Here is a 52,744-nt window from a genome sequence, read left to right on the forward strand (position 1 = left end):
GGATCGCGCGTGGCCAGGTCGGCGACGGCACGCTCGGCCACCTCGGCGGGCGAGGCCGGCCGGTCAGCGGTGGCGCGGTCGATGACCGCCCAGAAATCGTCGGTTCGCATGCCGCGATCCTGCCAGTGCGGTACGACATTTTCGCGAGCGGCAGGATGGAGTCATGCGGCCGATCACTCTGCCTGATGTTCCGTACGGCGCGACGGCCGTACGACCGGATTGGTCTGACCTGCCGGACAGCCTGCGGAAAGCGATCAGCCTGCGTCTCGGATCGCCGGTGTCCGCCGCGCGCAGCGCCGGTGGTGGGTTCACCCGGGCGTTCGCCGCGGTGATCGAGACCGAGGCCGGGACCAGTGTCTTCCTGAAGACTGCGCCCCTGAGTGACCCGGTGTCGGACTGGTACGCCCGGGAGGCCGCCTTCACCTCGGCCCTCCCACCGGAGGTGACAGCTGCCCGACCGCTCTGGACTATGACCGATTCTGATTGGTTCGTGCTGTGCCTGGAAGCGATCGACGGCCGGATCCCGGAGTTGCCCTGGTCACAGGAGAACCTGGACACGGCACTGCGGACCTGGTCGGCGGCGGCGACCGCGCTCGCCTACCCGTCGCCGCGGCTCCTGGAGATCGGCATGCCGGCGCTTCCGGAGATCCTCCGCGACGAGATGTCATGGTGGTCACTGATCGCCGCGCGCCGTGCGCCGATGCCCGAGCCGGCACTGTCGACGATCGCTCCGCAACGGCTCTCCGACCTGGCGAAACTCGAACGTGCGCTGCCCGCGCTGGCGGCCGGGGACGGAATGTGCCACGGCGATCTGCGGGTCGACAACGTGCTGATCGACACCGGCGGCCGGGCCTGGCTGTGTGACTGGACGTGGCCGTGTCTCGGGGCGCCCTGGTTCGACACGGTCACGCTGCTGGTCAGTGCGTACGCCAGTGGCCTGGACACCGACGCCGTGCTGAACGCCTGGGGCGCACCCGACGAGGGGGTCGACGGGGCGCTGGCGGCACTCGCCGGATATTGGCTGGTCCGAGCCGGGGACGGGCCGAGCAGTGCGTCGCCTCACAGTCGGCAGCATCAGCGGTTCAGTGGGGAGCAGGCCCTCGCCTGGCTCGCCGAGCGCCGTGGCTGGGGCGAGACCTCCGGCAGACGCCGCTGGTTCCGCCGCTGAAACCGGAGCCGTTTTGGCGGGCCGTTTGCCGTGCTGGTAATCTGTTTCTTCGCGTGTGGTGACACGCAGTTGTTTCCTGCACCGGCTTCGCCGGATCGAGACGGCCGCGCGGTGACCACTCGTTTGAGACCATTTTCCCGAACTAGTCAGGACAAGGCTGTCGCGTGGCGAACATCAAGTCCCAGATCAAGCGCAACCGGCAGAACGAGAAGGCCCGTCTGCGCAACAAGTCGGTCAAGTCTTCGCTGAAGACCGTGATCCGCAAGCTGCACGAGGCGAGCGACTCGGGCAACGTCGAGTCGGCCACCGCTCTGCTGCGTGACGCTTCGCGCCAGCTGGACAAGGCCGTCAGCAAGGGCGTCATTCACAAGAACCAGGCGGCCAACCGCAAGTCGGCCATCGCCAAGAAGATCGCCGCGCTGTCCGCCTGATCCCCTCGTTCTGGATCAGGTCACGGCCGCACTGATGCGGCTGATGACCCGTGCCCGCCTTTGAGGTGGGCCGGTTTGGACATACCCGGGCACCGTCGAACCTCAGGGTTCGCGACGGTGCCCGGTTTCGTTGCGGTCGTCGACTCGGTCCGCACGGCGCATGGTCGCGTTCAGTTCAGTCCTGAGGGCTCGACTCAGTCCTGAGGGCTCGACAAACAGCGATCTTTCACCTGCTGCCGGGCGTCACCAAACCGCTGGACTACCGCACTGCCGGAAATATTCCCTATGTCCTGTTTCATAGAAATAGGCGGCTTCATAGCATATAGGCATGTTGGTATTCGGATGTCGCATCGCGCGATGCCGAGTTACGTGGGACGCCGGCCCATGCGAGATGCGGGCCCATGCGGAATGCGGGCCGATGTGGATGCCGGCCCATACGGGATGCGGGCCGATGCGGATGCCGGCCCATGCGGGATGCCGGCCCATGCGGGATGCCGGCTTTGTCCGGGGAGAGCGACACGCCGGGACACCCTCAGCGCCGGGCACCGGCTCGCACAGAGATACCGAGCCATGTCATGCCCGACCCCGGAAACGATCCGACTACTCGTAGCGGCGGGAAGCCGCCCGACGTGCCATCTGCTGCCGCACGTCCAACTCGTCGGCCCATGCGCGGCGGACGGGCGCGTTGTTTCCCCGCGACTCCTCCGCCGGCTCCACGGCCGCGCGCACCTGGTGCTGCTGGCCCTCGTCTCCGGAGCGCCCGGACGAGGCGGACAGACCACGCGAATACGAACCGGGATAGCCGACGGCCGGCACCCCCGACATCCCGTCGAGTGAGGCGCCCGGCTCGTAGCCGAGGTCGGCCGGATCGGTCGAGACGATCGGCGCGTAGCCTCCCGTGAGCGGCATGCCGGCCGGCCTGAACCCACCGGTCACCGGCGCGGCAGCAGGTGTGAACCCGTCACCGGTCTGATATCCATCGGAGCCGGACCGGTAGGACCGCTCCGCGGAAGGCGACCCGAAGCCTCCACCCCGCGCACCGACAAAACCGGAGCCGGAGACATGGCCAGACCCGGAGACATGGCCAGACCCGGAGACATGGCCAGACCCGGAGACACGGCCGGGGCCCGAGGCGGAACGCTCTCCAGAGGCGGAGACGTAAACGCCCTGCTCCCCGGAGCGAGATCGGGACTCCCCACCAGGCGGCCGGGAGAACGCCGGCCCGAACCCGTTACCCCGCTCCGGCGCCCGAAGCACAGCGGTCCGCTCAACCGGCGGATCCTCGACCGGCGTGACCATGGCGGCCGGCCGCAGCACGGAGGACCGGGACGACGCGCCCTCCCCGGCGACCGGACGCGGCACGATCGCCCCCGCGACCAGGTCGTTGAACTTGACCATGAGCGCCACTGTGACCGGCAGGACGACCACCCCCCACCAGCTGACCAGTTCGGCCAGGGCGAGCAGGACACCGAGAACCACGGCACCCTCGAGAAACACGAAGCAGAGCAGACCGCTGGGCGCGAGATGGCGCAGTCGCAGCATCCGGGCGTAGAGCGGCAGGGCGCGCCGGACAGGCGCGGAGGAGCGGGTCATCGGGCGCCTCCGTCGCGGCGGGCGGCGGCGATCGCGAAGACGGTCTGCTCCAGCGCGTAGCCGCGGTCCTCGGCGCCACCCTTGACGGCGGCGTTGCAGTCGGCGGCGGCTCGCATCGCGTCGACCAGGCCCTCCGGGGTCCAGCCGCGGCTGCGCTGCTGCGCCTTCTCGATCTTCCAGGCGGGCATGCCGAGGCTGCTGGCCAGCTGGTACGGATTACCGCGCCCCGCCGAAGCCACACGCGCCACGGTCCGCACCCCGTCGGCCAGGGCGTCCGCGATCGGCACCGGGTCGACGCCCACGTGCAGGGCCCAGCGCAGCGCCTCGAGCGCGCCGGGCAGGTCGCCGACCATCGCGGCGTCGGCGACCGCGAAGCCGGTGACCTCGGCACGGCCCTTGTAGTACCGCGCGACCACCGCCTCGGTGATCTTGCCATCGGTGTCGGCGAGCAGCTGGGAGCAGGCGGCGGCGATCTCCCGCAGATCGTTGCCGACGGCCTGGAGCAGCGCGGACGCCGCGGAGTCGTCGCACCGGCCGCCGTTGCGGCGGAACTCGTTGCGGACGAACGCGATCCGCTCGGAGTCCTTCTTCAGCTTCATCACCGGCACGACGGTGGCGCCGGCGGCACGCAGCCCGTCGGCGAACGCCTTGCCCTTGGCCCCGCCCACATGAGTGACGACCAGGGTGACCTCGGGGTCGGGGCTCTTCGCATAGGCGAGCAGCGCGGCGGTGAGATCCTTACGCGCATCCTGACCGCTTCTGATCACCAGGACGCGGCGGCCACCGAAGAGTGACGGGCTCAGCATCTCGGCGACCTCGCCGGCCGCCAGGTTGCCGCCCTCATACTCCCGGACGTCGGCGCCCGGGTCGGCCGCCCGCGCAGCCTCGACCGCCTCGGCGACGGCACGGGCGGCGAGCAGCTCCTCATCGCCTTGGACGAGCAGCAACGAGGGGGGTGGCGCGGCATTCACGTGCAACATCGTCGCACGGAGGACCGACAGTTCCGCGAGCCTCACTCGTTAGCGCAGACCGCTGATCACCGAACGCGAAACCAGACATATCGGCAACCGAACATGCTCAGCCCGCCGTAAAGTCGCTTGTCCCAGGTCGAACAGGCCCTTCCCCGATTCGTGCTATAAGCGTCCAATCGAGGATGATCCGGGATATAATCTGCCGACGCTGATCCCTCACCCGGGCGTGTCATCATCGGCTCCGCGTGCCGCCACCGCGAGGCCGCCATCGACCACGATCGCCGCCACGTCCCCCGACTCGTCGGTGCGCAGGATCCGCGCCCCACCCTGGGCGATCCGCCCGAGCAGCATCGCGTTCGGATGCCCGTAATCGTTGTCCCGCCCCACCGACACGAGCGCCACCGCCGGGTCCACCGCGTCCACCAGTGCGACCGACTGGAACGCGCTGCCGTGATGCGCCACCTTCAGCACGTCCGCCCGCAGAGCCGGCGCCCCGAGCGCGGTCACGAGGTCCTCCTGCTCCTCGGTCTCGGCGTCGCCGAGCAGCAGCACCGACCGGCCACCGGCGACGGCCCGCAGGATCAGGGAGTTGTTGTTCGGGTCGGAGTTGGTGCCACGCATCGGTGTGATCGGCCCGAGAACCTCCAGACCCAGACCACCCACCGGGTACGCCCACCCGGCCCCCACCGTCTGCACAGCGATCCCGGCCGCGGCCGCCGCGTCCTCCACCGAGGCCCGCCCGCCGGCCGGCTCCGCCCAGTCCGGGCCGATGACCGCACCCACCTCCCGCCCCCGGAACACCCCGGCGACCCCACCGATGTGGTCGGCGTGGAAGTGACTGACCACCAGGATCGCCACCTCCTCGACACCGAGTCGTCGCAGGCACCGGTCGACGGCGTCCGGCTCGGGCCCGGCGTCGACGACCACGGCCCGCCCGGGTCCGGCCGCCAGCACCACGGCGTCGCCCTGTCCGACCGCACACGCGACCACGAGCCAGCCCGGTGGCGGCCAGCCGGACGCGAGCAACCGGACCGGCAGGGCGCCGAGCATCGCGCCGAGGGCGATCACGGTGGCCAGACGGCGCACGACCACCCGCCGGGCCGCCACCAGGAACGCCACGGTCAGCACCGCGAGCAGCACCCCGCCTGCGGCGCCGCCCGGCCACGGCAGCGCTCCGGCCGGCACCCGCGCCCCGGTGTGGGCGACGAGCACCAGCCACTCGGTGGGCCAGTGCCCGGCCCAGGCGGCGAACTCGGCGCCCGCCGGCCAGAACGGCGAGAGCACCGCCGACCCGACACCGAACAGCGTGGCCGGGGCGATCGCCGGGACCGCGACCAGGTTGGCCGGCACGGCGATCAGGCTGACCGTGCCGGAGATGGCCGCGACGACGGGTCCGCAGGCGACCTGGGCCGCCGCCGGCACGGCCAGCGCCTCGGCGACCCCGGCCGGGAAGCCGCGGCGGCGCAGCCCGTCGCGCCAGACCGGAGCGATCAGCAGCAGACCGGCCGTGGCCATCACCGAGAGCGCGAACCCGGCGTCCGCGGCGAGCTCCGGATCGACGACGAGGAGCACCGCCGCGCCCGCGGCCAACGCCGGAACCGCTGCCCGGCTGCGCCCGCTCGCCAGCCCGATCAGCCCGATCGCGCCCATCGCGGCGGCCCGGATCACGCTCGGCGACGGCCGGGCCAGGATGACGAACCCGGCCAGCGCGATCGCACACAGCACCGCGCAGAGCACCGGCCCGGCCCGGAGCCGCCGCACGACGAAGAGCACCACCCCCAGGACGATTGCCACGTTGGTGCCTGAAACGGCCGTCAAGTGGGTGAGGCCGGTGGTCCGGAAGTCCTCCTCCAGGGCCGGGTCCAGGCGGCTCGTGTCGCCCACCACCAGCCCGGGGAGCAGCCCGCCGGAGTCGTCCGGCAGCGGCTCGCAGGCCCGCTGGAGGCCGGTCCGCAGCACCCCGGCGGCCCGCTGCGCCCAGGACGGCCGGCCGAGCAGACGGGGTGGCTTCCGCGCCGACAACGCGGCGGCCCGCAGGTCGCCCGGCCGTGGTGGCATGAGCCGCCCGGTCGCCGCGACCCGCTGACCCGGAAGCAGTCCCCGCCAGCCCGGGTCGGCGCCGAGCACCAGCGCCCGCGCGGACAGCCGGACCGGCGCGGCGTCCTCGGCCGTCACCGACTCCAGATCGACGGCGACCAGGTAGGTGGGTGGCCCCGCGGACCCGGCCAGCGGCCGCGGGTCGTCCCGGACGACCAGCTCCACCTGGACGGTCGCACCCGCCCCGACCAGCCCGGCCAGTGCCGGAGCCTCCCGGACCGAGACGCGCGCCGCCGTCGCGACGGCTCCGCACCCCACTCCGAGCGCCACGGCCACCCCGATCCACCGCGCGGCCCCGGCCCACCAGGCCCCGGTGCCCGCGGAGGCCCGGCGCACGGCGGCGACCAGGAATCCGGCGGACACCAGGCCCGCGCCGCCGGTGACGAGTCCCCAGCCGGCCGACAGGTGCAAAGCCCCCAGCGCGGCCAGCCAGAGGCCCACCGTGAACCCGGCCAGCCGCAGATCGGGCACCCTCCGCGACTCGGGCACCTTCCCCGGCCCCCGCACGTCCGGGGCCATCAGACCGTCACCAGGTCTTTGAGCTGCTCATACCGGGAGTCACCGATCCCATCGACCTTCCGCAGGTCGGTGATCGCCCGGAAACCGCCCTGTGCGTCCCGCGCGTCCAGGATCCGCTGCGCGAGCACCGGCCCCACCCCTGGCAGCGAGTCGAGTTGGGAGAGGGTCGCCGTGTTGAGATTGACCACCCCGCCGGCGGCACCGGGGGTGGCGGCGACCCCGGCGGTGGCGCCGGGTGGCGGGGTGACCCCGACCATGATGAGCTCGCCGTCGACGACCTTGCGGGCGAGATTGAGGGGTGCCACGTCGACCCCGGGCTGCGCGCCACCGGCCGCCTCCAGCGCGTCCGCCACCCGGGACCCGGTCGCCAGCCGCACCAGCCCCGGCTTCCGCACCTTGCCGCCGACCGCGACCACGAGCTCACCGGCGACGGGACCGGATGCGGGAGCCCGGCTCGCACCGGCCACCCCGGAAGCCGTGGCAGCGGCATCGGACACGACCTCGTCGACCCGCGGCCGAGACCTCCAGGCCAGGAACCCCGCCACCAGCACGACCACGACCGCCACGGCGGCCATCGCCCGCACGCCCGGCCGTCCCGGGTCAAAGGCGTGCAGCCACTGCCGCCGCCCACCGCCGAACGCCCCTTCCCCACTGAGCCCGCCCTCGGCCGGGGTCGCGGCGGAGTCCCACGGATAGCCCGAAGACGCCCGCGAACCGCCGCCGGCCCGACCGGAACGCCCGCCGTCCCCTAAAGGGGAGACATCGTCCTCCTCGGCTGACCACGCGGGAATGATGTCCGCCCAGTCCAGCGGCCCCTCCGCGGGATCGACCCGCCCGCCCGCGCCCCGATCGAGCACCGCCCGGAGGCGCGCTCCCACGACGTCACCGCTATCCTTCGCCTCTCGCACGGCCCGACCGTAGGAACCTGATCGCTCCCCCGCTCGCGGCCCTGTGGACGAACCAGCGTTGTGGACAACCCCCGAAGGACCGCATGTGACCCGAGAGCAGGCGATATCCCGGTTACGGGCAGCCGGGTGCGTGTTCGCCGAGGACGAGGCGGACGTGCTGATCGAGGCGGCCGCCGCCGGTGCCCCGCTGCCCGTGCTGGTGGAGCGCCGGGCCGCGGGCGAGCCCCTGGAGCAGGTCGTCGGATACGCCGACTTCTGCGGTGTCCGGGTCCGTCTGCGCCCCGGAGTCTTCGTCCCCCGGGTCCGCAGCGAGCTCCTGGTCCGCCTGGCCCTCGCCGAGATCCGCCCGGACGCCCTGGTCGTGGACCTGTGCTGCGGTTCCGGAGCGCTGGGCCTGGCCGTCCGCCACCGGGCGCCCGGCATCACCCTGCACGCCGCCGACGTGGACCCGGCGGCGGTCGCCTGTGCCAGGGACAACCTGCTGGCAAACGTTCATCACGGCGACCTCTTCGGGGCCCTCCCGGCATCTCTGCTCGGCCGGATCGACCTCCTCCTGGCCAACGTTCCGTACGTGGCCACGCCGCACCTCCCGTTCCTTCCCGCCGAGGCCCGCGACCACGAGCCCCGCACGGCCCTGGACGGTGGTGACGACGGCCTGGCCGTGTTCCGCGAGGTGGCGGCCGGCGCCCGCGACTGGCTGGCGCCCGGCGGCGTCCTGATCTCGGAGATCTCCGAGGCGCAGGCCCCGGTGGCGTCGACGATCGCCGATGGGAACGGATTGACGGCCGCCGTCGTCACCGACGATGATCTCGACGCCCGCGCGATCCTGGCGCGCCGGCCTCGATGACCCGACGAGAATCCCCGAGGACACCGTGGGCCTGCTGCGTAGGATCGCCCGCGCCCGGCTGGCCGGACGAGTGCTCCGGCGCCTGCGCCGCGCCGGTGTCCGGGACGCCCGGTACTTCTCCGGGCCGTTCGAGGTCCGGTTCACCGCACCGGGCGACGTCGAGCCCACGATCCTCCCGCTCGCCCCGCTGCTGGGCCGCCGGAAGGATCTGCGGCACCTGATCGTCGCCGCCGCGCCCGGCTGGGACGCCGCCGCTCCCCTGCTGCGCCCGGTGCTGCGCGGTGCCGCTCCGGGAGCACCGTTGAGCCGCCCGGTCCTGCCGTTCCTGTCGGAGTTCGCGGTGGTCGATCAGCCGGACACGATGACCTATGTGACACCGGCGCAGGCGGCCACGTGGGCAGTGCCCGCCGACGAGATCTTCGCGAGAGCCCGTGCCAATCTGACCGGCGCGGTCCTGCACGGCGTGGCCAGTGGCCCGGTGATCGTGCGGTTCGTCGACGACGGCAACGCGTACTGGACGTCACACCTGCTGCTCCAGGGCTGGCTGGCCCGCCTGTCCGGCCAGGTCGGCGGCACCCCGGTCGCGTTCGCCCCGGAACGCGGAACGCTCCTGGTCACCGCGGACGACAGCCCGATCCTGGTGGCGCTGTTCGCCGAGGCGGAGACGATCTTCGTCACCTCGCCGCACCCGCTGAGCCCGATGGCCTACCGCAGCGGCGACGACGGCTGCACGGTCCCCTACTCCGCGCCGCCGGGCCACCCGCTGCACCAGACGGTCCGCCGCGCCGAACGTCTCCTGGCCATGCACGAATACCACCGGCAGCCCCCGGACCCGTCCCTCCCGTCGGCCCGCCTCCAGCTGCTCGGCGACGCCTCCGAGGGCTGGCGCACCCGCGCCGTCTGGCCGCAGGACACCCCGACGCTTCTCCCGGAGGCCGACGAGGTACAGGCCGGCGACCGCACCATCCCCTGGGCGGCGCTCGCCCCGCACCTCACCCCCACCACGCACACCCCGGTCCGCTGGCGGGCCTCCGGTTGGCCGCGTTAGATCATGATTTGGTACGGCCACGAAGAGCACCGTGGCCACACCGCGAGGCACCCGCCACCTCCCGGCCGAAACGCGACCGCCGGGCCGGATGCGACCCTCACCAGGATCGACCCCCGCCGTGGAGACGGGACCTGGCGTGAATCTACCGAGGTCAGGCGTAGTACCCCTGCGCGCACGGGACCGATGGGTGCGGTCGGGGACAGACGCTAATCCCGTACCCCAACGCGTTTATGGACGACGACCCCCGCCAGACCCGGACCGGTGTGTGCCGCGACCACCGCACCCACCTCGGTGAGATAGCAATCGCGCAAGCGATCGCCGAGCCGGGCGCGAAGATCCTCGACCAGCGCCGCCGCCCGGTCCGGCGTGCCCAGATGATGCACCGCGACGTCGGCCTCGCCGTCACCGGCCGCCTCGACGGCGAGGTCGACGAGCCGGGTGAGGGCCCGCCCCGCCGTCCGGACCTTGTCACGGACGACGACCGCGCCATTTTCCACATGCAGGATCGGCTTGACCGACAGCGCCGTTCCGAGCAGCGCCTCAGCGGCACCGATGCGGCCGCCGCGACGCAGGAACTCGAGCGTGTCGACATAGAAGAGGGTGGTCACCGCGGCGGCGTTGTCGACGGCGGCCCGGGTGACCGTCTCCAGATCGTGGCCCTGGCGCGCGGCGGCCGCGGCCGCGAGCGCCGGGAAGCCGAGGCCCATCGCGGCGGTCCCGCTGTCGACCACCCGGACCCGGGGGCCGACCTCGGCCGCGGCGAGTTGCGCGGCCTCGTAGGTGCCGGACAGCTTGGCGGACAGGTGCACCGAGACGACACCGTCGGCGCCCGCGTCGAGCAGACGGCGGTACTCCTCGGCGAACTGGGAGGGTGCCGGCCGGGACGTGCTGACGGCGGCCCGGCGCGCGGTGAGCGCCCGGGCCACCTCGGCCGGGGAGACCTCGAGGCCCTCCAGCCCGCCCCAGCCGTTGATCACGACGGTGAGAGGCACGATGGTCAGCTCATACGTGCCGTTCAGTTCGCCCGGCAGGTACGCGGTGGAGTCGGTGACTACCGCGATGGTCATGGAGGCAAGGTACTTGATTCAGATGTGCGTCAGCTGGGGGCCACCGAGGAGACCACGAACGGTTTGCCCTGCATGCACGTGGTCATCAGCCCCGGCTCGGACTTGCCCACCACGGTGACCTCGGCGCCGGGCTGCAGGGAGGCACGCAGAGTGGTGTCGTCGGTGATGAGCAGGTGGTCGCCGGTGCCGTCCTTCAGGAGCAGGCAGTTCGGCTCGACGCCGGCGGTCACGGTGCCGGTGAGGGTGGTCTCGCCGGGGAGGGCGGAGACCGTCGGGGCCGCGGGGGACGCGACGGCGGACTCGGGGATCGGGCCGCCGGCGTCGATGGGGGTCTGAGTGTTGTTCGCGCAGCCGGCGGAAAGCGCCAGGAGCAGCGCGGCGGGGACGACGGTTCTACGGATCAGCATGATGTTCCGACGTTACCGGACATATCCGGGTTCCCTACACTGCCGGCGGGGCCGGGCGCTCGGCCAGGACCCCGACGTTGTAGGACGCCATCTGCCAGCCACGGGCCTCGTCGTGGGTCAGCTCCACCCAGTGACAGTTCTGCAGCGCGCGCAGGGTGCGCAGCTGCTCACGCTGCCAGCCGAGCAGGTGACCGACACCCGAGCGGGCCGCGGCGCCGTGGGTGGCGACGACGACGGTGCCGCCCGGCGGGGCCAGGCGGGCCGCGTCCTGCAGGGCGTCGCAGACCCGCTTGCCGAGGTCGTCGAGGGTCTCCACGCCACCGCCGATGACGTCCTGACCGGCGGTCCAGCGGGCGTGCTCGTCGGGCCGGCCGGCGGCGACCTCGGCCATGGTGAGGCCCTGCCACTCGCCGAAGTGCCGCTCGCGGAGACGCTCGTCGGTGCTGATGGCCAGGCCGGTCAGCGCGGCGAGCGCGGCCGCGGTGTCGAAGGCCCGGCTCAGGTCACTGGCGACGATCGCCGCCGGCTGGAGGCGGACCAGCAGCTCAGCGGCGTCGACGGCCTGACGGCGGCCGAGGTCGTTGAGCGGCACGTCGGTCTGCCCCTGCACGCGGGAACCCGCGTTCCAGTCGGTGTTGCCGTGCCGCCAGACGATGAGGCGCGTCACGGCGCCTCGGCGCCGGCCTCGGCCAGGTCCCGGTCGACGAACGGGATGATGGGGCAGTCCTTCCACAGGCGGTCGAGGGCGTAGAACTCGCGCTCCTCGTCGTGCTGGACGTGCACCACGATGTCGACGAAGTCGAGGAGCACCCAGCGGCCCTGCTGGTGGCCCTCACGGCGCTCGGGTTTCGCCTTCTCCGGGAGGTTGAGCAGCGCCTCCTCGATGGCGTCGACGACGGCCATGACCTGGCGCTCGTTGGAGGCCGAGGCGATGACGAAGGCGTCGGTGATGTAGAGCTGCTCGCCGACGTCGATGACGGAGATGTCGTGCGCCTTCTTGTCCGCGGCGGCCTGTGCGGCCGTCAGGGCTAGTTCGAGAGCGCGTTCGGTGACGGGCAAAAGAGGGTCCCCTCGGTCGGGTTACAGGACATCAAGCGTCTCACACCGGTCCGGCAATACCCGAGTCCCGATACAGGCCCCGCTTGTTGATGTACTGCACGACACCGTCGGGTACCAGGTACCAGACCGGTAGACCGGCCGCCACCCGATTACGGCAGTCGCTCGAGGATATGGCCATGGCCGGGACCTCGACGAGGGTCACGCTGTCGGCCGGCAGGTGCTCGTTCGACAACTCGAAGCCGGGCCGGGTGACGCCGATGAAGTGGGCCAGGCCGAGCATCGTGAGCGCGTCCTTCCACGACATGATCCGGGCCAGGGCGTCCGCTCCGGTGATGAAGTAGAGCTCCGCCGACTGCCCGTAGACGGCCCGCATGTCACGCAGCGTGTCGACGGTATAGGTGGGGCCGTCCCGGTCGATGTCGGCGCGGCTCACGTGGAACCGTGGATTCGAGGCGGTGGCGACGACGGTCATCAGGTAGCGGTCCTCGGCGGGCGAGACGCGGCCCTTCTCGTACGGCTGGCCGGTGGGGACGAACATCACCTCGTCCAGGTCGAATCGGGCCTGGACCTCGCTCGCCGCGACCAGGTGACCGTGATGGACGGGGTCGAACGTGCCACCCATGATTCCCACACGCCGTCCGGACATTCGAGAAGGGTAGCTTTTGTTCCGATCAACGGGTGGAGGGCGGGCGGTCGGATGGAGATCAGCCGTCCAGGCGGCGACGGACGGCGGTCAGCAGGTCGCCCGCGGTGAACGGCTTCTCCAGCAGGGCCACCCCCGGATCCAGGGTGCCCTGGGAGGCGAGGACCGGCTGGGCGTAACCGGACATGTAGAGCACCCGTGTGCCGGGCCGGGCGACGACCAGCCGCTCGGCCAGTTCCTTGCCCAGCATGCCGGGCATCACCACGTCACTGACCAGCAGGTCGATCTCGCCCTCGTGGTGGGCGGCCAGTTCCAGCGCCTGCGCTCCGCCCTCGGCCAGCAGCACCCGGTATCCGGCACCGGTGAGGATCCGCCCCGCCACGTCCCGTAGCGCGTCCTCGTCCTCGGCGACCAGCAGGGTCTCGCCGCGGGCGTCGACGGCGGCCGGCTCGACGGCGGTCTCCGGAGCACCGGCCGCGGCACCGGCCGGCAGCAGCACGGTGATCGTGGTGCCGAGCCCGACCTCGCTGGTCAGCGCAACCTCGCCACCGGCCTGGGTGACGATGCCGTAGACCGTGGCCAGGCCCAGTCCGGTGCCCTCGCCGCTGCCCTTGGTGGTGTAGAACGGCTCGAAGGCGCGCTCGGCCACGTCGGCCGGCATGCCCCGCCCGGAGTCGCAGACCCGCAGCCGGACCCGGGCGTCGAGCAGCGCGGTGTCGACGACGAGCTGGCCGCCGGAGGGCATCGCGTCCCGGGCGTTCAGGGCCAGGTTGACCAGCATCTGCTCGATCTGGCCGGGGTCACACGTGACCGTCGGCAGGTCCGGACCGGGCCGGAAGATCAGGTTGATGTGCTCGCCGAGGGTACGCCGCAACAGCTCCTGCGACTGCGTGACGAGGGAGTTCAGGTCGACCGGCTCGGGGCGGACCACCTCACGGCGGGCGAAGGCGAGCAGCTGATGGGTGAGGTCGGTGCCGCGTTTACCGGCCCGGATCACCTGCTTGGCGTCGGAGGCGATCATCGCGACGTCCGGCTCGTCCGCCTCCGCCTCCTCGATGACGAAGTTCGCGTAGTTGAGGATCACGCCGAGCATGTTGTTGAAGTCGTGGGCGATGCCGCCGGCCAGCTGGCCCAGGCTCTCCAGGCGCTGGTTGCGGTGTGCCTGCGCCTCGGCGCGCAGCCGCTCCTTCTCCTGGTCGGCGAGCACCCGCTCGGTGATGTCCCGGACGACGGCGACGGCCACCCGGCCCCGGGCGGTCTCGACCAGGGTGGTGGAGGACTCGCAGGGGAACTCGGTGCCGTCCCGGCGCCGGGCGGTGGTCACGATCCGGCCGATCGAACCGGACTCCGCCTCGGCGATCAGGCGCTGCCGCTCCGGGAGGAGCGCGCGGGAGTCGTCGGTGAGGAGCACCTCGACGGACTGGCCGACGAGTTCGGTCACGGGCCAGCCGTACATCTGCCCGGCACGGTCGTTGGCCAGGACGATCCGGCCACTGTCCAGGACCAGGATCGCGTCCGGCGCGGCCTGCAGCAGGCCGCTGGACAGCTCCTCGGACCACTCCACGCATCCACCCCCGTAGCCCACAGGCTACGAGGACCGCACGGGCACGGGGGTGGAGACGGGCGAATCCGGTCAGTCGCGCACGGCCAGCGCCCGGCGCATGTCGTCGTCGAAGTCCTGGACCACCCGGTGCAGGATCTGGTCCAGGCCGGGGGTGGCCAGCAGGTCCGCGGCGAGCTGCCGGGTGGCCGTCGAGACGGCCACCGAGGGGTAGGCCATCGTCGCGATGTGCTCGGCGCTCATCCCGCCCCGGATCCGCATCATCTCCGGCATGTCGGCGAAGTACCGCTTCACGTACGGCTCCAGCAGGTCCACCTGCTCGGGCTGCCAGAAGCCGGCGGCGGTGCGCTCGGCCAGGCGGTTGGAGAGCGTGGCGTCACCGACGATCGCGGTCCAGGCGGCCTCCTTGGCCGCGGCGTCCGGACGGGCGGCCCGGCACACGGCGGCCCACTGCTGGCCGGTGGCGCTGCGGTCCCGGGCGAGCTCCGCCTCGATCTCGGCGGCATCGGCCTCGCCGAGCACCGCCAGGCGGGCGAGGATGAGCCAGCGCAGGTCGGCGTCGACGGCGAGGCCGTCCGGCACGCCCTCGCCGGCCAGCCAGCCGCGCAGCCGGGCCGTGTCGACAGTGGTGTTGATCAGGCCGCGGGCCGCGACCAGCTGCCGTGGGTCGCCGGGGCCGGTGACCGCGAGCAGCCGGTCGGCGGCCTGGGCGAGGAGCTCGAGGACGGCCGGGCGGCTCTCCGGTCCGGCATAGCGGTCGACCAGGCCCCGGGTGGCGCGCAGCACGTCCTCGACGACGGCGGCCTCGGTCTCCACCGGCAGTGCGGCCAGGACCAGGGTGGCCAGCTCGGCGACCGGGCGTTCGCCGTCGACCACGGCGTCCAGGGTGGCGGCCCAGATCACGGCGCGGGCCAGCGGGTCGGCCAGGTGCGGAAGCAACAGCGGCACGGCGGCGGCCGAGTCGTCGTCGAGACGGATCTTCGCGTACGTCAGATCGCCCTCGTTGAGCAGCAGGAGGTCCGCGACGGGTTTCCCGGCCAGGCCGGTCAGCACGGTACGCCCGGACGCCTCCACCTCCACGTCGAGGCGCTCCCGCAGCACCACCCCGCCGTCCGGCACCCGGTCGTAGAGGCCGACGCCGATCCGGTGCGGCCGCAGTGTGGGGTGCTCCTCCGGGGCGGTCTGCACCACGGCCACCTCGGCGTAGGCCGCCCCGTCCCGGGTGATCTCGGCGCGCAGCGTGTTGACCCCGGCACGGCGCAGCCACACCTCGGCCCAGCCGGAGAGGTCGCGGCCGCTCGCCCGGGACAGGGCTCCGAGCAGGTCGGCCAGGGTGGCGTTGCCGTAGGCGTGTGCCTCGAAGTGGGCGTTCAGCCCGGTCAGGAACGCGTCGTCACCGAGCCAGGCGACGAGTTGCTTGAGGACGGCGGCGCCCTTCGCGTACGAGATGCCGTCGAAGTTGAGAAGCGCCTGCCCGGTGTCGTCGACCTCGGACGGTGCGACCGGATGGGTGGAGGGGCGCTGGTCGGCGCGTAGTCCCCACGCCTTGCGCTGCATCGCGAAGGTGGTCCACGCGTCGGAGAAGCGGGTGGCCTCGGCGGTGACGCGGGAGCCCAGGAACTCGGCGAACGACTCGTTCAGCCACAGGTCGTCCCACCAGGCCATGGTGACCAGGTCACCGAACCACATGTGCGCCATCTCGTGGGCGATGATGTTGGCCCGCCGCTCCCGGTCGGTCTCGGTGACCGCCGAGCGCGGGATCAGCTCGTCCCGGAAGACGACGATGCCCGGGTACTCCATGGCACCGAAGTTGAACTCGGGTGCGAACGCCTGCTGGTAGTGGCCGAACGGGTAGCGGATCCGGAACATCTCGTGGAACCTGTCCAGCGACTGCCGGGTCAGCTCGAAGATCTCCGGCGCCTGCGCGTCCAGGTGCTCGGCGAGGGCGGCCCGGGCGTAGAGCGCCAGCGGGATGCCGTCGTGCTCGCTGGTGACCGCGTGGTACGGCCCGGCGATCAGGCTGGCCAGGTAGGTGGAGATGCGCTCGGTGGGCGCGAACTCCCACCGGCCACCGTCGCGGGAGACCAGCGCGCCGTTGGTGGCGACCAGCCACTCCTCGGGCGCGGTGACGCTGACCCGGAAGACCGCCTTCAGGTCGGGCTGGTCGAAACTGGGCAGCACCCGGCCGCCGTTGTTGATGAACAGGTGCTGGTAGAGGTAGGTGTTGCCGTCCGCCGGATCGAGGTAGCGGTGCAGACCCTCACCGTCGTTCGAGTACCGCATCAGGGCGTCGACGACGAGCGTGTTCTCCTCGGCCAGGCCGGTCAGCTCCAGCCGGGCGCCGGTGGCGGCCGCCGGGTCGACGGGCGCGCCGTTCAGCGTCATCGAGGCGACCTCGACCGGCTCGAACTCGAGGAAGGTCGCGGCGCCGGCCCGGGCGCGGAAGCGCACCACCGTGCGGGATCGGAAGGTGTCGCCGGAACCGGTCAGGTCCAGGTCGATGTGGTAGTCCTCGACATCGACGAGGGATGCTCGTTCGACGGCCTCGGCACGGGTCAGGGTCGGCATGACGACAATCATGCAGGTAGGGAGACGCGCCCGCGCGACGGGCAGGCTACTCTCGACGTCATGCGCGTCTCTCGTAGCGAGTGGTGGCTGCCCTGACGGGGCGGCTCACCCATACGCGCGTTCATCATTCCGCGGCCGCCCACACCGGGCGGCCGTTTTCGTGATCCTGGTCTCCCGGCGCGGGCGTTCGTCCGTACCCCAGAAGGAGATCGACATGACGACCACCCGCCGCCTGACCGGTTTCAAGCCCACCGGCCACCTGCATCTCGGCAATCTGCTGGGCGCTCTGCGCCCGCTGCTGGCCGTGCAGGGCACCACCGATTCCATCGCGCTCATCGCGGATCTGCACGCGATGACCCTGGAGCACGATCCCGAGCGGGTACGCGCCCTCACGCTCGAACAGGCGACGGTCATGCTGGCCGCCGGCGTGGACCCGGAACGCACCCCGATCGTCGTGCAGTCGCACGTCCCCGAGCACACCGAGCTGCACTATCTGCTGGAATGCGTGACCGGGTTCGGCGAGGCGGCCCGCATGATCCAGTTCAAGGAGAAGTCGGCCGGCGGCGGTCATGTGCGTCTGAGCCTGCTGACCTATCCGGTGCTGATGGCCGCCGACATCCTGCTGCACGACGTCGTCCAGGTGCCGGTCGGCGAGGACCAGAACCAGCACCTGGAACTGGCCCGCACGATCGCGACCAGGTTCAACAGCCGTTACGGGCCGACCTTCACGGTGCCCGAGGGGGTCCGTCCGGAGGCCGCCGCCCGGGTGATGGATCTCGCCGAACCGACCACCAAGATGGGCAAGAGCACCGGAAGCGGGCGGATCGCGCTCCTCGACCCGCCGGACGTGGTGCGCCGCACGATCGGACGGGCGGTCACCGACGAGCTGGCCGAGGTCCGCCGCGATCCGGAGAAACAGCCCGGCGTCACCAACCTGATCGACATCCTGGCAGCGTGCACCGGGCGCGAACCGGCCGACACGCACTCCTACGGAGCACTGAAACGCGAGGTCACCGACGCGGTCGAGGCTCTTCTCGCGCCCATCCGGGCGCGGCACGCCGAACTCGCCGCAGACCCCGGGCACGTTCGGAAGATCTTGGCGGAGGGCGCGGCGCGGGTCCGTCCACGAGCCTCCGCGACGGTACGCCGTACGCGTACCGCCCTGGGCCTATTGAACTAACGCGGGCAGCCGCTTCTCGAACCACACCCGCCCCGGGGCCGACGGCGTGATCTGCCGGTACCCGGACGACTGATAGAGGGCGATCGCCGCGGACAGTCCGGCCGCCAGCTCCAGCCGGAGCAGGGACCGGCCCGCGGCGAGCGCCTCCTCCTCGATCGCCACGATCATCTGGCGGGCCAGGCCGCGGCCGCGGAAGGCCGGGCGGACGTACATCCGCCGCAGCTCGGCCGCGCCCGGGCCGAGCGCCTGCCACGCCCCGCACGCCACGGCACGGCCGTTCACCGCACCCACCAGATACGAGACGTCATCGCCGGGCTCGAATGTCCGGCCGCCCGCCAGGACGCCGGAGTCAGCCAGTTCACGCTGCTGGGCAGTGATGAGGGCGGCGAGTTCCGGGTCCAGCGAGGGGCGGATTTCGATCAGCACGTAGGTGACTCTAGGTGACGACCGTTTCCGGCGGGTTGCGCTGATCTGGCCGGATGCCTATTCGTCGGTGTCGCCCTCGATGTCATCCTCGTCACTCACCAGGACAGGGAGCTTCGAGTTCGTCACCGTGCTGACCGTGCCGTCGGCGGCCATGTGCACCATCTCGTCGTCGTTGCGGATCCGGCGCGCCTTACGGGCCGCGAGACGCTGCGCCGCCGACGGGCGGGTGTCGAGTTCCTCCAGGCGGGAGTCGGTGCCGCGCGGGCCGGAGACATACTCGCCGGCGTTGGGGTGCCAGTCGAACTCCCGCGTGCCGATCCGCACCGGGTCGCCGGCCTGCGCGCCCTTCTTGCCGAGCTCCGCCTCGACGCCGATCCGCTCCAGGCGGTCGCCGAGATAGCCGACGGCCTCGTCGTTGTCGAAGTTGGTCTGCTTGATCCAGCGCTCCACCTGGGCGCCCCGGATCACGAAGACGCCCTCGTCGTCCCGCTCGATGGTGAAGCCGGTGTCGTCGACCGCACGCGGGCGGATCACGATCCGGGTCGCCTCCTCGACCGGCTTGGCCGCACGGTAGTCGGCGACCAGCTTGGCCAGGGCGAACCCGAACTCACGCAGGCCCTCGCGGGTCATCGCACTGACCTCGAACACCTGGTAGCCCCGGGCCTCCAGGTCGGGGCGGACCATCTCGGCCAGGTCGCGGCCGTCCGGGATGTCGACCTTGTTGAGCACCACGATCCGGGGCCGGTCCTCCAGCCCGCCGTACGCCGCCAGCTCGGCCTCGATCGCGTCGAGGTCGGCCAGCGGGTCACGCTCGATCTCCGGCGCCGCCGCGTCCAGCACGTGCACCAGCACCGAGGTCCGCTCGATGTGCCGCAGGAACTGCATACCCAGGCCCTTGCCGGTGGCCGCGCCCGGGATCAGGCCGGGCACGTCGGCGATGGTGTAGGTCTGCTCGCCGGCTTGGACCACGCCCAGGTTCGGCACCAGCGTCGTGAACGGGTAGTCGGCGATCTTCGGCTTGGCCGCGGACATCACCGCGATCAGCGACGACTTGCCGGCCGACGGGAAACCCACCAGGCCCACGTCGGCGACGCTCTTCAGCTCGAGCACCACGTCCAGCTGGTCACCGGGCTCACCCAGCTCGGCGAAACCGGGCACCTTGCGCCGGGCGTTGGCCAGCGACGCATTGCCCCGGCCACCACGGCCGCCCCGGGCGACGGTGAACTCGGTGCCGGCACCGACCATGTCGGCCAGCACCTCGCCGTCCTCGGTCTGCACGACGGTGCCGTCCGGCACCTTGAGGATCAGGTCACGGCCGGTCGCGCCGTCCCGGTTCGCGCCCGCTCCGCCACCGCCGTTGTTGGCCTTGATGTGCGGGTGGAAGTGGAAGTCCAGCAGGGTGTGCTGCTGCGGGTCCACCACCAGGGTGATGCTCCCGCCGTGCCCGCCGTTGCCGCCGTCCGGCCCGCCGAGCGGCTTGAACTTCTCCCGGTGCACGGAGGCACAGCCGTGGCCGCCGTCACCCGCCTGCAGGTGCAGCACTACCCGGTCGACGAACGTGGTCACTTCAAGCTCCTACTGCTGGTGGCTGGGCGCTGACGACCAGCCGCCGGGTTCAGGGAAAACGACAGCGGGCCGCGGACCCGAGGGTCCACGGCCCGCTGTAGAGAAAATCTACTGCGCGACCGGCACGATGCTGACGGTCTTGCGACCGCGCGCGGTGCCGAACTGGACGTTGCCGGCGGCGAGCGCGAACAGCGTGTCGTCGCCGCCACGGCCGACCAGGTCGCCGGGGTGGAACTTCGTGCCCCGCTGGCGGATCAGGATCTCGCCGGCGTTGACGAGCTGGCCACCGAACCGCTTGACACCGAGTCGCTGGGCAGCGGACTCACGGCCGTTACGCGAGCTGGATGCACCCTTTTTGTGAGCCATGGCGCGCCTACTTCCCGGTCTTGATGCCGGTCACCTTGACGCGGGTCAGCGGCTGACGGTGCCCCTGGCGCTTGTGGTAGCCGGTCTTGTTCTTGAACTTGTGGATCCGGATCTTCGGACCCTTGGTGTGCTCGGCGATCTCGCCGGACACCGTAACGTTGGCAAGCTTGGCCGCTTCGGTCACCAGGTTGTCACCGTCGACGAGGAGGACCGCGGCGAGGGTCAGGGCGTCGCCGGGCTGACCCGCGAGCTTCTCGACCTCGATCACGTCGCCCTCGGCAACCTTGTACTGCTTGCCGCCGGTCTTGACGATCGCGTACATCGGACGCGGACTCCCTGAGACTTACGCAGCCGCATGGCTGCTGGCGGATGGTGCTGAGAATCCGGCAGGCGCTCAAGAGAACCCGGAGCGCGCACGGAGCTAGCGCCGAAAAGGCGCCGTCGGAAAGACTACTTCATCGCGGGGCCGAGACCCAAACCGGGCTGTCACCCGCGGCCGCAGGCCTTGTCCAGCACGGCGTGCAACTCGGCCAGCTTCTTGTCGTTGATCTTGGAAACGTCCCCCTTGAGAGCCGTGACCTGCGCCCCCATCGCACCGAGCGCCTTCTTCACCGCGGGGTCGGCGGCCAGCTTCGACATGTCGAGCAGAGCGAAGGAGAAGCTCTCCAGATCGCGGGTGACCTTCTCCTGCGCACGGGCTTTCGACTCCTTGCTCTCGGCGGCCGCTTTGATCAGGAGCTGGTAGTCCTCGGCGAAGGTCTTGCCGAAGTCGTTGCTGGTCCGGCTGGCCTGGGCACAGATGGCCTCGGTGTCCTCGGAGAGCGCGGTGTCGGTCGGCTTCTCGGTCTGCTCCGCGGCGACCGCACTACCACCCGCCACGGCGGGAGTGGGCGCCTGGGCGGCCGGGGACGACGGCTCGTCGCCGCCGGAGCAGCCGGTCAGCAGAAGGGCGGAGATCGCCACCACGGCGAGGGCAGGGATACGCATGGGACTCGGTCTCCTCGGGGGACAGGGATCGATCCCGCAGAGGGTAACGGAAAACCCGGCCAGGTAGTTAACTTTCTTTACAAGTAACTACCTGGCCGGGTTCCTACAGCTCAGGGACGCGTACGCCGCCTCGTGCCGCCGCGACGCGACCGCCGGCGGGTGCCCGTGCCGGCGCCCACCACATCGTCGTCCTCGTCGTCCTCCGCCGCGTCGGGATCGTCCGCGCCGACCAGCCGCATCGGCTCGTCCTCCGGCGTGTGCGAGCCGTTCGGCTCGTCCTCCGCCGGGTACGTGCCGTTCTGCTCGGCCGGGCTGTCGTAACGCGACAGGTCGTACCCGCTGATGTCGTAGTCGTCGTCATCGCTCGACGTGGTCAGCGCCGGCTTCGGCGCCCGCCGGACGATGCCCGAACCCGCGACCGGAGCGGCCGGAGGCACCTCGGCCACCTCGGCGGCCGGGCCCGGCTCCACGACGGTGACCGGCTCCACCACCGCGACCGGCTCCACCACCGCCACCGGCTCGACGACCTCGGAGGTCTCCACGACCTCGGCGGCCGGCTCCACGACCGTCTCCACCGGCGCGCTGTCCGCGCCGCCGCGACGGCGCCGCTGGCGGGTCGCCGGCTGCTGCACGGGCGCCTCGGCACGCGTCGGCGCCGCGGCGGCGACCGCCTTCACCTGCGTGCTCGTGCCGCCACCGTTGCCGCCACCGCCGCCGTTCGGCCGCTTCTCCGGCACCGGCTCCGGGTGGATCACCACACCACGGCCCTTGCAGTGGTCACAGGTCTCGCTGAACGCCTCGAGCAGGCCCGCGCCGATCCGCTTCCGGGTCATCTGGACCAGACCGAGCGAGGTGATCTCGGTGACCTGGTGCTTCGTCCGGTCCCGGCCCAGGCACTCGGTGAGCCGCCGCAGCACCAGCTCGCGGTTGCTCTCCAGCACCATGTCGATGAAGTCGATCACCACGATGCCACCGAGGTCGCGCAGCCGCAGCTGGCGCACGATCTCCTCGGCCGCCTCCAGGTTGTTACGGGTGACCGTCTCCTCCAGGTTGCCGCCGGCACCGGTGTACTTACCGGTGTTGACGTCGACGACCGTCATCGCCTCGGTCCGGTCGATCACCAGGTGACCGCCGGACGGCAGGAAGACCTTGCGGTCCAGGCCCTTGAGGATCTGCTCGTCGATACGCCACTCGGCGAAGACGTCCGCCGTGCCGGTGTGCCGCCGCAGCCGCTCCACCAGGTCCGGGGAGACCGAGTCGAGGTAGTTCTCGACCTCGGCGTACGCCTGCTCGCCCTGCACCACGAGCTCGCGGAAGTCCTCGTTGAAGAGGTCCCGGACCACGCGGATGACCAGGTCGGGCTCCTCGGACAGTGCGCGCGGCGCGTTGCCCTCGGTGCTCCGGGCCTGGATGTCCTCCCACTGCGCCTGGAGCCGCTTGACGTCCCGGGCCAGTTCGTCCTCGCTCGCGCCCTCGGCCGCGGTCCGGACGATCACGCCGGCGCCGTCCGGCACCAGCTTCTTCAGGATGTCGCGCAGCCGCTTGCGCTCGTTGTCCGGCAGCTTGCGGCTGATGCCCGACGCGTTGCCGTTCGGCACGTAGACCAGGTGCCGGCCGGAGAGCGCGATGTGGCTGGTCAGCCGGGCGCCCTTGTGGCCGATCGGGTCCTTGGTGACCTGCACCAGCACCGAGTCACCGGAGCGCAGCGCCTGCTCGATCGAGCGGGCGCGCCCCTCCAGGCCGGTGGCGTCCCAGTTGACCTCACCGGCGTAGAGCACGGCGTTACGGCCACGGCCCACGTCGACGAACGCGGCCTCCATGCTGGGCAGCACGTTCTGGACCTTGCCCAGGTACACGTTGCCGACCATGGTGCCGGACGTCGCCCGGGCCACGTAGTGCTCGACCAGGATCCCGTCCTCCAGGACCGCGATCTGGGTACGGTCCTGCTTCTGCCGCACGACCATGACCCGGTCGACCGCCTCGCGACGGGCCAGGAACTCCGACTCACTCAGGATCGGCGGGCGGGTGCGACGCTGCTCACGGCCGTCCCGGCGGCGCTGGCGCTTGGCCTCGAGCCGGGTCGACCCGGAGACACCCTGCACCTCGTCGGAGGTCCGGCGCGGCTCGCGGACCCGGACCACGGTGTGCACGCCGTCCTCGATGCCACCGGTCTCCGTGTCACCGGAGCCCTTGCGGCGGCGGCGACGCCGGCGGCGGGTGACACCGTCGCCCTCACCGTCCTCGGCCTCCTCCTCGTCCTCGGCCTCGTCGGCGGACGCCTCGGCGCCCTCCTCCGCGTCGGACTCGGCATCGGCGTCGCCGTCCTCGGCCTCGTCGGACGGGCCCTTGCCCCGGCCGCGGCCACGACGGCCACGGCGACGGCGACGGCGGCCCAGGCCACCGTCCTCCTCGTCGTCGTCGCCCTCGTCGCCGTCCTCGACGTCGTCGGCGCTCTCGTCGGCCTCGTCCACGGCGGGTTCGGCCTCGGTGACCGCGATCTCGGCGGGCTCCTCGGCCGCGCCACGGCGACGGCGCCGGCTGCGGCGGGCGCCCTCGACGGGCTCCTCCGCGACGGTCTCGGCCTCGGCAGCCACCTCGGCGGCCACCGGCTCGGTCCCGGGCGCCTCCACGACGGCGGGTACGGCAGCCGTGGCGGCCGGACGACGCCGGCGGGTCGCCGGAGCGGCCTCGGCCTGGGTCGCCTCGGGCGGCATGAACAGCACCGCGGGCGGGAGGGCGGCACGGCGGGAGCGGGCCGGCTCCGGCTGCTCCTCCACGAAGTCGTCGTCGAGCGGGAGGATGCCGACGACCGGGACACCGGCGGCGCGGGCCGCGCTGGCGGCCTCCACGGCGGCGTCCTCGATGAGGGCGGCCTCGTCCTCCTCGGGGATCTCCTCCTCGACCGGGGCCGGCGGAGTGACCGCCACGGCGGCCGGGACGTCGACGGGAGCCGGGACGTCGGCAGGGGCCGGGGCCTCGATCAGCGCGGGCTGCTCGGCGGCCGGCTCCACCTTCTTACGGCGGGCCCGGGTGGCCTTCTTCACCGGCGCGGGCGGCGCCTCGGCGATCTCGGCGGCCGGACCGGCCGGCTCCTCGGGCGCCGGGGTCACGGGCGCCGGGGTGTCAGCCGCCGGTGCCTCGGCGGGGTCGGCCGGCGTCTCGGCGGCCGGCTCCACCTTCTTACGGCGGGCGCGCATGGCCTTCTTCACCGGCGCGACCGGCGTCTCCGGCGTGGCGGCNNTCGCCTCGATCGCGGCGGCGGGCTCGGCGGCACCGCCGGCTTCCGGGGCCTCCACGGGCGGCGCGGCGGCTTTACGGCGCGGGGCGCGCGTCCGGCGGGCCGGGGTCGTGCTTGCGGCGGTATCGCCGGAAGGAGTGGTAGCTCCGTCCGGTTCGCCGCCCTGATCACCCAGGTTGACTGGGGGCTCGTTATCGAGCATGGGGCGCTCTCCAGTTCTCGGCGACCCCGGGCGCGGGTAAGCGCTGCCACGCAGGGTCGCTGCAAAGTTTTTCGGGCCCGACCCACACAGGCCGAGCTTGCCGAAGTCTGCCAGCGAACACATCTCAACCTGGCATCAGCCGAAGACCACCGGTCCGATGTACGGCTCCGGGTGTTGCCCGCCTCGCCACGTTGAAAAACGTTCTCGTCGAACGCCGGCCGGCCTCCCGGCTAGCGTTCTCCGATGCCGACGTCCACGCGATCCGCGTCCAACGGATCAGCGATCTCGCCCTGCGCGGTGAGTGTGCCCTGGGCCAGCCGGGTCACCCGTGGGGGCACCGGCGGCTCCAGGCCGGCCACCACGCGCAGGCCGGAGAGGACGTCATCGGGCCGCACGGCGGGAGTCACCTGCCGTACGACAAGGTCGATTATCGCACACGGTACCGCAACGGCCTCGGAAGGTAGGTCCGGCGCACCGGCCACCTCGCACCGCGTGACGGCCGCCCGCGCGTCGAAACTGCGGCGGCCCTGCTTGGTCATGCGCTCCACCAGGACTTCCGAGGAGCCGAGGAACGCCTCGACGGCCTTCTCCACCTCGGCGTCCTCGACACCCGGCAGCTCCAGCCGCCAGCGGGAGGCATCGATCCGGTCGGCCAGGCTGCCCGGGCCGGCGATCACCGCCTCCAGCACGTCCAGGCCCGGGGAGAGCGCGGCATCCAGCGCGACGCGCAGCTCCTCCGGGTCGACCGGGGCCTGCAGGCCGATCTCCAGGTACTCCGCCTCACTGCCGACCCCGGTGGGGGCGGCGCTGGCGTACGAGATCTTGGGGTGTGGGGTGAAGCCCTGCGAGAAGGCGATCGGCACGTTCGCACGGCGCAGCGCCCGCTCGAAGGCACGGGCGAAGTCACGGTGCGAGGTGAAGCGCAGTGGGCCACGCTTCGCGTACCGGAGGCGGATCCGCTGGACGACCGGGGCCTGGCCGCCGACGGGCTGGTTCTTCGGGGGAATGTCTCTCTCCTAAGCGGGAACCCGCAGGTTGTTGACGGGAGTCAGGGGCAGCAGCTTCTTGCCGGTCGGGCCGATCTGGATCTCGGTGTCCATCGACGGGCAGACGCCGCAGTCGAAGCACGGGGTCCAGCGGCAGTCGTCCTGCTCGTACTCGCTCTTGGAGTCCTGCCAGTCCTGCCAGAGCCAGTCCTTGTCGAGGCCGGAGTCGAGGTGGTCCCAGGGCAGGACCTCCAGCTCCTCGCGCTCGCGAGTGGTGTACCAGTCCAGGTCGACGCCGAACTCCGGCAGCACCTCGGCCGCCGCCTCGACCCACCGGGCGTACGAGAAGTGCTCGGACCAGCCGTCGAACCGGCCGCCCTTCTCCCAGGTCCGGAGGATGACCTTGCCGACCCGGCGGTCGCCGCGGGACAGCAGGCCCTCGATCAGCGACGGCTCGCCGTCGTGGTAGCGGAAACCGATCGCCCGGCCGAGCGAACGGTCGGCGTTGATCGCGTTCTTGAGCATCTTGAGCCGGCCGTCGATGGTCTCCGGCGTGTCCATCGGCGCCCACTGGAACGGGGTGTGCGGCTTGGGCACGAACCCGCCGATCGACACCGTGCAGCGGATGTCCTTGGTGCCGGCGGCCTCACGGCCGGCCCGGATCACCTCGTGCGCCATCTCGGCGATCTCCAGGACGTCCTCGTCGGTCTCGCTGGGCAGGCCGCACATGAAGTACAGCTTCACCTGGCGCCAGCCGTTCGAATACGCCGTGACGACCGTCCGGATCAGGTCCTCCTTGGTCACCATCTTGTTGATGACCTTGCGGATCCGCTCCGAGCCGCCCTCGGGGGCGAAGGTGAGACCGGTCCGCCGCCCGTTGCGCGACAGCTCCTGGGCCAGGTCGATGTTGAACGCGTCGACCCGGGTGGACGGCAGCGACAGCGAGACGTTGGTGTCCGCATACTGCTCGGCCAGGCCGGAGCACATGTCACCGATCTCGGAGTGGTCGGCGCTGGACAGCGAGAGCAGGCCGACCTCGCTGTAGCCGGAGAACTCCAGGCCCTCCTTGACCATCTGGCCGACCGTGGTGATCGACCGCTCCCGCACCGGGCGGGTGATCATGCCGGCCTGGCAGAACCGGCAACCCCGGGTGCAGCCGCGGAAGATCTCCACGGCATAGCGCTCGTGGACCGTCTCGGCCAGCGGGACCAGGGGCTTCTTCGGGTACGGCCAGGCGTCCAGATCCATCGTGGTCCGCTTCGCCACCCGGAACGGCACGTCCGGCCGGTTCGGCACGACCCGCTGGATGCGCCCGTCGGGCAGGTAGTCGACGTCGTAGAACCGGGGCACGTAGATGCTCTCGGTCCGGGCCAGGCGCAGGAGCAGCTCGTCACGCCCGCCGGGACGCCCCTCGGCCTTCCACTCCCGGATGATCCCGGTGATCTCGAGGACCGCCTCCTCGCCGTCGCCCAGCACCGCGGCGTCGATGAAGTCGGCGATCGGCTCCGGGTTGAAGCTGGCGTGCCCACCGGCCAGGACGATCGGGTGGGACTCGTCACGGTCGGCGCTGTCCAGCGGGATGCCGGCCAGGTCGAGCGCGCTGAGCATGTTGGTGTAACCCAGCTCGGTGGCGAACGACAACCCGAACACGTCGAACGCCGTCACCGGCCGGTGCGCGTCGACGGTGAACTGGGGGACGCCGTTCTCCTTCATGAGCGCCTCGAGGTCCGGCCACACCGAGTAGGTGCGCTCGGCGAGCACGTCCTCCTGCTCGTTGAGCACCTCGTAGAGGATCTGCACACCCTGGTTGGGCAGGCCGACCTCGTAGGCGTCCGGATACATCAGAGCCCACCGGACGGTGGTCGCGTCCCAGTCCTTGACGACGGCACCGAGCTCGCCGCCCACATACTGGATCGGTTTGCTGACCCGGGGCAGCAGCTGCTCCAGCTGCGGGAAGACGGAACTCACGCTCATGGGTGTCCAGGGTACGCGGACTACCCGCCCAGTTCCGTCGCGGCCCGGTCCAGGTCGGTGGCGAGCAGGTCGGCCCGGAAGGCGCAGAGCTGCAGCGTCATCCGTGCGGCCCCACGCTCCCCGACGACCAGGCGGATCGGTTTCCCCCGGTCGTCCAGGTCGCCCACGATGAAATCGAGGAGCCGCACCCCGGCGCTGTCCAGGAACGAGACCGCGGTCAGGTCGATCAGCACCGCACTGGCCGACGTGGTCCGCGCCACGATGGCCCGGCCGATGTCATTGGCGTTGGCCAGATCGATCTCACCCTTCAGGTGGACGAGATCGGCGACCCCACGGCGGGAGAAACTGACCCACTGGTCCGTCATTGCTCACCCCTGTGCCGGCGCATGATCACCGTCGTACCCTCCCCCGCCCGGTCGAAGGACACCTCGTCCATCGACTCGTAGATCAGTTGCAGTCCCCGCCCGCGGGCGACGTCGGAGCCCGGACCGCGCCAGCGGCCCCGGTCGGTGACCCGGATCTCCACGGTGCCGGAGCTGATCGTGGCGACCACGTCGACCACGCCGAACGGGTCGTCCTCGTAGCCGTGCTCGATCGAGTTGGCGACCGCTTCGGAACAGGCCAGCAGCACCGCGTTCAGGCAGTCCGGGTCGACGCCGTGACCGGCCAGCCAGCCACGCATGTCGGCACGGAGCAGCGCTATCTGCAGGGGGTCGGCGCCGATCGAGCGTTCCAGCCGCTCCTCGGTGCCGAGCGTGAGGCAGAGCAGGCACACGTCGTCGCCGTGGTCCCGGCCGACCAGGGTGTCGGCCAGTCCCGCGGTCAGGCCCTTGAGCGGCGCGTCCCGCAGCCGGGCGTACTCCCGGGCGAGGATCTCGAATCCGCGGTCGATGCCCCGGCCACGGCGCTCGATCAGGCCGTCGGTGTAGAGCAGCAGACGGCTCCCGGCGGGCAGCCGCATCCGGTGCTCGACCCGGCGCAGGTCGCCGGCCCGGGAGCCGAGCGGTGCCGACCGGGCCTGCAACAGGTACTGCGGCGAGCCGGCCGGCTCGTGCAGCAGCGGCGGCAGGTGACCGGCGCAGGCGAACGCCATCTCGCTGCTGAGCAGGTCGACCTCGGCGTAGACCAGGGTCGCCATCCGGGCCGAGTCGACCCGGTCACAGAACCGGTCCAGGCCCTCCAGCAGCCGGGCCGGCCCGTTCTCGGCCGACGCCAGCGCCCGGATCGCGCTGCGCAGCTGGCCCATCGTGGTGGCCGCCTCGATGCCCCGGCCGACCACGTCGCCGACCACCACGGCCAGCTTGTTCGCGGTGATCAGGAAGGCGTCGTACCAGTCGCCGCCGACCTCCATGTCCTGCGCCGCGGCCTGGTAGTGGGTCTCCACCACGAACCGCGGGTCGGTGCCGGGCACGTCCGCGGCGAGCAGGCTGCGCTGCAGGGTCCTGGCGATGGCCCGCTCCTGCTCGTAGAGCCGGGCGTTCTCACAGGCCAGGGCGGCACGGTCGGCCAGGTCGATCAGGAACAGCCGCTCGGCCTCGGCGCCGCGGCGGTCCGGCACCATCCGGAGGGCGAGAGTGCCGAGCACCCGGCCGCGGACGATGAGCGGGAGCACGGTGCAGCCCACCCCGTCACCGTCGACGGCGAAGACGGGCGCCGCCGTCTCGACCGCCTCGGCCGTCCGCGCCTCGAGCTGAGCCGGATCGGGCGCCGGACCACCGTGGTGCTCGACCAGTCCGGCCGGCCCCACCTGGAGCCGCACCAGGGCCCAGTCGGCGATCTCCGCCACCACCCGCTCGACCAGCCGGCGGGCCCGCTGGAGCAGCCGGTGCTCCTCGTCGAGCGCGCGGGTGGTCCGGGCCAGGAAGGACGCCCGGTCCTCGCGCCGCCGGGCGTCGTCGTAGAGCCGCGCCCGGTCCAGTGCCTGACCGGCCTGCTGTCCGAGCAGCCGGATCACCCGGAGCTCACCGTCGGTGAGGACCCGCTCGTCACGGAAACTGAACGCGAGGACGCCCAGCACCGACGGGGCGCCGTGGTCGTCAGCCGGCCCCGTGGTCAGCGGCAGCAGCACCACGGTGCCCCGCTCGGACCGGCGCATCGACTCGGCCAGGTCCGGGAAGTGCGCCTCGGCCTCGGCCAGCGTCGCGATCACGTGCAGGTCGCCGCGGCGGGCCACCTCGGCCACGGCACGGGTCGACGAGCGGGGCATGTCGTCCCAGTTGCCGGTGGTCGGATCGGTCGACGCCACCGCGACCAGCTCGTCCCGCTCCAGGTCGACCAGGTAGATGCTGGTGCTCGTGGCCTGGAAGGCGGGCTCCGGCGCGCGGACCACCGCCTCCGCGACCTCGGCCTCGGTCGGGGCCGCCGCCAGGTCGGCCACTATCTGCTGCAGCACCTGGACACGTTGCTCGGACGACTCCGCGGCCCGGCGGGCGGCGAGCAGCTCGCGCTCGTAGCTGCGCCGCTCGGTGACGTTGAAGAGCATCGTGCGGATCAGCCGGGGTGTCCCGGTCGGGCCGCGCTCCAGCACCGAGTTGACCAGGGTGGGCAGCCGGCGCTTGTCGGCGCCGACCACCTCCAGAGCGATCTCGTGCACCTCACCCTGCATCACCAGCAACGGCGCGTAGTGCGTCTCGTGGTAGATCTGGTCACCCGGAGTCAGCAGGTCACGGAACCGTTTATGACCGATCAGATCGGCCCGGGCGTATCCGGTCCACGTCAGGAAGGTCTCGTTGACCCGGACGACGGTGCCGTCCGGAAGCGTCGTCAGGTAACCACACGGCGCATGTTCGTACAGGTCCTCGGGATCGTCGTCCCAGGGCAGTCGCAACTCCTGTGTCACGTCCGGCCCACCAGAATCACTCACGCCAATGCTCCGCCGATCATGCCCGCTGTCTACAACCAGGACTTGATGGCGTCAACCGTTTCCTCCGGCGCGCTCAGATTCGGACAGTGACCGGTCGCGTTCAGCGCCGTGAAAGTGCTGTCCGGTGTGTTCTTGTGGACGTACTCACCGACCACGGTGGGGGCGATGACGTCGTCCGAGCACTGCAGGATCAGCGACGGGACCCGCAGGTTCGGCAGATCGGCGCGGTTGTCGGAGAGGAACGTGACCCGGGCGAACTTCCTGGCGATCTCCGGGTCGGTGGCGCAGAAGCTGTTCGTCAGCTCCTCGCCCAGCTCGGGACGCTCCGGGTTGCCCATGATGACCGGGGCCATCGCGGTCGACCAGCCCAGATAGTTCGAGTCGAGGGACTCCAGGAGGCCGTCGATGTCCTGCCGGGAGAAGCCGCCCACGTAGCCGGCCGATTCGTCGTCGATGTAGCGCGGGGACGGGCCGACCATCACGATCCCGGCGAACCGCTCCGGCTCCCGGACCGCGGCCAGGACGCCGATCATCGCGCTCACCGAGTGACCGACGAAGACCACGTCGCGCAGATCGTTCTCCCGGACGATGTCCAGGACGTCCTCGGCATAACCGGTCAGGCTGCCGTGCCGGGAGTCCCGATAGGCGGAGAGATCGGACCGGCCGCTGCCGATGTGGTCGAACAGGACGATCCGATGGGTGTCCTGGAACGCCGGGGTGACGAACCGCCACATGTTCTGGTCGCAGCCGTACCCGTGCGCGAACATCATCGGCCGGTTCGACTCGGCGCCCGAGATCGTTACCGCGTTTCTCTGCGTCGTACCCATGCGATTCCGGCGCACCGCTGGAGACCGGCGCGCCCCTCCCTCCTCCAGCGAATGAGGTGTCGCATGCCCGAGTGACCCCGGGCACTATCCGGCCCTCGGGGCCGGCACGATGCCAAGTCCGGGTAACCATACGACTCCGGAGCGTTTCGCACATCGCCCTCGTTGTCCGCCATTCATGTCTGCCGGCCGGATTCCGACCCGGTGTCCCACTGGCACACCCGGCCTAACCTGGGACGGGAGTGCTGCCTTCAGCCGCGCGGGAGGAGATCGATTTCATGGCCGACCAGCAGCCGGGTGACACCGCCCCGGCGGCCGGAGTGCCCGACCCCACCCGGTTCGCCGGTCCCGGTGAGCCGCCGACCGCCGATGTCCCCGGTTGGTGGAGCGGCGCCGCGGCGGTTCCCGACATCGCACCGCGCCGGTCCCTGTGGTCCCGCATGGTGGACCGGATCAACGGCACCGGACCGGCCGATCCGGACGATGACCGCACCACGATCCCGGCCGTCGATCCGTGGGCCGATCAGGACACTCCGGTCTGGCCGGACGCCTACACCACCCCGCCGGCGCCCCTGCCGCCGACGCGCATCGAGAACCCGGCACCGACGCGGGTGGAGAAGCCGGCCCGGGTGCAGAAGCCGCCCCGGGTGGAGACGCCGCCCCGGGTGGAGACGCCGCCCCGGGTGGAGACGCCGGCTCGCGAGGAAGAGCCGGTGCAGACGCCGGGCGTCACACCGTCGCCCATCCCCGCGCCCGGGACGTATCCGCCCCCGGCCGGCGGCACCGGCCTGCCGCCACTGATCCCGCCGAAGCTGCGCGCGTGGGGCCGCCGGGCCGCCGAGAAGGGACAGCAGGCCGCGGCCGACGCCCCCGACCGGCTGCGGTCACTGGGCCAGCAGGCCGCGGCGACGGGTCAGCGGGTGGCGGCCGACGCTCCTGATCGGTTGCGGTCACTGGGTCAGCAGGCGGCGGCGAAGGGCCAACAGGTCGCCGCCGGCGCTCCGGGCCGGTTGCGCCTGCTGAGCCGCCGCCCCGCCGCACCGGCCGCCCCGCCGCGGATCCCGGTCCAGCCCCGTACTCCCGTCGCCGCGCCGCGCACTCCCGTCGCCGCGCCGTGGACTCCCCCACGGCCGCGCCGCCGGCGGCGGTTCCGCAAGTTCACCCTGCTCCTGGTGGTCGTCGCGGCGCTGGCCGGTGTGTACTGGTACGTGCCGGGCCTCCGCCAGTACCCGGTGACGGCCGTCCTGCCGGACTCGTTCTCCGACCTGAGCCTGCGCGACAACGAGGCCGGCCGCCGCGCCGCCGAGAAACTCGCCGACCAGTTGCAGGGCGCCGACGGCAGCACGTTCGCCGGCGTCTACACCGACGCCCGCGGCAAACGGGTCACCGTCTTCGGGGTCACCGGCCTGCGCCTGACCCCTTCCACCGACGTGGACGCCCAGCTCAGCCGCCTGGCCGACTCACTCGGCCTGAAAAATGTCGAATCCTTCGACCTCGGCGAGTTCGGCGCACACCAGCGGTGCGGTACCGGCCGCCTGGACGGCACCTCGGTCGTCGCCTGCACCTGGGCCGATCATGGCAGTCTCGCCACGGTGCTGCTGACCCGCCGATCCCTGAGCGAGAGCGCGGTGCTCGTCGCGGGCCTGCGCGAAACGGTCCTCGTTCCGGCCTGAAAACCTTCATACGGTACGGCTACCCGTCCCGTTTCGGGTCGGCCCGCGAGGCAGGCGGCCCGTCCGGGCCGGCAGCGCGGCCGCCGGGCTGAAGGCGTCCGCCGGGCTGAAAGCTTCCGCCGGACCAAAAGCTTCCGCCGGACCGAACGAGGCCGCCGGACCGAACGAGGCCGCCGGACCGAAAGCTTCTGTTGGGACCGAAAGCTTCCGCCGGGCCGAGGGCGTCCATCGGTGACCGAACGTCACGCCCGTGCGGCGCGCCGCGGTCGCGCGTGTCACCCGCATCGCGCCCCAGCACGAGGCGGGACGGGTGGCCGTACCAAATTATTCGGTTTCTTCGCGTTTCGGGGCGTAGCGCGGAATGTATTCCTGACCGGTCAGTTTCTGGATCTCGGTCATCACGTGATCGGTGAGCTCGCGCAGCGCGGTCCGGTCGTCGGAGCGCCCGACCGTCTCGATGGGCTTGCCGAACTTGACCGAGATCACGCCGCGCTCCAGCTTGGGCACCAGGCGGCCGATCGGCTGGACCTTGTCGGTGCCGGCCACGCCGACCGGGATGATCGGGACGCCGGCGGCCACGGCCAGGCGGGCGACGCCGGTGCGGCCGCGGTAGAGGCGGCCGTCGGGTGACCGGGTGCCCTCGGGGTAGACGGCGATCAGGTCGCCGCCCCGCAGCGCCGGGATCGCCGCGTCGAAGGCGGTGAGCGCGGCCCGGCCGCCCTCGCGCTCGACGCGGATCGCGCCGAGGCCCTCCATCAGCTTGCGGTTGAGGAAGCCCTTGACGCCGGTGCCGGTGAAGTAGTCGGACTTGGCCCAGAAGGCCAGGTGGCGAGGGACCACGGTGCCCAGGAGGAGTTCGTCGGCGACGGAGAGGTGGTTCCCCGCGAAGATCGCGCCGCCGGTGAGCGGGATGTTCTCGATGCCTTCGACGCGCGGTCGCCAGCCGACACTCAGGGTCGTGCCGACCGTGGCTTTGGCGATCGAGTAGAGCAGGGGCACTTCCGTCCTCCGGGACGCGTGGGGGGTGTGTGGTGCTGTGAGGTTAGCTGACAGTGGCCGGGAAGTACCTAGTGATCTTGGCTGGGCCCGGACGCCCGCCCCCTTGGAGGCGAACATCCGGGCCGATCGGTGGAATCAGACGGTGGTGACCGTCACCACGACCTGCTCGCCGTCGCCGACCTCGCCGGCGAACCCGTCGGTCAGCTCGGCGAACTCGACAGTGGTGGCGAGCGTCTCACCGGCGACGAAGTCCTGGAACGTCCCGACCGCCGCCCGGACCGCCGGCGAGGCCGACAGCACGAGGGTGATGCGGTCGCTGACGTCCAGGTCGGCGTCGCGGCGGGCCTGCTGCACGACGCGGATCACGTCACGGGCCAGGCCCTCGGTGGCCAGCTCGTCGGTGACGACCGTGTCGAGGACCACGACACCTCCCCCGGCCGGCAGCGGCGCGGAGTTCTCCACGTCGGCCGCGACCAGCTTCAGCTCGTACTCTCCCTCGGCCAGGGTGACGCCGGCCGCGACCGGTGCGCCGTCGGCGAGTTCCCACTCACCGGCCTTGACCGCCTTGATCACCTGCTGGACCTGCTTGCCGACCCGGGGGCCGAGCGCCCGGGGGACGACGGTCAGGACCTGCTGGCAGTACGCGGCGACGTCGTCGGTGAAGACCACGTCCTTGACGTTGACCTCGTCCTTGAGCAGGTCACCGAGACCGGCCAGCCCGCTTCCGTCGGCGGTCGCCACGGTGAGCGAGGCCAGCGGCAGCCGGACCCGGAGGCCCTTCGCCTTGCGCAGCGACAGGGCCGCCGAGGCGACGTCCCGGATCGCGTCCATCGAGGCGACCAGCTCGTGGTCGGCCGGGAACGCGTCCGCCGAGGGCCAGTCGGTCAGGTGCACCGAACGGCCGCCGGTCAGGCCACGCCAGATCTCCTCGGTGGTCAGCGGCGCGAGCGGCGCCACCACCCGGGTGACCGTCTCCAGCACGGTGGCGAGGGTGTCGAAGGCGTCCTCGTCCCCCTCCCAGAAGCGGTCCCGCGACCGGCGTACGTACCAGTTGGTCAGTGCGTCGAGGTAGGACCGTGTGGAAGCGGCCGCACCCGAGATGTCGTAGTCGTCCATCTGCCTCTGGACGTCTTCCACCAGTTCCCGGGTCTTGGCCAGCACGTACCGGTCCAGCAGGTGCTCGGAATCTGTCCGGAATCTCGCTTCGTAGCCAGATGCGTTTGCATAAAGGCTGAAGAAGTACCAGACGTTCCAGAGCGGCAGCAGGACCTGGCGCACCGAGTCGCGGATGGCCGGCTCGGTGACCGGCATGTCCCCGCCCCGGAGCACCGGTGACGACATCAGCATCCAGCGCATCGCGTCCGAGCCGTACGTGTCGAACACCCGGTACACGTCCGGGTAGTTCCGCAGCGACTTGGACATCTTGCGCCCGTCCTCGCCCAGCAGGATGCCGTGGCTCAGGCAGTTACGGAACGCGGGCCGGTCGAACAGCGCCGTGGCCAGCACGTGCATGGTGTAGAACCAGCCGCGGGTCTGCCCGATGTACTCGACGATGAAGTCGCCCGGGTAGTGGTGCTCGAACCAGTCCTTGTTCTCGAACGGGTAGTGCACCTGGGCGAACGGCATCGACCCGGACTCGAACCAGCAGTCCAGCACCTCGGGGACACGGCGCATCGTCGACTGCCCGGTCGGGTCGTCCGGGTTGGGCCGGGTCAGCTCGTCCACGTACGGCCGGTGCAGGTCGGTGACCTTGACCCCGAAGTCGCGCTCCAGCTCCTCGTAGGAACCGTAGACGTCGACGCGCGGGTACTGCGGGTCGTCCGACTTCCACACCGGGATCGGCGAGCCCCAGAACCGGTTCCGGGAGATCGACCAGTCGCGGGCGTTGGCCAGCCACTTGCCGAACGAGCCGTCCTTGATGTGCGCCGGGGTCCAGTTGATCTGCTGGTTCAGCTCGACCATCCGGTCCCGGAACTTCGTCACCGCGACGAACCAGGACGACACCGCCTTGTAGACCAGCGGGGTGTCGCAGCGCCAGCAGTGCGGGTACGAGTGGACGTACGCGTCGTGGCGCAGCACCACGCCACGCTCCTTCAGCACGGCGATCACCGGCTTGTTCGCGTCGAAGACCTGCAGGCCCTGGAAGTCCGGGACCAGCGAGGTGAAGCGGGTGTGCTCGTCGACGGTCACCACGGTCGGGATCCCGGCCGCGTTGCAGGCGTTCTGGTCGTCCTCACCGAAGGCCGGGGCCATGTGGACGACACCCGTGCCGTCCTCGGTGGTGACGAAGTCGGCGCCGAGCACCTGGAAGGCGTTCTCCCCGGCCGGCTCCACGAGGAAGTCGAACAGCGGCGTGTACCGGCGCCCGACCAGGTCCCGGCCCAGCACGGTCCCGGTCTGCTCGAAACCTTCGAGCTCCTTGGCGTACGCACCGACGCGCCCCGCACCCAGCAGCAGCTTCTGCCCGTCCTTCTCGAGCACCGCGTACTCGATGTCCGGGCCGACCGCGAGCGCCAGGTTCGACGGCAGCGTCCACGGCGTGGTGGTCCAGACCGCGATGTCCTCACCGGTGTCCAGCCGGAACCGCACGGTCAGGGCCGGGTCGGTCCGGTCCCGGTAGACGTCGTCCATCCGGGTCTCGGTGTTGGACAGCGGGGTCTCACAGCGCCAGCAGTACGCCAGAACCCGGAAACCCTCGTACACCAGGCCCTTGTCGTGCAGGGTCTTGAAGGCCCACATGACCGATTCCATGTACGCCGGGTCGAGGGTCTTGTAGTCGTCCTCGAAGTCCACCCACCGGGCCTGGCGGGTGACGTACTTCTCCCAGTCCTTGGTGTAGGCGAGCACCGACGCCCGGCAGGCCTCGTTGAACTTCTCGATGCCCAGGTCGACGATCTGCGCCTTGCTGGTGATGCCGAGCTGCTTCTCGGTCTCCACCTCGGCGGGCATGCCGTGGGTGTCCCAGCCGAAGCGCCGCTCGACATGCTTGCCACGCATCGTCTGGTAGCGCGGGACCAGGTCCTTCACGTACCCGGTGAAGAGGTGCCCGTAGTGCGGGAGGCCGTTGGCGAACGGCGGGCCGTCGTAGAAGACGTACTCGTTGGACCCGTTCTCGCCGGCGGGGTTCCGCGCGACGGACGCCTCGAAGGTCTTGTCCGCGGCCCAGTGGTCCAGGACCGCGCGCTCGACCGCCGGCAGATCCGGGCTGGCCGGAACGCCGGTGGCGTCGGTGTGTTTCGGGTAGGCCATTCTGGTGTTCCCCTCAAGCAGTTCACATGACGTGACTGCGAGGACGAGCTGGGATCAGCCCGCGGTACCACCTCGCTTGACGGTTCGTGGAGACCCGCCCGCTCATTCGCCGGATGCCTGCGCGGTCCGGTGTCCGCCCGGTTCTACTGGGATCCGAGGATCTTTTCTTCCGGAGGCTCCCCGGTGATGGCCGGTTCAAAGCCTGCGTGCCGACAACGATACCGGCCGCCCTCCGATTCCCTCGACCGCATTACCCCGCGGCGGCCGGCAGCGTCCGCGACCAGAGCGCCACCCCGTCCCGGTCCCGGAGGTGCACGGTCAGATCGCCGGAGGCGCCGTCGATCTCCACCTCACCGAAGTGCTGGAACCCGAGAGCCGGCGAGGTGTTCGCAACCGGCGGGGCGCTGACGAAGACCGCCTCCGGGCCGAACGTGCCGTCCAGCGCGTTGGGACCGAACGCGCCGGCGTGCGCGGGACCGGAGACGAACTCCCAGAACGGGGTGAAGTCCTGCACCGCGGCACGGGCCGGGTCGTAGTGGTGCGCGGCCGAGTAGTGCACGTCGGCGGTGAGGAACACGATGCCGGTGACACCGTGCCGGTGGGCGGCCCGCAGCACCTCGGCGAACTCCAGCTCACGACCCTTCGGGGCGCCCGGATCACCCTGGGCCACGCCCTCCTGAGCGGTCGCGCCGTCCGGAACGACCAGGCCGAGCGGCAGGTCGGCGGCGATCACCTTCCACGTGGCGCGACTGCGGCGCAGGCCCTCGATCAGCCATTCCCGCTGCTCCCGGCCGAGCAGGCCACGCGACGGGTCGGCGTACGTGTTGCCGTCGTTGGGATCCTTGACGGTGCGCATGTCCAGCACGAAGACGTCGAGCAGCGGGCCGTACGGGATACGCCGGTGGAGGGGCGCGGACGTGCCACCGATCGGGACCCACTCCAGGTAGGCCTGCTGTGCCCGGGCGGCGAGGACGTCCACCCGCTTCTCGGTGTAACGGGCGTCGGCCAGGATCTCGCCCGGGTACCAGTTGTTGGTGACCTCGTGGTCGTCCCACTGGTTGATCTGCGGCACCTCGGCGGCGAACCGGCGGTAGTGCTCGTCCAGCAGGTTGTAGGCGTACTGCCCGCGGAACTCGTCGAGAGTCTCGGCGACCTTCAGCTTCGCGTCGGTGAGCACGTTGCGCCACACCCGCCCGTCGGGGAGGGTCACCGTCTCGGCGAGCGGGCCGTCGGCGTACACCGTGTCGCCGCTGTGCAGCAGGAAGTCGGGCTGCCGGCGCCGCATCGACGCAAACGTCCGCATGCCGCCGAAGGCGGGGTCGATGCCCCAGCCCTGCCCGGCGACGTCGCCGGTCCAGACGAACCGGATGTCGCGGCGGCGGTCCGGTGCGGTGGTCAGCTCCCCGCCGACGGGCGAGCCGAACAGTCCGGGCCGCTCCAGGCTCTCCACCTTGACCCGGTAGAAGATCCGCTCCCCGGCGGGCAGTCCGCGCAGCCGCACCTTGCCGGTGAAGTCGGTGGCCGGGGTGACAACCGGGCCGCGGAGCACCCGGGATCCCCGGAAGTCGGGCCGCCGGCTGGTCTGCACCCAGAGCCGCCCGGGCCGGTCGGCCCGGCCCCAGACGACGGCCGAGCTCGCCGTGGCGTCGCCGCTCTGCACGCCGTGGGTGAGCATCGGCCGGGTGCCACCGGCGGAGAACGCGGGGGCTTCCAGGGCCAGGCCGGCGACGCCGCCCGCCACGCCGACCCGCAGCAGGTCACGCCGGGAGATCGAGGTCATACTGTGATACTTATCGATCGAATATGGCGTTCGGGTAGCCGTTCCCTAAACTCCCCGATGTGATCCGGATCGAACTCGACGAACCGACGCTGTCGCGTACCCGGATCGCGATCAGCCCGCTGCTGGAGGCGGTGTGCAGTCTCTGGCTGGTGGCCCGCGATCCGGCCGGCCTGCCGTGGCCGTTCGCCGACTGGGTGCGCAAGGCCCGCGAGATCCCGCTGCCCGCGCCGGCCCAGCTCTACCTGCATCTGCCGAAACGGATGCCAGATTTCGTCGCGCCGATGCCGCTCACCCCGGCGCCGACCATCGAGGAGCAGCTGGAGCTGCTGCGCCGCACCCCGGCCGAGGTGATCGACGCCCAGCTCGCGACCCACCAGCGGGACGGCCGGCTGCCGGAGCATCTGCACCAGTTCCGCGACGACCCGGAGACCGCGCTCGACCGGCTGGCCGACGGCCTGGCCACCTGGTGGGACGCCGCGGTGGCGCCGCGCTGGCCGGCCATGCGGGCCGCACTCGACGAGGAGGTGCTGCTCCGGGCCCGGGCGCTGGCCGCCGACGGGCCGGACGCGCTGCTCTCCCGGCTGCACGAGCGGATCATCTGGGAGCGGCCGGTCCTCACCCTGATCAAACGGCTGGATGCCGGGTTCACCGTGACCGGCAGCCGGGTGCTGCTGGTGCCGCTGATCTTCTCGCGCGGCGGGATGCTGTGCTCGACCGACGATCCCGGCACGCAGATGGTCACCTACCAGTCCCGGGGCGCGGCGCTGCTGGCCGACACCCCGGCCCCGGCGCCTGACGACCGGCTGGCCCTGCTGATCGGGCGGGGCCGGGCCACCGTGCTGCGCGCCTTGGTCGTCCCGTCCACCACCACCGGGCTCGCGGCCACGCTGGGCCTGGCGATGAGCACCGTCTCCGAGCACCTGGCCCACCTGCAGGCGGCCGGGGTGGTGCACCGGCGGCGGGCCGGGCGACGGGTCCTCTACGGCCTGGAACCGGCCGGTCTGGCGCTGGTGAACCTGCTCGGCGAGGATTCGGCCCGCACCGAATTCGTTTCCTGACATCGGCGGAGTTCTCTAGTTTTCCGGGCATGGAAAGCGACTACGCCATCGAGGCGGAGGGCCTGCGCCGCTCCTACCGGTCCCGGACCGGCTGGCTGCGACCACGCCTCACCACGGTCGACGCGGTCCGCGGCGTGGACTTCACGGTTCGCCGCGGCGAGCTGTTCGGCCTGCTCGGGCCGAACGGCGCCGGCAAGACCACCACCATCAAGATGCTCAACACCCTGCTCATCCCGACCGGCGGCACGGCACGGATCTGCGGTTTCGACGTCGAGAAGCAGACCCGGGAAGTGCGACGGCGGATCGGGTACGTGTTCGGCGGCGACCGTGGCCTCTACGATCGCCTCTCCGCGCTGGACAACCTGCGTTACTTCGCCGAGCTGTACGGCGTGCCCGCCCGTGACCAGAGACGGCGCATCGCCGAACTGCTCGACCTGGTCCGCCTCTCCGGCCGGGAGCAGGAACGGGTCGAGGGCTACTCCCGGGGCATGCGGCAGCGCCTGCACATCGCCCGCGGACTGCTGCACGAGCCGCAGGTGCTGTTCCTCGACGAGCCGTCGATCGGGGTCGACCCGGTCGCCGCCCGCGAACTGCGCCAGACCGTGGCCAACCTGGCCGCCACCGGCACCACGGTGCTGCTGACCACGCACTACATGGCCGAAGCGGACGAGCTCTGCGACCGGATCGCGGTGATCGCCGACGGCCGCATCCAGGCCCTCGGCACACCGACCGAGCTGCGCAGCCGGGCCGACGGGCGCCGGGTCGTCGAGGTGGAGGCGTACGGGGTACCCGACACCGCCCTGGCCGCGCTGCGTGACCTGCCCGGTGTGCGCGAGACCGCGGTGGAGACCCGCGGCTCGCTGCAGGTGCTGACCGTGCAGTCGGACGCCCACGTGGACGTGCAGGGCGACGTGCTCCGCGAGCTGGCCGGGATCCGGCTGGGCCGGGTGGACAGCCGCGAGCCGACCCTCGAGGACGCGTACGTGACGATCGTGAACGCGTCATGAGGACACTGAGAATGCTCCTCGTCGGCACGCTGATGCACGCCAAGCACCTCAGCCGGTCCCCGTTCGAGATCGCGATCTCGCTGGTCGTCCCGGTGGTGCAGGCGGTGCTCGCGGTCTACCTGTTCCGCTCCGGCGGCGAGCAGGACCGCCTGCTGCAGGCCGCGGTCGGTGCCGGCCTGATGGGTGTCTGGTCGTCGGTGCTGTTCGGCTCGGGCGGCGCGATCCAGAACCAGCGCTGGCAGGGCACCCTTGAAATGATCATGATGGCGCCGCGGCGGCCGGTCGTGGTGATCCTGCCGCTGACCATCGCCACCGGCATCACCGGCACCTACTCGCTGCTGGCCACCCTCGTCTGGGGACGACTGCTGTTCGGTATCCGGCTCGACTTCGCGCACCCGGTCGCGTTCCCGGTCGCCGCGGTCGTCTGCATCGTCGCGCTCGGCATGTTCGGGCTGCTGCTGGCGTCCACGTTCGTACTGATGCGCAACGCCAACGCGCTGGCCAACGTCCTCGAATACCCGGTGTGGCTGGTCTCCGGCATGCTCGTGCCGCTGACCGTGCTGCCGGTCTGGACCGGCCCGATCGCCGCGGTGCTGCCCACCACCTGGGGAGCACGAGCCCTGCACGAGGCCACCACCGGCGGGCCGGTCTGGCCGTCGGTCGCCATGTGCCTGGCCATCAGCGGCGTCTGCCTGGCCCTCGGCGCGGCCGCCCTGACCGTCGTCGAGCGGCGTGCCCGCGCCACCGCCACCCTGGCCCTCGCATGAGCGGGCTGAGGCTGGTGACGGTCGGCGGCATGATCGCCTACCGAGCCCTGTTCAACTGGACCCGCCCGGCGCTGTTCGTCGGCACCCTCTTCATCGGGCCGCTGTTCCAGCTGCTGTTCTTCGCCTACCTCGGGCGACAGCTGCGCGTCGGGGACGACCAGTTCTTCCTGGTCGGCAACGCGGTACTGACCGCATCACTGGCCTGCGTGTTCGGCGGGACCATGGCGGTCGCCAACGAACGCCGGTTCGGCACGCTGGGGCACGTTCTCCTGTCGCCGCGCAGCCGCACCGCCATCTTCTGGGGGCGCGTTCTGCCGTACGCCGGAAACGGGCTCTTGATCTCGGTCTTCACCCTGACCACGGCGTCGCTGATGCTGGGCCTGCGGATCCCGCCCGGCGCCCTGCCCGGTCTCGCCCTGGCGATGGCGGCCGGCTCGCTGGCCTGCGGGTTCTTCGGGCTGACGCTGGGCGCGCTGGGGCTGCGGTTCCGCGACGTCTTCGTCATCTCGAACGTGGCGGTGGCCCTGCTCCTGCTGCTCACCGGGGTGAACGTGCCGCCCGGCAGCCTGCCGCAGTGGATGGTGACCGTCGGGCAGGGCCTGCCGATCACGCATGCGGCCGAGGCGGCCCGGATGCTCGCCGCCGGGCGCGGCCTCGGTGCGGCCGCGCCCGTGATCGGACAGGAGCTGCTGGTCGGAGCCGCCTACGCCGTCGTGGCCGCGGTGCTGCTCAAGTTCTTCGAGGCCGAATCCCGGCGCCGGGCCAGCCTCGACACCCTCTAGATCAGATCTTGGGGAACCACAGGGCGAGCTCGCGCTCGGCGCTCTCCGGTGAGTCGGAGGCGTGCACCAGGTTCTCCCGGTTGGAGAGAGACAGGTCACCACGGATCGTGCCGGCGGCCGCCTTGCGGCCGTCGGTCGCGCCGATCATGGCCCGGACCACCTCGATCACCGAGTCACCGGTGAGGACCAGCGCGGCCAGCGGCCCGCTCGTCATGAACTCCTTCAGCGGCGGGTAGAACGCCTTGTCCACATGCTCGGCGTAGTGGGCGTCGGCCAGCGACGCGTCCATCGTGCGCAACTCCAGCGCCTCGACGATCAGGCCCTTACGCTCGAAACGGGACAGAATCTCGCCGAGCAGACCGCGGCGCACCGCGTCCGGCTTGATCAGGACGAGCGAACGCTCGGTGGTGCTGGACACGCAGTTCCTCCGTTACAAGGGCAGACACGCGGGAGTTCAGCCTATCGGTACCGCGAACCAGGCGAGCGGCGATGTCCGGACTGGCGCACTTTCGCGGACGCACCGCCGGGTCATAACCTGACGGGAACTACCGGGAGGTCCACAGTGGCAAACCAGACCGGCCGACCCATCGCCCCGGCGCGCAAGCTGGTGGCGTGGATCATCGGCACGATTGCGTTCTTCGTGATCGCACTCGGTCTTGGCATGTCGAGTTCACCGGTCGCGTTCTTCGGGGTGGCGGTGCTGGGCATAGCCATAGCGGTGGCCTTCATGCCGGCGCCGCGCCGAGGTGGGCGCGCCACGGTCGCCGGCACCGCCGAGGTGCGCTCGATCACACCGCCCCCGGTCGCCGGCGCCTACGGCCGCGCCACCATCGGGCTCATCGTGGTCGCCCCCGGCCTGGGCGCTTTCGAGACGACGGTCCGCGAGCCGCGCATCCCGGTCGAGAAGTGGCCACTGCCCGGCGCCACCGTCCCGATCACCGTCGACGTCGACGACACCCGCCGCGTCCGGGTCAGCTGGCGGGACGCCCCGGCACGCCTGGAGGGCGACGACCCGCCACCGCCGCCGGCCCCCGCCGGCCGATCAGAACCGGACGACCTCGACGACGAGGTGTTCGGCAGCGTCGACGAGGCACCCTGGGAGGGCCGGGAGGACGACTGGGACGTCGACACCGACGGTCCGGGGTCGTCGTCCGGTCCACGGGGTGCCACGACGGCGTACGCCCGCCGGACCGGCACGCCCGTCGTGGTCCGGGAGACCGCCGCCGGCACGATCGTCGAGGGTCAGGTCGTGGACACCGACGAGGAGCCGTCGGTGCTCCCCCGCCGGGCCCGACCGTTCCCCGCGGAGACCGCCACGGCTGATCCCATCGCCCCCGAGACCATCGCCGCCGAGACCGTCACCACCGAGACGGCCACCCCGGAGACCGAGACCACTCAGCCGGCCTCCTACCCCACCGGGACTGCCCCCTCGGCCGCGCCCGCGCCGCCGGACGCCGATCCCGACGAGCCGCCGGTTCCGTCGGCCCGCACCGCGCCCGGCCCGGACACCGAGCCCGACTGGTCCGACCCGGAGCCGCCGTGGCGTTCCTCCGCCGCCGGCCCGGCCGCGCCGTCCACCGTGCGTGACCCGGAGACGACGGCCCGGTCCACCACCGCTTTCGTCACGTCACCGGAAGCCGAGCCGCCACCGTCCGCCGGTCCCGGTCCGTTCTCCGGCGCGCGGTCACCGTCCGCCTCGGCCTCCGGCCGCCCGCCAGGTTCCCGCCCGAGCCCACGTCCGCGAGGCGCCACCGCGACGTTCGAGAGAGAAGACCCCTCTTCCGGTACGCCGGGAGCCTCCCCGACCTCAACCGTGACAACCGCCACCCAGTCCTCCGGCACGGTGCCCCCGGCACAGCGCACGTCCACCGAGACCCGCGCCGAACCGGCCACCGACATCGACCTGGATCTGGACCTGGACGGCCCGCCCACACGCCCGATCCCGCCGACGGCGAGCACCACCACCGGCATCCCCACCCAGGCCCGCCCGGCGACGCCCACCGAGCCCACCACCCCTGCCGCACCGGCCACACCCACGACCCCCGCCACACCCGGCATTCCGCCCTCGGCGGCCCCCGAGCAGACCAACGCGACCTACGCCACCACCGAGACCGGCCCGACCACCGCGGCCCGTTCCAGCGGCTTCGCCGACCCGATCCCGCCCACGCCCCACGCCACGGACCCGGTCTCGCCCGCCGGCCGTCGTGCCGGGCCGATCGACCCGGACTCTCCCGCGGGACGATCTTCCGGGCCGGCCGGCCCCGTCTCACCTGCCGGCCGCACCACCGGCCCGATCGATCCCATCTCGCCCGCAGGACGATCTTCCGGGCCGGCCGGCCCCGTCTCACCTGCCGGCCGCACCACCGGCCCGATCGATCCCATCTCGCCCGCGGGACGATCCACGCGGGGCGGTGGCCGGATCCCCGGTCCGACGCCCCCGCCGCCCCCGGCCGCCCGCCGAACTGACGCGCCGACACCGCCGCCTCCGCCGGTGGCCCGTCCCAGCCATGCCGCCGCTCCGCCTCCACCACCGGCCCGCTCCACCCGGCCGGCCGCAGCGCCTCGCGAACAGGCCACGACACCACGCGAACAGCACGCGGCGCCACGCGAGCAGAACGCCTGGGCCCGTCCGGCCCAGTCCGCACCGTCGCCGTCGCCGAGGCCCCAACCCGCGCCGGCGCCCGCGCCCCGGTCCCCGGGCTCCGCCGACGAGCGCTGGGCAGGGCCATCCGGCCCGGTCTCCCCGGCGCCACAGCCAACCACCGGCACGGCGTCGGCCGGGGTTGCGATGGACGAGAGTGGCCGTACCCCGGCGGGCCCGAAACCGGCCGGATCGGCCTGGGCTCAGCCTCGGCCCGCCGTGGAGGACGAGGACCGGTGGGCGCCGGTTTCCGGTTCCGCGACGGTTCCGCCGAACGTGGAGACGCGGCCGCTCGGCAGCCGGACCCGTTTCTTCGCCCAGCCGGGTGAGGAGACGGAGTCGTTCGAGACCGAGTCCGGGGAGCCGCCGGCCCACACGCCACAGCCGCGCCCGGAACCGACCCCGTCATCGGCGAGCGTCACACCGTCGCCGGTGGGCCCGCCGCCGACCGCTCCCGCACCGGACCGGCCGTTCCCGAGCGCGCCGCCACCGGCCACACCACGCACGACCGCGCCCCGGCCCGGGATCGACCAGATCGACATACCGCTCGACAACTTCCCGTTGCGCGGCCACATCCTGCCGATCGACACGAACCCGGAACCGGCACCGGAGGAACGCCCGCAAGCGGCCGCGGCCCGCGCGGACGGCATCGTGGCACCACCGGCCGACGACCCGGGCACCCCGCGTCCGTCAGCACTGCGTGACGGCATCCTCGGGGTGGCGGTGGGTCGGGCCGCGGTCTCACCCGACGCCTTCCCCACCCCGCACCCGGACGAGGTCCCGGCCCCGGACGACCCGGTGGGCCCGGGTCAGGATCGGCGCGGCGGACCCTGGGGTGACTTCAACGGCCGCCCCGACGAGCACGCCGGCGACGTGATCACCGGTTACCCGAGCGCCCGGCCGGCCGGTTCTATCCACGGGGTCGGCATCACGGTGCTCGTCACCGACCTGGACCGGTCGACCGAGTTCTACCGGGACGTCCTGGGCTTCCACGAGATCGACAACGGCGACGGCAGCGCGGTGCTGGCCTCCGGCGACACCCGGCTGGTGCTGCGTACGGTGCACAACCTCGCAGCCGACGCGGGCCGCCTGATCTACCTCAACCTTGAGGTCGGTGACATCGAGGCGGTGCACGCCGAACTGCGGGAGAAGGGTGTCAAGTTCATCCACTCACCGCGGCCGGTGAACCGTGGCGACAAACTGGAGCTGTGGTCGGCCACCTTCCGTGACCCGGACAACCACAACATCGCGATAACGCAGTGGCGGGCCATCCACTGAGTGAGCCGATGAGAAAGGGGCGGCCGGATCTCCGGTCGCCCCTTTTCACTGTCCGAGAATGGTTCGCCGGACGTGCATCGCATAGGCCCAGGTGAGTCCGAAGATCACCCCGACCGCCGCGAGTGTCCAGTGCAGGAACCCGCCGGCCAGCAGAAGGCCTTGCAGCACCGCCCCGGCCGTCCACGCCCAGGTGTGTTTCATGCACCCGGCCAGCACGATCGCCAGCACCGTGGCCACGAGCACCGCCGTGATCGCCGGGCCTTTGCGGTCCCCCGCGATCACGGCCAGTGGCGCGATCGTCAGGAGCAGGACGATCACTTCCAGCGACAGGGTTCCGGCGCCGAGTCCCCGTACCGCTGCCTGGGGATTCTTGAGACCGGAAGGCCGCTGGGCGGCGACCGGGACGCTCTCCTCCTCCGGACCGCTCATCGTTTCAGCAGTTTCCGGGCGTCGGCCACGGTCACGACCGAGCCGGTGATCAGCACGCCGACCCCGCTGAGCTCGCCGGACGCGTCCTCCTCGGCCTGGACGACGGCCTCTTCGATGGCGTCGGGCATGTCCGACGCGACGGTCACCCGGTCCTCGCCGAAGACCTCGATCGCGAGCCGGCCCAGCTCGACCGCGGGCAGGGCGCGCGGCGAACTGTTCTGGGTGACGACGAGCCGGGCGACGACCGGTTCGAGTAGTTCGAGCAGGCCGGTCACGTCCTTGTCGCCGAGCACCGACAGCACACCGACCAGGTGCCGGAAGGTGAACTCCTCCTCCAACGCGGCGACCGTGGCGGCCATGCCGTGCGGGTTGTGCGCGCCGTCGAGCAGGATCGTCGGGGCGCTGCGGACCCGCTCGAGCCGGCCGGGCGAGTCGACCCGGGCGAAACCCTCCCGGACCAGGTCGGCTTCGAGCTGTTTGCCCGGCCCGGCACCGAGGAACGCCTCGACCGCGGCGAGCGCCATCGCGGCGTTCTGCGCCTGGTGTGCTCCGAAGAGCGGCAGGAAGATCTCGTGGTACGCCCCACCGAGTCCCTGGAGGCTGAGCAGCTGACCACCGACCGCCTGGTGGCGCTCGATGACACCGAACTCGCTGCCCTCGCGGGCCAGGGTGGCGCCCATGTCCGCGCAGCGCTCCAGGATCGGCCGCATGGCCTCCTCGCTCTGGAGCGCGGTGACCACGGTGGCGCCGTGGTGGATGATGCCGACCTTGTGCCAGGCGATGTCCTCGATCGTGTCGCCGAGCCACTCGGTGTGGTCGAGCCCGATCGGGGTGAGCACGCAGACGCCGGCCTCGATGACGTTGGTGGCGTCCTCCTCGCCGCCGAGGCCGACCTCGACGACGGCGATGTCGACGGGCGCGTCGGCGAACGCGGCGTACGCCATCGCGGTCGTCATGTCGAAGTAGGTCAGCGGTTCGCTGTTACGCGCGTCGATCAGCTCGGCCAGCGGCGCCACGTCGTTGTAGGTGGCGGTGAACCGTTCCTCGGAGACCGGCTCGCCGTCCAGGCTGATCCGCTCGCGGACCGAATCGAGGTGCGGGCTGGTGTAGCGGCCGGTGTGCAGCCCGTGCGCCTGGAGCAGCGCGTCGATCATCCGGGCCGTGCTGGTCTTGCCGTTGGTGCCGGTCAGGTGGATGGACGGGTAGGCCCGCTGCGGGCTGCCCAGCAAGTCCACCAGGTCGCGGATCTTCTGCATGTCGAAGACCATGCGGGTGAAGCCGCGCTTGTTCAGCGCGGCTTCGACCTCGTCGTACTCGCTCATGCTCTGCTTTCTTCTCGCCTGCCGCCGAGCGACCGTGCGGTCACGCGGCCGGCAGTGCTTCGAGGGCGGCGGCAATCCGGACCAGGTCGGCCTCCGCGGCCGCCAGACGGTCCTTGATCTTCGCGACCACCTGCTCCGGCGCCTTGCCGATGAACGCCTCGTTGCCGAGCTTGGCCCGGCACTGGGTCGCCTCCTTCTCGGCGGCGGCCCGGTCCTTCTCCAGACGGGCCCGCTCGGCGGCCACGTCGATGGCGCCGCGGGTGTCCAGGTCGACGGTGATCCCGCCGGTCACCGCGAGGGTCGCGGTGGTGGCGAAGTCGGCGCCGGGCGCGTCGAGCCGGGCCAGCGAACGGATCAGCGGCTCGTGCGCGTCGATGCCGACGTTACCGAGGCCGGTCAGCGCGGCGGTGACCCGCTGGCTCGGCTTGAGGCCCTGGTCGGAACGGAACCGCCGGACCTCGGTGACCACCTTCTGCAGGGCGGCCAGCTCCTCCTCCGCGGCGTCGTCGATCAGCGCCTGGTCGACGACCGGCCACGCGGCGGTCATCACCGTCTCGCCGCCGGTGAGCGCGATCCACAGCTCCTCGGTGACGAACGGGATGATCGGGTGCAGCAGGCGCAGCAGCTGGTCGAGCACGTGCCCGAGGACCCGCCGGCTGTTGTCGGCGGCCTTGTCGGTGCCGGCCAGGACCGGCTTGCTCAGCTCCAGATACCAGTCGCAGACGTCGTCCCACGCGAAGTGGTAGAGGGCGTCGCAGACCTTCGCGTACTCATACGTCGCGAAGAGCTGGTCGACCTCGGCGACGGTGTGCTGGAGCCGGGACAGGATCCACTTGTCGATCGCGCTGAGCTCGCTCGCCGGCGGCAGGTCACCCTCGACGGTCGCGCCGTTCATCAGGGCGAACCGGGTCGCGTTCCACAGCTTGTTGCAGAAGTTGCGGGAACCCTGGCACCACTCCTCGCTGACCGGCACGTCGGAGCCGGGGTTGGCGCCGCGGGCCAGCGTGAAACGGGTGGCGTCGGCGCCGTACCGGTCGATCCAGTCGAGCGGGTCGACGACGTTGCCGAACGACTTCGACATCTTCTTGCCGAACTGGTCACGGACCATGCCGTGCAGGTTGACCACGTCGAACGGCTGCCTGCCGTCCATCGCGTAGAGACCGAACATCATCATCCGGGCGACCCAGAAGAACAGGATGTCGTAACCGGTCACCAGGACGCTTGTCGGGTAGAACTTCTCCAGGTCGGCGGTCTGCTCCGGCCAGCCCAGCGTGGAGAACGGCCACAGACCCGACGAGAACCAGGTGTCGAGCACGTCCTCGTCCTGGCTCCAGCCCTCACCCGACGGCGGCTGCTCGTCCGGGCCGACGCAGACGATCTGGCCCTCCGGCCCGTACCACACCGGAATGCGGTGGCCCCACCACAGCTGACGCGAGATGCACCAGTCGTGCATGTTGTCGACCCAGGTGAAGTAGCGCTTGGACAACTCCGCCGGCTCGATCTTGACCCGGCCGTCGCGCACCGCGTCACCGGCCGCCTTCGCCAGCGGCCCGGTGCTGACGAACCACTGCAGCGACAGCCGCGGCTCCACCGTGGTCTTGCAGCGCGAGCAGTGCCCCACCGAGTGCACGTAGGGTCGCTTCTCCGCGACGATCCGGCCCTCTTCACGCAGCGCGGCGACGATCGCCGGACGCGCCTCATAACGATCAAGACCTTCGAACGGCCCGGGTACGGTGATGATCGCGCGCTCGTCCATGATCGCCGGACTGGGCAGGTTGTGCCGCTGGCCGATCTCGAAGTCGTTCGGGTCGTGAGCCGGCGTCACCTTCACCGCACCGGTCCCGAAGGACGGGTCGACGTGCTCGTCGGCCACGATCGGGATGCGCCGCCCGGTCAGCGGCAGCTCCACCTCGGTGCCGACCAGGTGCTTGTAGCGCTCATCGTCGGGGTGCACGGCCACCGCGGTGTCACCGAGCATCGTCTCGGCACGCGTGGTGGCGACGACGATCGAGTTCGCCCCCTCGCCGTAGCGGATCGAGACGAGCTCGCCCTCGTCGTCGCTGTGCTCCACCTCGATGTCGCTGAGCGCGGTGAGGCAGCGCGGACACCAGTTGATGATCCGGTTGGCCCGGTAGATCAGGCCGTCGTCATACATCCGCTTGAAGATCGTCTGGACGGCCCGGGACAGGCCCTCGTCCATGGTGAAACGCTCACGGGACCAGTCGACGGAGTCGCCGAGCCGCTTCATCTGGCCCAGGATCGCGCCGCCGGACTCGGCCTTCCACTCCCAGACCCGCTGGACGAACTTCTCCCGGCCCAGGTCGTGCCGGGACAGCTGCTGGGCGGCGAGCTGGCGCTCCACCACATTCTGCGTGGCGATGCCGGCGTGGTCCATGCCGGGCAGCCACAGCACCTCGAAGCCCTGCATCCGCTTGAGACGAACCAGAGTGTCCTGGATCGTGTGGTCGAGGGCGTGGCCCACGTGCAGCGAGCCCGTCACGTTCGGTGGCGGGATCACGATCGTGAAGGGCGGCTTGTCACTCTTCGGGTCCGCGGTGAAGTAGCCCTCCGATACCCAACGCTCGTACCGCCGCTGCTCTACCTCGCCCGGCTGGTACTGAGCGGAGAGTCCACCGGTGGGCCGGCTGTCGGGGGTACGGGTTTCGGTCGCATCGGTCACCCGACAAGTCTACGGAGCCCCCGCGACGGCATCTAATTCGCACCTCCTCCGAAGGATGCCAACCCACCGGAGAACCCGTCACGGCCCCACCCCACCCACCCGGCTCCGCGCCGAGCCGGTCCGACCCACCGCTCCTACCACCGTTCCCACCGCTGTTGCCGCCGCTGTTCCCCCACCGTTCCCGCCGCTGTTCCCCCACCGTTCCCGCCGCTGTTGCCGCAGCTGTTCCCCCGCCATTCCCGCCGTTGTTCCGCCACAAGTGATCACCCATCCGCACCGCGTCGCGACGTGGCCCCGAATCGCCGTCCGCGCGCACCACCGCGTCAGCGCCCGCGAGATAGGCTCGCCTGATGTCGGACCGCGGCCAGAACTCACCCTCCTCCGCAACACCCGCTGAGGATGCCCTCGCCCGCACCGAGGAGCCTGCGCCCGCCTCACCCGCCGACATCGACTCACCCTCCGTGTCCAGCCGCGAGATCCCGGCCTCACAGACCGTCGCCGCCGACCACGCTCCGACCTCACCGACGGTGGCCGCCGACGAGATCCCGGCCGGGGTTCCCTTCGAGCTGAGCGCCACCGACGACGGTGACGCCGCTTTCAGCCTGACCGGCTCCGAGGAGGATCCGCAGGAGTCCCCGCCGCCCCGCACTGCCCGCACCGTCGTTCTGACCAGCCTCCTGCTCGTCTCGCTGGCCGGCGCGTCCGCGCTGGGCTGGTTCGGCTACCAGGTGAACGAGCAGCGCCAGACGACGCTGTCGACGCCGTCGAAGATCGGTGAGCTGACCCTCGACGACAGCGAGCAGGCCACCTCCACGGCGGACTACCTGCAGTCCGCACTCGCCGCCGAGATCGCCCTGGACAAGGCGGTCGGCGCCGTCTACACGAGCAGCGACGACCGGTCGGTCCTATTCTTCGGCGGCACCACCCTGCTGTGGTCTCCGGAGAAGGACCTGGACACGTCGTTCGACCTGGTGGCCGACGACCAGGGCGCGGTGAGTGGTCTGCGGGAGGTCGAGGCCGGCGATTTCGGCGGTGTCATGAAATGCGGAGTGAGCCGTTCCGACGACGGCGACATGACGGTCTGCGGCTGGGCCGACCACGGCAGCATCGCCTTGGCCCTGTTCCCGAGCCGCACCGAAACCGAGGCCGCGCCACTGATGCGCGAACTCCGCGCCGCAGTCCAGACCCGCAGCTGACCCCGCCTCGCCTGACTGCCCTGTCCCAGCCGTGCTCTACAGCCCTGTCCCAGCCGTGCTCTACAGCCCTGTCCCAGCCGTGCTCTACAGCCCTGTCCCAGCCGTGCTCTACAGCCCTGTCCCAGCCGTGCTCTACAGCCCCTCCGACACGCCTTCGGCCCGCCCCAGTCATATTCCAACCCGTTCCCGAATCTTCCGACCCGTTCCCGAATCTCATACCCCGGCGTTCCCGAACCTCAATGCACCGGCGTTCCCGAACCTCAAATGCTCCGGCCCGTTCCTAAGCCTCAGATGCTCCGGCCTGTTTCCGGGCGCCTTAACCCGAGCGATTCCGGGCAAAAGAAAAGGCCCACCCGATTGCCCGGGTGGGCCTTTCCATACGTT

General features: G+C 71.5%; 42 protein-coding genes (1 of these 42 running past the window's edge). 12 read left to right on the forward strand and 30 right to left on the reverse strand.

The annotated features are described in order from the left end of the window. On the reverse strand, positions 1-110 hold the beginning of the coding sequence (locus ACFO0C_RS46260) for a DUF4240 domain-containing protein (RefSeq protein WP_378073255.1). 424 nt of this gene lie to the left of the window's left edge; only the first 110 of its 534 coding nucleotides appear in the window; its start codon is at positions 108-110; its stop codon lies beyond the left edge, outside the window. A gap of 53 nt (positions 111-163) precedes the next feature. On the opposite strand from ACFO0C_RS46260, the gene ACFO0C_RS46265 reads away from it, so the two are divergent. After that, the gene (locus ACFO0C_RS46265; RefSeq protein WP_378073256.1) at positions 164-1,168 is read left to right on the forward strand and encodes a phosphotransferase family protein; all 1,005 of its coding nucleotides are present in this window, start codon (positions 164-166) and stop codon (positions 1,166-1,168) included. Between the two features lie 164 nt (positions 1,169-1,332). Continuing rightward, positions 1,333-1,599, forward strand: a complete 267-nt coding sequence (rpsT, locus tag ACFO0C_RS46270) for a 30S ribosomal protein S20 (protein ID WP_183226191.1) — start codon at positions 1,333-1,335, stop codon at positions 1,597-1,599. Between the two features lie 600 nt (positions 1,600-2,199). Here rpsT and ACFO0C_RS46275 read toward each other — a convergent pair. From ACFO0C_RS46275 to ACFO0C_RS46290, 4 genes are all read right to left on the reverse strand, one after another. Then, positions 2,200-3,192, reverse strand: coding sequence for a hypothetical protein (locus ACFO0C_RS46275; RefSeq protein WP_378073257.1), 993 nt, complete (start codon positions 3,190-3,192; stop codon positions 2,200-2,202). Beyond that, positions 3,189-4,172, reverse strand: a complete 984-nt coding sequence (gene holA, locus ACFO0C_RS46280) for a DNA polymerase III subunit delta (RefSeq protein ID WP_378073258.1) — start codon at positions 4,170-4,172, stop codon at positions 3,189-3,191. Before holA ends, ACFO0C_RS46275 begins: the two co-directional genes overlap by 4 nt. Positions 4,173-4,379: 207 nt before the next feature. After that, positions 4,380-6,779: a ComEC/Rec2 family competence protein gene (locus ACFO0C_RS46285; RefSeq protein WP_378073259.1), complete on the reverse strand. Its 2,400-nt coding sequence runs from the start codon at positions 6,777-6,779 to the stop codon at positions 4,380-4,382. Then, a complete protein-coding gene (locus ACFO0C_RS46290) occupies positions 6,779-7,657 on the reverse strand; it encodes a helix-hairpin-helix domain-containing protein (RefSeq protein ID WP_378073260.1) in 879 nt (292 codons plus the stop codon). Before ACFO0C_RS46290 ends, ACFO0C_RS46285 begins: the two co-directional genes overlap by 1 nt. A gap of 115 nt (positions 7,658-7,772) precedes the next feature. On the opposite strand from ACFO0C_RS46290, the gene ACFO0C_RS46295 reads away from it, so the two are divergent. Both ACFO0C_RS46295 and ACFO0C_RS46300 read left to right on the forward strand, forming a co-directional pair. Next, positions 7,773-8,534, forward strand: a complete 762-nt coding sequence (locus ACFO0C_RS46295) for a putative protein N(5)-glutamine methyltransferase (protein ID WP_378073261.1) — start codon at positions 7,773-7,775, stop codon at positions 8,532-8,534. Further along, on the forward strand, positions 8,491-9,582 hold the full coding sequence (locus ACFO0C_RS46300; RefSeq protein ID WP_378073262.1) for a hypothetical protein: 1,092 nt from the start codon (positions 8,491-8,493) through the stop codon (positions 9,580-9,582). Before ACFO0C_RS46295 ends, ACFO0C_RS46300 begins: the two co-directional genes overlap by 44 nt. Positions 9,583-9,788: 206 nt before the next feature. Here ACFO0C_RS46300 and ACFO0C_RS46305 read toward each other — a convergent pair whose 3' ends face one another. From ACFO0C_RS46305 to pepN, 7 genes are all read right to left on the reverse strand, one after another. Next, a complete protein-coding gene (locus ACFO0C_RS46305) occupies positions 9,789-10,649 on the reverse strand; it encodes a DegV family protein (RefSeq protein WP_378073263.1) in 861 nt (286 codons plus the stop codon). A gap of 29 nt (positions 10,650-10,678) precedes the next feature. Beyond that, a complete protein-coding gene (locus ACFO0C_RS46310) occupies positions 10,679-11,056 on the reverse strand; it encodes a hypothetical protein (RefSeq protein ID WP_378073264.1) in 378 nt (125 codons plus the stop codon). Between the two features lie 34 nt (positions 11,057-11,090). Continuing rightward, complete coding sequence (locus tag ACFO0C_RS46315; RefSeq protein WP_378073265.1) at positions 11,091-11,723, reverse strand: histidine phosphatase family protein; 633 nt, start codon at positions 11,721-11,723, stop codon at positions 11,091-11,093. Continuing rightward, the gene (gene rsfS / locus ACFO0C_RS46320; protein ID WP_093621549.1) at positions 11,720-12,115 is read right to left on the reverse strand and encodes a ribosome silencing factor; all 396 of its coding nucleotides are present in this window, start codon (positions 12,113-12,115) and stop codon (positions 11,720-11,722) included. Before rsfS ends, ACFO0C_RS46315 begins: the two co-directional genes overlap by 4 nt. 40 nt (positions 12,116-12,155) lie before the next feature. Then, positions 12,156-12,761: a nicotinate-nucleotide adenylyltransferase gene (nadD, locus tag ACFO0C_RS46325; RefSeq protein ID WP_378073266.1), complete on the reverse strand. Its 606-nt coding sequence runs from the start codon at positions 12,759-12,761 to the stop codon at positions 12,156-12,158. A gap of 58 nt (positions 12,762-12,819) precedes the next feature. Then, positions 12,820-14,322, reverse strand: coding sequence for a hybrid sensor histidine kinase/response regulator (locus tag ACFO0C_RS46330; protein ID WP_378073267.1), 1,503 nt, complete (start codon positions 14,320-14,322; stop codon positions 12,820-12,822). 69 nt (positions 14,323-14,391) lie between these two features. After that, positions 14,392-16,887: an aminopeptidase N gene (gene pepN / locus ACFO0C_RS46335; protein WP_378073268.1), complete on the reverse strand. Its 2,496-nt coding sequence runs from the start codon at positions 16,885-16,887 to the stop codon at positions 14,392-14,394. Positions 16,888-17,101: 214 nt separating this feature from the next. On the opposite strand from pepN, the gene trpS reads away from it, so the two are divergent. Further along, positions 17,102-18,067 (forward strand): tryptophan--tRNA ligase, encoded by a 966-nt coding sequence (gene trpS, locus ACFO0C_RS46340; RefSeq protein WP_378073269.1) that lies wholly within the window; start codon positions 17,102-17,104, stop codon positions 18,065-18,067. Here trpS and ACFO0C_RS46345 read toward each other — a convergent pair. The 11 genes from ACFO0C_RS46345 to ACFO0C_RS46395 form a co-directional block, all read right to left on the reverse strand. After that, the gene (locus ACFO0C_RS46345) at positions 18,056-18,493 is read right to left on the reverse strand and encodes a GNAT family N-acetyltransferase (RefSeq protein WP_378073270.1); all 438 of its coding nucleotides are present in this window, start codon (positions 18,491-18,493) and stop codon (positions 18,056-18,058) included. The two genes, trpS and ACFO0C_RS46345, sit on opposite strands and share 12 nt — an antisense overlap. 57 nt (positions 18,494-18,550) lie before the next feature. After that, positions 18,551-20,059, reverse strand: coding sequence for a GTPase ObgE (gene obgE / locus ACFO0C_RS46350; protein WP_378073271.1), 1,509 nt, complete (start codon positions 20,057-20,059; stop codon positions 18,551-18,553). A 108-nt stretch (positions 20,060-20,167) separates the two neighbouring features. After that, the gene (gene rpmA / locus ACFO0C_RS46355; protein ID WP_109591577.1) at positions 20,168-20,425 is read right to left on the reverse strand and encodes a 50S ribosomal protein L27; all 258 of its coding nucleotides are present in this window, start codon (positions 20,423-20,425) and stop codon (positions 20,168-20,170) included. Between the two features lie 7 nt (positions 20,426-20,432). Further along, positions 20,433-20,747, reverse strand: coding sequence for a 50S ribosomal protein L21 (gene rplU / locus ACFO0C_RS46360; RefSeq protein WP_093621557.1), 315 nt, complete (start codon positions 20,745-20,747; stop codon positions 20,433-20,435). 164 nt (positions 20,748-20,911) lie between these two features. Beyond that, on the reverse strand, positions 20,912-21,412 hold the full coding sequence (locus ACFO0C_RS46365; RefSeq protein ID WP_378073272.1) for a hypothetical protein: 501 nt from the start codon (positions 21,410-21,412) through the stop codon (positions 20,912-20,914). Between the two features lie 110 nt (positions 21,413-21,522). Beyond that, a complete protein-coding gene (locus ACFO0C_RS46370) occupies positions 21,523-24,852 on the reverse strand; it encodes an Rne/Rng family ribonuclease (RefSeq protein WP_378073273.1) in 3,330 nt (1,109 codons plus the stop codon). A gap of 230 nt (positions 24,853-25,082) precedes the next feature. Further along, on the reverse strand, positions 25,083-25,808 hold the full coding sequence (locus tag ACFO0C_RS46375) for a TIGR03936 family radical SAM-associated protein (RefSeq protein ID WP_378073294.1): 726 nt from the start codon (positions 25,806-25,808) through the stop codon (positions 25,083-25,085). A gap of 60 nt (positions 25,809-25,868) precedes the next feature. Then, a complete protein-coding gene (locus tag ACFO0C_RS46380) occupies positions 25,869-27,812 on the reverse strand; it encodes a TIGR03960 family B12-binding radical SAM protein (RefSeq protein ID WP_378073274.1) in 1,944 nt (647 codons plus the stop codon). Positions 27,813-27,832: 20 nt separating this feature from the next. Beyond that, on the reverse strand, positions 27,833-28,177 hold the full coding sequence (locus tag ACFO0C_RS46385; RefSeq protein ID WP_378073275.1) for an STAS domain-containing protein: 345 nt from the start codon (positions 28,175-28,177) through the stop codon (positions 27,833-27,835). Further along, on the reverse strand, positions 28,174-30,675 hold the full coding sequence (locus ACFO0C_RS46390; RefSeq protein WP_378073276.1) for a SpoIIE family protein phosphatase: 2,502 nt from the start codon (positions 30,673-30,675) through the stop codon (positions 28,174-28,176). The genes ACFO0C_RS46385 and ACFO0C_RS46390 overlap by 4 nt, the downstream gene beginning before the upstream one ends. Positions 30,676-30,704: 29 nt before the next feature. Further along, on the reverse strand, positions 30,705-31,502 hold the full coding sequence (locus ACFO0C_RS46395; protein ID WP_378073277.1) for an alpha/beta fold hydrolase: 798 nt from the start codon (positions 31,500-31,502) through the stop codon (positions 30,705-30,707). A 275-nt stretch (positions 31,503-31,777) separates the two neighbouring features. On the opposite strand from ACFO0C_RS46395, the gene ACFO0C_RS46400 reads away from it, so the two are divergent. Continuing rightward, the gene (locus ACFO0C_RS46400; RefSeq protein ID WP_378073278.1) at positions 31,778-33,172 is read left to right on the forward strand and encodes a hypothetical protein; all 1,395 of its coding nucleotides are present in this window, start codon (positions 31,778-31,780) and stop codon (positions 33,170-33,172) included. A gap of 324 nt (positions 33,173-33,496) precedes the next feature. Here the strand turns inward: ACFO0C_RS46400 and ACFO0C_RS46405 are convergent, their stop codons facing one another. The 3 genes from ACFO0C_RS46405 to ACFO0C_RS46415 all read right to left on the reverse strand — a co-directional run bounded on the left by ACFO0C_RS46405 (position 33,497) and on the right by ACFO0C_RS46415 (position 39,200). Then, positions 33,497-34,171 carry a lysophospholipid acyltransferase family protein gene (locus ACFO0C_RS46405; RefSeq protein ID WP_378073279.1) on the reverse strand — a complete coding sequence of 225 codons (675 nt, stop codon included), beginning with the start codon at positions 34,169-34,171 and terminating at the stop codon, positions 33,497-33,499. A 135-nt stretch (positions 34,172-34,306) separates the two neighbouring features. Further along, positions 34,307-37,420, reverse strand: coding sequence for an isoleucine--tRNA ligase (ileS, locus tag ACFO0C_RS46410; RefSeq protein ID WP_378073280.1), 3,114 nt, complete (start codon positions 37,418-37,420; stop codon positions 34,307-34,309). A gap of 250 nt (positions 37,421-37,670) precedes the next feature. After that, positions 37,671-39,200: an alkaline phosphatase D family protein gene (locus ACFO0C_RS46415; protein WP_378073281.1), complete on the reverse strand. Its 1,530-nt coding sequence runs from the start codon at positions 39,198-39,200 to the stop codon at positions 37,671-37,673. 59 nt (positions 39,201-39,259) lie between these two features. Here ACFO0C_RS46415 and ACFO0C_RS46420 point away from each other — a divergent pair, with 59 nt between their 5' ends. The 4 genes from ACFO0C_RS46420 to ACFO0C_RS46435 are packed head-to-tail and all read left to right on the forward strand — an operon-like array spanning position 39,260 to position 42,814. After that, on the forward strand, positions 39,260-40,258 hold the full coding sequence (locus ACFO0C_RS46420) for an ArsR/SmtB family transcription factor (protein ID WP_378073282.1): 999 nt from the start codon (positions 39,260-39,262) through the stop codon (positions 40,256-40,258). Positions 40,259-40,287: 29 nt separating this feature from the next. Next, positions 40,288-41,265 (forward strand): ABC transporter ATP-binding protein, encoded by a 978-nt coding sequence (locus tag ACFO0C_RS46425; protein WP_378073283.1) that lies wholly within the window; start codon positions 40,288-40,290, stop codon positions 41,263-41,265. Beyond that, complete coding sequence (locus ACFO0C_RS46430) at positions 41,262-42,032, forward strand: ABC transporter permease (protein ID WP_378073284.1); 771 nt, start codon at positions 41,262-41,264, stop codon at positions 42,030-42,032. Before ACFO0C_RS46425 ends, ACFO0C_RS46430 begins: the two co-directional genes overlap by 4 nt. Then, complete coding sequence (locus ACFO0C_RS46435; protein WP_378073285.1) at positions 42,029-42,814, forward strand: ABC transporter permease; 786 nt, start codon at positions 42,029-42,031, stop codon at positions 42,812-42,814. Before ACFO0C_RS46430 ends, ACFO0C_RS46435 begins: the two co-directional genes overlap by 4 nt. Before the next feature lies 1 nt (position 42,815). On the opposite strand, the gene ndk is transcribed toward ACFO0C_RS46435, so the two are convergent. Then, positions 42,816-43,232, reverse strand: a complete 417-nt coding sequence (ndk, locus tag ACFO0C_RS46440; RefSeq protein ID WP_378073286.1) for a nucleoside-diphosphate kinase — start codon at positions 43,230-43,232, stop codon at positions 42,816-42,818. Between the two features lie 144 nt (positions 43,233-43,376). On the opposite strand from ndk, the gene ACFO0C_RS46445 reads away from it, so the two are divergent. Further along, positions 43,377-46,733: a VOC family protein gene (locus ACFO0C_RS46445; protein ID WP_378073287.1), complete on the forward strand. Its 3,357-nt coding sequence runs from the start codon at positions 43,377-43,379 to the stop codon at positions 46,731-46,733. Between the two features lie 45 nt (positions 46,734-46,778). Here the strand turns inward: ACFO0C_RS46445 and ACFO0C_RS46450 are convergent, their stop codons facing one another. From ACFO0C_RS46450 to ACFO0C_RS46460, 3 genes are read right to left on the reverse strand one after another with little or no spacing between them, the layout of a single operon-like run. Next, on the reverse strand, positions 46,779-47,162 hold the full coding sequence (locus ACFO0C_RS46450) for a DUF4233 domain-containing protein (RefSeq protein ID WP_378073288.1): 384 nt from the start codon (positions 47,160-47,162) through the stop codon (positions 46,779-46,781). Beyond that, positions 47,159-48,484: a bifunctional folylpolyglutamate synthase/dihydrofolate synthase gene (locus ACFO0C_RS46455; protein WP_378073289.1), complete on the reverse strand. Its 1,326-nt coding sequence runs from the start codon at positions 48,482-48,484 to the stop codon at positions 47,159-47,161. The genes ACFO0C_RS46450 and ACFO0C_RS46455 overlap by 4 nt, the downstream gene beginning before the upstream one ends. A gap of 40 nt (positions 48,485-48,524) precedes the next feature. Beyond that, positions 48,525-51,164: a valine--tRNA ligase gene (locus tag ACFO0C_RS46460; protein ID WP_378073290.1), complete on the reverse strand. Its 2,640-nt coding sequence runs from the start codon at positions 51,162-51,164 to the stop codon at positions 48,525-48,527. A 350-nt stretch (positions 51,165-51,514) separates the two neighbouring features. Between ACFO0C_RS46460 and ACFO0C_RS46465 the strand changes: the two genes are divergently transcribed. Then, on the forward strand, positions 51,515-52,360 hold the full coding sequence (locus ACFO0C_RS46465; protein WP_378073291.1) for a hypothetical protein: 846 nt from the start codon (positions 51,515-51,517) through the stop codon (positions 52,358-52,360). Positions 52,361-52,744 lie beyond the last annotated feature (384 nt).

This window comes from Actinoplanes subglobosus, from assembly GCF_042650585.1.
GTDB classification, from domain to species: Bacteria; Actinomycetota; Actinomycetes; order Mycobacteriales; family Micromonosporaceae; genus Actinoplanes; species Actinoplanes subglobosus.

Excerpts from the sequence above, each read along its gene's own strand:
- ACFO0C_RS46265 (WP_378073256.1), top strand. The coding sequence starts at position 164 with ATGCGGCCGATCACTCTGCCTGATGTTCCGTACGGCGCGACGGCCGTA.
- ACFO0C_RS46275 (WP_378073257.1), bottom strand. The coding sequence starts at position 3,192 with ATGACCCGCTCCTCCGCGCCTGTCCGGCGCGCCCTGCCGCTCTACGCC.
- holA (WP_378073258.1), bottom strand. The coding sequence starts at position 4,172 with ATGTTGCACGTGAATGCCGCGCCACCCCCCTCGTTGCTGCTCGTCCAA.
- ACFO0C_RS46285 (WP_378073259.1), bottom strand. The coding sequence starts at position 6,779 with ATGGCCCCGGACGTGCGGGGGCCGGGGAAGGTGCCCGAGTCGCGGAGG.
- ACFO0C_RS46300 (WP_378073262.1), top strand. The coding sequence starts at position 8,491 with ATGATCTCGACGCCCGCGCGATCCTGGCGCGCCGGCCTCGATGACCCG.
- ACFO0C_RS46305 (WP_378073263.1), bottom strand. The coding sequence starts at position 10,649 with ATGACCATCGCGGTAGTCACCGACTCCACCGCGTACCTGCCGGGCGAA.
- ACFO0C_RS46310 (WP_378073264.1), bottom strand. The coding sequence starts at position 11,056 with ATGCTGATCCGTAGAACCGTCGTCCCCGCCGCGCTGCTCCTGGCGCTT.
- nadD (WP_378073266.1), bottom strand. The coding sequence starts at position 12,761 with ATGTCCGGACGGCGTGTGGGAATCATGGGTGGCACGTTCGACCCCGTC.
- pepN (WP_378073268.1), bottom strand. The coding sequence starts at position 16,887 with ATGCCGACCCTGACCCGTGCCGAGGCCGTCGAACGAGCATCCCTCGTC.
- trpS (WP_378073269.1), top strand. The coding sequence starts at position 17,102 with ATGACGACCACCCGCCGCCTGACCGGTTTCAAGCCCACCGGCCACCTG.
- rpmA (WP_109591577.1), bottom strand. The coding sequence starts at position 20,425 with ATGGCTCACAAAAAGGGTGCATCCAGCTCGCGTAACGGCCGTGAGTCC.
- rplU (WP_093621557.1), bottom strand. The coding sequence starts at position 20,747 with ATGTACGCGATCGTCAAGACCGGCGGCAAGCAGTACAAGGTTGCCGAG.
- ACFO0C_RS46365 (WP_378073272.1), bottom strand. The coding sequence starts at position 21,412 with ATGCGTATCCCTGCCCTCGCCGTGGTGGCGATCTCCGCCCTTCTGCTG.
- ACFO0C_RS46380 (WP_378073274.1), bottom strand. The coding sequence starts at position 27,812 with ATGAGCGTGAGTTCCGTCTTCCCGCAGCTGGAGCAGCTGCTGCCCCGG.
- ACFO0C_RS46385 (WP_378073275.1), bottom strand. The coding sequence starts at position 28,177 with ATGACGGACCAGTGGGTCAGTTTCTCCCGCCGTGGGGTCGCCGATCTC.
- ACFO0C_RS46395 (WP_378073277.1), bottom strand. The coding sequence starts at position 31,502 with ATGGGTACGACGCAGAGAAACGCGGTAACGATCTCGGGCGCCGAGTCG.
- ACFO0C_RS46400 (WP_378073278.1), top strand. The coding sequence starts at position 31,778 with ATGGCCGACCAGCAGCCGGGTGACACCGCCCCGGCGGCCGGAGTGCCC.
- ileS (WP_378073280.1), bottom strand. The coding sequence starts at position 37,420 with ATGGCCTACCCGAAACACACCGACGCCACCGGCGTTCCGGCCAGCCCG.
- ACFO0C_RS46415 (WP_378073281.1), bottom strand. The coding sequence starts at position 39,200 with ATGACCTCGATCTCCCGGCGTGACCTGCTGCGGGTCGGCGTGGCGGGC.
- ACFO0C_RS46425 (WP_378073283.1), top strand. The coding sequence starts at position 40,288 with ATGGAAAGCGACTACGCCATCGAGGCGGAGGGCCTGCGCCGCTCCTAC.
- ACFO0C_RS46430 (WP_378073284.1), top strand. The coding sequence starts at position 41,262 with ATGAGGACACTGAGAATGCTCCTCGTCGGCACGCTGATGCACGCCAAG.
- ACFO0C_RS46435 (WP_378073285.1), top strand. The coding sequence starts at position 42,029 with ATGAGCGGGCTGAGGCTGGTGACGGTCGGCGGCATGATCGCCTACCGA.
- ACFO0C_RS46450 (WP_378073288.1), bottom strand. The coding sequence starts at position 47,162 with ATGAGCGGTCCGGAGGAGGAGAGCGTCCCGGTCGCCGCCCAGCGGCCT.
- ACFO0C_RS46455 (WP_378073289.1), bottom strand. The coding sequence starts at position 48,484 with ATGAGCGAGTACGACGAGGTCGAAGCCGCGCTGAACAAGCGCGGCTTC.
- ACFO0C_RS46465 (WP_378073291.1), top strand. The coding sequence starts at position 51,515 with ATGTCGGACCGCGGCCAGAACTCACCCTCCTCCGCAACACCCGCTGAG.